Below are 57,671 nucleotides of genomic sequence, written 5' to 3'. Positions count from 1 at the left end.
CCGCGTAGCCTCGCTCGGGGCTCGAGAAGTAGACCGAGCGGAGGTTGCCAGTCGTCCCGCTCGACTGCGGAACCCACACGTTTCCGCCATCGGAAGTGACCAGAATGACGCCCAGGTCTCCGACGGCCCATCCGCGGTCGGGATCGGCGAAGAAAATGTCGCGAAGGGCCGCGTCGTTGCGGCGGTCGCCATCGACGCGTCCATTCGGCAGCGGAGCCGCGGGAGCCGGCGCGGTGAGCAGCGTCAAAGCCGCCAGCAGGGAGCCTTGAAGCCAGACCCCAAAGCCCCACAAGCCCCCAGAGCCACACAAGCTCCCAGAGCCCCCAAATCCCTCTCCACCGCCCCGGCGACGGAAAAAACTCGCCGCCGAATCGTCACAGATCGCCGAAGCCGCGACCGGTCCCGTTCCGGACGGAGAAGAAATCGGGTTCGGGGCGGCGTCCTTGCCATCCATCGCGCAGAATCCTCTTGGAGTGAACCACCTCGCTCAATTTGCGGTCTACACCGCAACCACGGCGGACTGCAGTGCCGCAGCGTCCCCTCCAGCACCATCGGGTTCGCGATTTGCCGTTGACGACCCTGGTGATCGTGCGTCCATAATGGCCCGAATCCGCAGTGCCGAGTGGCGGGGCTGAACCAGATCCAGCATTGCCTCCGGTAATTTCCCGCCTTAGATTCGTGATTCTCGCCTCGCGCGTAAATGGCAACCTGGCGACTTTCCACGGTTACGACAACTTCCTTTACCTCACTTTTTTGAACTTCACTTCGAACGACGGAATCTTAAGGGCATGAGTACCACGAAAGCCGGAACCGACAGGCGTGTGATGACCGGAGCCGACATCCTGGTCCAATCGCTGGTCGATCACGGCGTCGAGGTTCTATTCGCGTACCCCGGTGGGTGCAGCATGCCGCTGCACCAGGCGTTGACGCGGCAAGGCGACCAGCTGCGCACGGTTCTGCCGCGGCACGAGCAGGGGGGAGCGTTCGCAGCCCAGGGCTACGCGCGGAGCACCGGGAAAGTGGGCGTCGTGATGGCGACCAGCGGCCCGGGAGCGACCAACCTGGTGACGGCGATCGCCGACGCCAAACTCGATAGCATTCCGCTGATCTGCATTACCGGCCAGGTTCCGACCGGAGTGATCGGGACCGACGCTTTCCAGGAAACGCCGATCGTCGAAGTCTGTCGCGGAATCACCAAGCACCACTACTTGGTCACCGACATTGCCGACTTGCCACGGGTGATGAAGGAAGCCTTCTACATCGCCACGACCGGTCGCCCTGGACCGGTGCTGATCGACATTCCCAAGGACGTCCAGCAAGATACGGTCGAAGTCGACTGGGACGTGCCGATGGATCTGCCGGGTTACAACCCGACGCCTCAACCGGTCGCCGCCGAGAAAGTCCGTCAAATTGCCGCTGCGATCCGCCGTGCTCGGCGGCCGGTGATCTACGCCGGCGGAGGGATCATCAACTCGGGAGCTTCGGATCAGCTGCGCGAGCTGGTTGCGAAAACGGGGATTCCGATCACGACAACCGTGATGGGGCTGGGCGTCTACCCGGGCGAAGACGAGTTGTCGCTCGACATGCTCGGAATGCACGGAGCGGCCTACGCGAACTACGCCGTCCGTGACTGCGACCTGCTGATCGCCCTGGGCGTGCGGTTTGACGACCGCGTGACCGGTCGCGTGCAAGCGTTCGCCAAGGACGCCAAGATCATCCACGTCGATATCGATGCGGCTGAGCTGAACAAGAACAAGGTGGCTCACATCCCGGTCTGCGGCGATGTGGCCGAAGTGCTGACCGAACTGAACAAGATCGTCGAAGCGCCGGAAGACATCAGTGAGTGGGTCCACCACTGCCAAAAACTGAAGCAACAACACCCCTTCAGCTACGACGAATCGTTCGACGGGATTCTGCAGCAGCACGCGATTCGCGAGCTCTACAAAGCCACGCTCGAACACGATCCGTACATCACCGTCGGCGTCGGTCAGCACCAGATGTGGGCCGCCCAGTTCTTCAAGTTCCGTCGCCCGCGGACCTGGCACAGCAGCAGCGGTCTGGGGACGATGGGTTTCGGCTTGCCCGCAGCGATGGGAGTCCAAGCAGCCCACCCCGGCTCGCTCGTGATCGACATCGATGGTGACGGCAGCTTCCAGATGAATATTCAGGAACTGGCGACCTGCTTCTGCGAAAAACTCCCCGTGAAAGTTTTTCTGCTCAACAACCAGCACCTCGGCATGGTCGTCCAGTGGGAAGACCGGTTCATGAATCGCAACCGAGCCCACACCTATCTCGGCCCGATCGACCACGAGGAAGCGAAGGGCCCGAGCGACGCCGACCGCTTCGCTTACGCTTCGGACCGCTACCCGAACTTTGTGACTATCGCCAAGGGGTATGGTTGCGGAGCGGCGACGGTCCGTCGCAAAGCCGACCTGCGGGGAGCGATCGACGAAATGATCGCCTACGACGGTCCGTTCGTGCTGGATGTGGAAGTCCCCTACCAGGAACACGTGATCCCGATGATTCCGTCCAACGGAACGGTGGACGACATGATCCTGCGGTAGGACCGGGCAACAAACCTTGAGCCGACGGCGCTAGCCGCGGGTTCGGCAGCGGAAATTTCGGGGCTGCGAGGCCCGAGGCTAGGCTCTGTCAGAAAACCGAGAACGACACCCTCCCCCCGGGAGGGTCGCGAGGAACGAGCGGGGAGGGTGATGCGCGACGTCGAGCCTTTAATTGGCGAGATTCAGCGGGCCCTCCCCGGGCCTAAGAGCCCGACCCTCCCGGGGGGAGGGTAATGCCAAAAGGGAGTTTTCTGACAGAGGCTAGCGCCTACGGCTCAGAAAGGTCGGATCCGCCGAGTTTTCAGGCAGAGTTTTTCGGCGGGTCGCTGGTTTCGAAGCAGCCGAGCAAGCACAATAGGTGAGTCTGTGTTTTCCCGCGGCAGCAGGGCTGCTGCGGGAACCCGCACCTGCGATGCTCTCCTAGCGCCGCTCCGACTTCCCTTCCGCCGACTCCTGCTGCTCGACATGCCTCGCCGCCTTCGCTCCCCCCGCGCCGTTTTCTTCGCAGTGCTGGTCGCCGCCTCCGGCTTGCCGGCCGGCGAGTTTCTGCCGAACGTCTCGATCGCTACGGCTCAGACTCCCGCAGCAATCGGCCGCATCGAGAGCCTCGATCCGGCTTTCGCCTCGCTAGTGGCCGAGGACGCGAAGATCGAGGTCATCGCCGACGGGTTTACCTGGAGCGAAGGGCCGCTGTGGGTTCCCAGTGCGTCCGGCGGCGAACTGCTGTTCTCGGACATCCCACGGAATACGATCTTCAGTTGGTCGGCCGCCCGCGGCGTGCAGACCTTCATGACTCCGAGTGGCTACACGGGCGTCACCTTCTACGGTTTAGAACCCGGCAGCAACGGGCTGGCGCTGGACGCCCAAGGCCGGTTGCTGGCCTGTGAGCACGGCGACCGCCGCGTCTCAATGCTCACCGCCGGCGGTGGGAAACTGACGCTCGCCGATCGCTACGAAGGACGGCGACTGAACAGCCCCAATGATTTGGTCGTCCACTCCAGCGGTTCGCTGTTCTTTACCGATCCTCCCTATGGTCTCCCCCAGCGAGCCGACGATCCCCGCCGCGAACTCGATTTCTGTGGGATCTTCCGGATCGATGCCGATGGGCGGTTGACGTTGCTCAGCAAACAGCTGGCTCGCCCGAACGGGATCGCTCTCTCGCCCGACGAGAAGACGCTGTACGTCTCGCAGAGCGATCCGGCCAAAGCGATCTGGATGACGTTTCCGATCGGCGACGATCTGACGCTCGGCGAGGGCACGCTGTTTTACGACGCGACCGACCAGGTCCAGACCCTGCCGGGGCTGCCCGATGGGATGTGCGTCGACGCAGCGGGCCACATCTGGGCGAGCGGCCCGGGTGGAATCTATGTCTTCAACCCGGCCGGCAAGCTGCTCGGCCGCTTGCTGACTGGAGAGCGGACCAGCAATTGCGCCCTCGGCGGCCCCGACGGCAAGACGCTGTTCATCACCGCCGACAGCTACCTCTGCCGCGTCCAGCTGCTGTAGGCAGATCAGCCGCCACGCTTCTTGCCATTACCCTCCCCGCTCGTCCCTCGCGACCCTCCCAGGCGGAGGGTGGCGTTCGGTTCGCTGACAGACCAGTAGATAAACGCGTCGCGCGGCGTTACCCTCGCGTCGACCCACGACGGGTCGAACTCCATTTCTTCCGCGTTGGCGAGGGACCGTCCGTTGTTACGTCTTGCGTTGCATTGGCAGATCTTGATCGGCATGGTGGCCGGGGCTGCGTTAGGGGTCGGGCTGAACGTGACCGCCGGCAGCGCCTCGGTCACGCTCGAAGAGAACCTGCCGGCGGGTCTGGAGCAAGTCGAAATCGACAGCTCGACCAGCCGCACCGAGATCCGCACCACCGATGACGCCGAGCGGCTCACGACCTACGTCATCGACCCCAGCTCACCCGATCCCGACGCCTTTCGCTCGCTCGGTTCCTTTGGCGAAGCCCATCCGGCCCTGGCCCGAATCTATCTCGAGCATGGCCGCAGTCCCGCACAGCGTTACGGCGAGTGGTTTCGCCGCCTCGGTGGCTTGTTTCTGCGGATGTTGCAGATGGTGGCCGTGCCACTGATCGTGACCTCGCTGATCACCGGAATCATGGGGCTCGGGGGAAGCGGAACCATCGGCCGGATGTTCCAGCGGACGCTGCTCTACTATCTCTCGACGAGCATGCTGGCGATCCTCACTGGGCTTCTGGCGGTCAACATCTTTCGCCCCGGGCTTCGCGGCGGCGTGATCGCTCCGGCCGCCCCCCCGCAGGTCACCGAAGCGAGCTCTCTCGGCGAGATTCTCTTCAATCAGCTCGAGGCGATGATCCCCAGCAATCCGGCGGCGGCCCTGGTCGAGCCCAATTTCCTCTCGATCATCGCCTTCACGCTCGCCTTCGCCATCTTTGCTTTGCGGGTCGGGGGAGCGACCGCGGAGCGGGTTCGCACGGCAGCTGAAACGGGTTTCGCCGTGATGATGGCCCTGACCACAGCGATCATTCACCTGGCGCCGCTCGGCGTGTTCTTCCTGATGCTCTACGTGACCAGCACGCAAGGGGCTGCGGTCTTCGCCTCGCTCGGCTGGTACATGCTGGCGGTCATCTCGGCCCTCGCCTTCCACGCATTGATCACGCTCCCGCTGATCATCCGGCTCGTCGCCAAGCGAAGTCCCTGGCTGTTCGCCCGAGCGATGAGCCCGGCTTTGCTGACGGCGTTCAGCAGCGCCAGCAGCAACGGCACGCTCCCGTTGACCTTGGCCAGCGCCGAAGAGAGGGCGGGGATCAGCAATCGCACCAGCTCCTTCGTGCTCCCGCTCGGGGCCACGATCAACATGGACGGCACGGCCCTCTACGAAGCGGTCGCCGTGCTGTTCATCGCCCAGCTGCACTTTGGCCAAAACCTGGAACTGACCCAGCAGCTGATCGTCGCTTTCACCGCGCTTCTGGCCAGCGTCGGGGCGGCCGGAATCCCTCACGCCGGGCTGGTGATGATGGTCATCATCCTCCAAGCAGTGAACCTCCCGGTCGAAATGCAAGGAATCATCCTGGCGGTCGACCGCGTACTCGACATGAGCCGCACGACCGTCAACGTCTGGAGCGACAGCTGCGGGTGCGCCGTGGTCGACGCCCTGGAAACCCGGACGTCAGGCTCGCCAGCCTGACAGTGCCCGGAAGCAAGCCTCCACCGTTACCCTCCCCCGGGGAGAGTCGGGCTCTTAGGCCCGGGGAGGGCCAGCAGCGATCTACGATGAAGCCCTCCCCGCTCGTTCCTCGCGACCCTCCCAGGGGGAGGGTGACTTCTCAGCACGCTGCGCTGGCCCCCCTCAGCGACTGACAGCCGGCGCGTCGTACAACTTTTTCTTCATTGCCTCGAGCGTCCGCAGCGCGTCGAGCGGCGTCAACGAGTCGAGGTCGAGGTTCTTCAGATCGTCCAATACCGGGTGATCGCAGTACCCGAACAGAGTCATCTGCAGCGCCCCGCCGCCTGACCTCGCTCCGGTGTTGGTTTTCGGGGGGGCGATCGTCGGTCGATCGAACTGGTCGCGGTGATCCTCTTCGAGTTGTGCCAGAATGTCTTTGGCCCGCTCGTTGACAGAGCTTGGGATCCCCGCCAGCCGCGCGACGTGAATTCCATAACTCTTATCCGCACTGCCGCGAATGATCCGGTGCAAAAACACGACGTGGTCATCCCACTCGCGAACCGCGACGTTCAAGTTGACCACGCGGGGCAGGGTGTCGGACAACTGCGTCAGCTCGTGGTAGTGGGTCGCAAACAGCGTCCGGCAGCCGATCCTCTCATGCAGATGCTCGGTGATCGCCCAGGCCAAGGAGAGACCGTCGTAGGTACTCGTCCCACGACCGATCTCGTCGAGGATCACCAGGGAGCGGGCGGTCGCCGTATTGAGAATTCGGGCGGTCTCCACCATCTCCACCATGAACGTGCTTTGGCCGCGGGCCAGTTCATCGCTCGCTCCGACCCGGGCGAAAATCCGATCGGTCAGTCCGATCGTGGCTCGCTTGGCCGGCACGAAAGCGCCGACGTGGGCCAGCAGCGTGAGCAGCGCGACCTGGCGGATGTAGGTGCTTTTCCCCGCCATGTTCGGCCCCGTGATGATCATCAGCATCCCGTCCTCCGCCGACGCCTGACAATCATTCGGCACAAACTCGCCCTGAGGCAGCATCGCATCGAGCACCGGGTGCCGTCCCTCCTCGATATCCAGCACCACCGAGTCGGACATTTCGGGCCGCACCCAGCCGCGACGGGCGGCGAGTTCCGCAAGACCGGCAACCACGTCCAGCCCCGCAATCGCTCCGGCAGTCAACTGCAATTGCTGCAAGTGGCGATGAACGTCGTCGCGGAGCGCCTGAAATAACTCCAGCTCTCGCGAGCTCGCCTCGTCATCGGCGGCTAATACTTTTTCCTCATACTCTTTCAATTCAGGTGTAATATACCGCTCGCAGTTCTTGAGCGTCTGCTTGCGGATGAAGGAAGCGGGGACCTTATCTTTGTGCGCGTTGGTGACTTCCAGATAATACCCAAAAACCTTATTAAACCCGACCTTAATGTTTGGTATTTGAGTCTCTTCGATTTGTTTCGCTTGATAGGCTGCGATCCATTGTTTTCCGCCCGCGGCTAACTCCCGCAGAGCATCGAGCGACTCGTCGAAACCGGGACGAATGAATCCGCCATCGGAAGCGGCTAGCGGGCACTCATCGACCAGACCTTCCTCGAGCCTCGACTGCAGCTCCGGACACACGTGCAGGTCCCCTTCCAGAGCTTTGAGAAAGGGACTTTGGCACTCGCCGAGCCGTTCCTTGAGCCGCGGCAGCATCGCCAGCGTCCGCCCAACCTGCTGTAGATCGCGAGGCCCCGTCCGCCCCGTGGCGACCCGTCCCAGCAAGCGGCTCAGATCGAACACGCCAGCGAACGTTTTGCGGATCTCTTCGCGCAGCTCCGCCGCCTTCACCAACTCCCCCACCGCATCGTGCCGCGCCGCAATCGCCTCGGCGTCGGTCAGCGGGGCCGAGAGCCAGCCGCCGAGCAACCGCGAGCCCATCGCCGTGACCGTCTGGTCGAGGACCGCCAGCAGCGAACCGTCGCGGGCTCCCGAGCGAATCGTCCGCGAGAGCTCCAGCGACCGCCGCGTCGCCGCATCGATTTCGACCACCGCCGAACGATGATGGGCCAGCAGCGCAGTGAAGTGGTCGAGCCCGCCGGGCTGCGTCTCGCGGAGGTAAGCTAGGACCGCTCCGGCAGCCTGGATCGCCGGCTCGTGCTCGTCGCCGAATCCGTAGCCCTCGAGATTGGCGACGCCAAACTGCTTGGTCAGCGTCCGCGTGGCTTCCTCGGCGGCGAACGTCCAGGCCGGCCGAAGCGTGTTCTGCCACCCCCGCGTCGTGTCGGGAGAAAGCCGCGGATCATCCTCCCGGTACAGCACTTCGGCCGGGCCAATGCGCTCCAGCTCGTCATCCAAGCGAGCCAGCGGAAAGACGCCCGCTTCGAACCGCCCGCTCGACAACTCCGCCCAGGCAACGCCCACCTGCTCGAGTTCCGACTCGCCGTCGTTGCCCACACCCTTCGAACTCGCCCCCTTGGAACTTGATCGCTTGGCCTGGGAGCGATAGACGGCGACCAGATAGTTCGCTTCGCGCGGGTCGAGCAGCTGGTCGTCGGTCAGCGTGCCCGCCGAAACGACCCGCGTCACTTCGCGACGGACCAGCCCCTTGGCCTGCTTGGGATCCTCCACCTGCTCACAGACCGCCGCCCGGTAGCCCGCGCGAATCAGCTTCCGCAGGTAGGCATCGAGCTGGTGGTGCGGGAATCCGGCCATCGGAACGCCATTCTCCTTCTCCCGATCGCGGCTGGTCAGCGTCAGCCCCAGCACCTTCGCGGCGATCTTGGCGTCCTCGTGAAACAGCTCGTAAAAGTCTCCCATCCGGAACAGCAACAGTGCGTCGCCACAAGCCTGCTTGGCTTCGTGGTATTGGCGCATCATCGGTGTCGTCATCGTGGCGGTTCGGGTGTCCGAGGGCGCGGGCAAACAGCTTGGCGACCCAAGTTATCGCTGACGGGCGAGCCAGAACAAGGACGTGCGCCTCGGAGAGTCGCGGAACTCTCCGAGAAGTCCGCCGCGCCAGCCAGCAACACCGGCGCAGAACGCAGAGTTCGCCCGCCCTACAGCTGCGAGTTGGGCAGCGAGCGGAGGACGAACTTGTAGATCTTGCTGACTGTCCCAGCGTAGTACGCCTCGCCGCTCAGCTTCTTCCAATCGGGGTGGGCGATGAACGTTTTCCAGGCCTGCTGCCGTGCCGCGTCGTCCGGATACACGCTCAGGTAAGTCAGCGACGGGGTGTGCGGTCCGAGCACCGCTTGGCCGAGGAACACCGGCTCGATGCCGCTGTCCAAGAAGATCGGGACCTCGCCACGGTTGAACATCTCCACCTTGCGATCGCCCAGTTTTTCGCTGCCGCTCTCATACGTCCGCAACTCATACACCCGGCTCGCCGCCGCGTTGGCTCCCTCGGCCGGCTTCGCCGTCGGCATCACCTCCATCGCAACCAGCAATTCGCTTTGGATCCGGTCGTACATCGGCCGAGCTGGCACGCCCGCTTCGATCGTCGAAGTAGCCTCGATGAACTGCTGATCCTCGCGGAGCTGGTCCCGCACTGCAGGAATCTGTTCGGCTCGTTCGTACGTGATGATCACGAACCGGTCCTGCGACTCCGCACCTTCGGCCGGAGCAAACAACCCAATCGGACCCGCCCCAGCCCTCCGCAGCGCCGGAAACAACACGTCGCTCAGGTAACGATCGAGCGCGATCCAATCGACCTCCTCGCCGACCACGTACCGCCGGACCTCATACAGCTGCCGAGCCCCAGTTTCAGCCGCCCCAGCTTCAGCGGTTTCTGCGGAAGTGGACGAAGCGGGCGGTTGTCCGTGAGCTGCAATTCCAAGCGCCCCGAGCAGCAGGAGGGCGAAAGCACCGCGCATGACTGAAGACTCCCAAGCGAGAATATGGTGGATCGAAGTGCGGGCCCCAACGCCTGTGGGCCTGGCACCGTAGATGGTACCTCAAACAGCCCCCCTTCGAGCGGAGCCTGGGCGTCAGATCGGCTTGACCGCAAATTCCGATTCCTGCTAGACCGAGAGCCCCTTGAGTAAATCGGCGACGATTTTCGATTTTTTTCAATCCTGCCCCGCGAGCGCTGATGGTCCAGCTGGTTGGCTCGACCGCATTTCCCCGGCCGGCCTCCGGTCCTGCTCCCGCACCTCTCGAGCGAGGGCTCCGCTCGCCGCTTGCCGCAGCGCCTGCCGATTCGTCAACCAGCCGCCGACTGCTCTGCCTCGTCCTGCTCTGCCTCGTCCTGCTTTGGACCGCTGTCGCCGGTGGCTGCCGCAGTCGGGCTTATCAGGACGTGTACGTCGAGAAGCTGACCGGTGAAATTCGGACGCTCGAAGACAAACTGCACGCGGCGGACTACTCCAACCACGTCCTCCGGCAGAAACTGGCCCGACTCGAAGCTCGCCAGGGCCGCGCCGCGAGCGAGCGGTTGCCCGCCGAAGACGCGGCTCCAGACGAGCTCGAGATCCGCATCGCTCCGGATCGCGACGCTGGGTCACGAGATCCAGGAGCAACGCGGGACACCGCTCCCAGCACGCCGCCTCGCCAAAGCACCCCGCTCCCCGCCGATCCTTCGGACCTCGACATCGAGATCGATCTTGGCGAGCCGGTCACCCCGGCCCCGATTCAGCCCGACGCTGGCCGGCCCGACGCTGGCCGGCCCGACGATGGCGAGCTCCCCGCACCTCCTTCCCTTCCGCCCGTGCAGCCGCTGCCGCCGCGAGCCGGCGAGTTCGAGACGCCCCCGATCGAGCTCGGCGAGCCCTTGCCGCCGGGCGAGCCGGATGACGACCAGACGCTGCCGCCGGGACAGATCCCGACGCCCGAGTCGGCGCGGCGGCTGTATCCCGCCACCCCAGCCACGATCGCGATCCACGCTGGGCTGAGCGGTCGGCACCACCACGACTCGGATGACGTCGAGGATGGTCTGTACCTGGTGCTGACCCTCGCCGACGCCGAGGGACGTCCGGTTCGCGCTCAACAGCCCGTTTCGGTCGTGGTCCTCGATCCAGCCCAGACCGGCGAAGCGGCCCGGCTCGGACGCTGGGACTTTACGGCCCAGGAGATCGAGGCCCACTACCGCCAGACCCCCATCCCCTCGCTTCAGCTGCCGATCCTCTGGCAAGAAGCCCGCCCGAGCGGCGACTCGGTGGCGGTCTTCGTCCGGCTGATGACCGATGAGGCGGAGCCGCTCGAGACCGATATGCTGATGGAGTTTCAAGCCGGTGCGGGGGGCGAATGGACCTCCCGTGGCCGGGGCACCTACTCGGCCCAGCTCGGCTCCGAAAAAGTCTGGGAGTGACGCCGCGGAACGCCTGAGCCGACGCTGCGAGCTCGCAGTCGGAATCAGCCGCCACGCGCTAGCGTCCGGTTCTCGCGAATCCCGCAACGCTCAAAACGCGGGCGGTTGGGTGACACCCGCGTCCCCCTCCCCAAAGATCGCTCAGCGACCACACATTCTACACATCCTCCCCAGATTCACTGGTTCAGCAGATTCGGTCTGGCCGCTGCGCTACCAGCTGAGCGCGCTGCGAACAGCACACTTCCCCACTTCTGGCACAATTTAGCACACACCCAGGCGGGGGGATGCAAAATTTCAGCTTGCCTTTTCCGCGATATCCCTCCACCGGGTCATTTGGTTCGGAACTTGCATCGGCTCGCGTCACACCCGCTGCTCCGCGTGACGTCCCCTTCGACACCCGCCCCGCAGGGCAGCAGGGAATAGGCAGACGGGCGGTTCTTGCGAGAGTCGCCATTTCTCAATTCGCGGCCGGTTCACATCGGGGCTTTTTTCATGACGACAGCGACCAAGAGTCGGTCCACCCGGGCAAGCATTGAGACGGGCAGTGGCTTCGACACCTTCGCAGCGTCGGACGTCACACCCGCATTTCAGCAACCGGCGTGGTTGCGTGACCCGGAGTTAGCCGCAGCGAACGCGGCTTGGCGTGCCCAGGCCCGGTCGGTCTGGGCGCTCGATGAGCGGCAGCTTCGCCAGCGCGTGCGGTCGCTGCTGCGAGAGGAAATCAGCTTCATCAACAATCCCCTGTTCCAGATGGGAGGGGCCGGCGACGAAATTTTTAACGAGCCGATCGGCCTCGACGTCGACGAGAGTGCTCCCAGTGCGGCTTCCTGTGCCGAGCTGACGCGCAAAGGCGAAATTAGTGACCTGCCGGCGCACCTCAGCCGGCTGTGCGAAGCCAAACTGCTCAGCCCCGAGCAGGAGCGGATGCTGTTTCAGCGAATGAATTTCCTCCGCTCCCAGGCGGCCTACTACCGCAGCCAACTCGATCCGGCCCGTCCCTCCCGCACCCTGCTGGCGCTCGTCGAGCGGTGCCTCGCCCTCGCCGACTGGCACCGCGACCGGATGGTCGAAGCCAACATGCGGCTGGTCTTCTCGATCGTCAAAAAGTTCGTCAATCGCAACAACGTCTTCGACGACTTGCTCAGCGATGGGATCATCGCCCTGATGCGAGCGGTCGACAAGTTCGACTACGACCGCGGTTTTCGCTTCAGCACCTACGCAACGCAGGTCGTCCGCCGCAACGCCTACCGCACCGTCGTGCAGAAGCAAAAAGAGAAGGCCAAAATGGTCGGCGGTTTCCAAGAACTCGGGCTGGATGTCAGCGACGAGGAGCGGCAACCGGCGATCAGCGAGCGCCGCTGGCACGAGCTGCGCAGCCGGCTGGCCGTGATGCTCGGCGACCTCGACCGCCGCGAAAAATTCATCATCCGCGCCCGCTTCTCGCTCGGCTCCCACGCCAAAGTCCACACCCTGCAGTCGCTCGCCGATCGGCTGGGCGTCTCCAAAGAGCGGGTCCGCCAACTCGAAAAACGAGCCCTCGACAAATTGCGGCTGATGGCCGCCGAGGTGCAACTGGCGGAGCTCGAAAGCTAAGCGGCTCGACGCGTTTGGCTCGAGGGATTAAAAAATCGAGCAGGCCCCGTGGCCCGCCGATTCGTTTTCCCTCCGCCCGCCCCGCAGGCTCCCGATGTCTGAACCGCCCGCACCGCACGGCTCCCCCGACGGCGGTTCCCCGGGTGGCGGTTCCCCGGGTGGCGGTTCCCCGGGTGGCGGTTCCCCGGGTGGCGGTTCCCCGGGTGGCGGTTCCCCGGGTGGCGGTTCCCCGGGTAGCAGTTCCTCTGGCCCCCCGCCCCGCGTGGGCGTGATTATGGGCAGCCGCTCCGATTGGGAGACGATGTGGCACGCCTGCGAGACGCTCGAGACGCTTGGCATTCCCCACGAGCGACAAGTCGTCTCGGCCCATCGCACGCCCCAGCGGATGATGCAGTACGCGGCCACCGCTCAGTCCCGAGGACTTCAGGTGATCATTGCCGGAGCCGGCGGTGCCGCTCACCTTCCCGGAATGGTCGCCTCCGAGACGCTCCTCCCGGTGATCGGCGTGCCGGTCCAAAGCCGGGCTCTGCAGGGACTCGATTCGCTCCTCTCGATCTGTCAGATGCCCGGCGGGGTGCCGGTGGCGACGATGGCAATTGGAACTTCCGGAGCTAAGAACGCGGGCCTGCTCGCAGCCCGAATCCTTGCCCTCCACGATCCGTCCCTGGCCGAGCGGCTCGAGAGGTTTGTCCAGGACCAGACGGCCAGCGTGCTGGAGTCGGCGGAGCTATGAGCGGTGCGGAGCGGAATCGAACGGGCGAAAACGTGCTGGAGCAAAGCAGCCCCAATCGGCCTGCACCGGGCCCCAACCGCCCAGCGCCGGAAATGTTCCCGCCCGGCGCGACCATCGGCATGCTCAGCGGCGGTCAGCTCGGACGGATGTTCGCGCTGATCGCCCAGTCGATGGGCTATCGCGTGGTGGTCTTTGACCGCCAGCCCGACTCGCCCGCCTCGCAAGCCGCCAATCAAACTGTCCTGGGCGACTTCGACGACACTGCGGCGCTCGATGCGTTTGCCGCCCTCTGCGATGTCGTGACTCTCGAGTGGGAGAACATTCCCACCTCGACCGTCCGCCGCGTCGCCGAAACGACCCCGGTCTGTCCCTCGGCGGAAGTGCTGCAGGTCGCCCAAGACCGTCGCCGCGAAAAACAGACGCTCGCCGACTTCGGGCTGCCGGTGACTCCCTTCCGAAGCGTCGACTCGCAGCAGGATGCCGAGCAAGCCGCCGCGGAGTTCGGATTCCCGATCGTGCTCAAGACGGCGCGCAGCGGCTACGACGGCAAGGGGCAGCAACTGGTGCGGACGCCGGAGGAACTCGCCGCCGCTTGCCAAGCGTTTGCTGGCGAGCCGCTGGTGGCCGAGCAGTGGATTACCCATCGACGCGAATTGTCGGTGATCGTCGCCCGCAATTATCGTGGTGAGACGGCGGTCTACCCGGTGTTCGAAAACCGTCACGAGCACCACATCTTGGATCTCTCGCTCTGCCCGGCCGAAGATTCGCAGCAGATTCAACAAGCAGCCGAAGGGATCGCCACGGTGGCTGCCGAATCGCTCGGCCTGGTGGGCCTGCTCTGCGTCGAACTGTTCGAGACGCAGGACGGCCAGCTACTGATCAATGAAATCGCGCCGCGGCCCCACAATTCGGGGCACCTCACGATCGAGGCGGCGGCGACGAGCCAATTCGAGCAGCAAGTCCGGGCGGTCTGTGGACTGACCCTTGGAGCGACCACGGTGCACCGCCCGGCGGCGATGGTCAATCTGCTCGGCGATCTTTGGCAGCCGACCCCGCCAGCATTCGAAAACGTGTTTGCCGTCCCGGAAGCCCATCTCCACCTGTACGGTAAAGCCTCGGCGAGAGCGGGTCGCAAGATGGGGCACATCACCGCCCTGGCCGACACCCCGGAAGAAGCGATCGCAAGAGCCCAAGCCGCCCGCGACAGCCTCAGCCGCGTAGCGGCGACATAGAATAGCCAGGGGCGTGAGCCCCTGGACCTCAGGCCAAAATACCAGCAAAAGCCCCAGCGGGGCGGCAGAGCAATCTGGTTCGAATCGATATCGCCCCGCTGGGGCTTTCGTGCGTTATCGACTCCGGGTTCCAGGGGCTCACGCCCCTGGCTATTCTGTTCCGCTCCGGCTGGGGCGTCGGCTCGCCTGCCGCGGCATCACCCCTTGTGCTGTTTGCTTCGCAGCGAGGCGATCGCTTGCTCGACGCCGCTGCGTTGCTGCTTCAGCTCGTCGAGACTTTCGCGTTCCTTGGCCACGACGTCCGCTGGAGCTCGCTCGACAAAACTCTCGTTCGCCAGCTTCTGCTCTTTGCCAGCGATTTGCTTGACCAGCCGCTCGAGGAGCTTGTCGTTCCGCTCGAGCTCGGCTTCCACGTCGATGAACTGCTCGAGATCGACGTACACGTCGACGTTCCGCTGAGGGATCGCCACGTGGGCGTGAGTCTCAGTGGGGGTCACTTCCAGTCCCCAGCCGATCGATTCGGCACTCGCCATTGATTCGAAGTAGGCGGTCATCGGCTCGAGCAACTGCTGCACCGAGGCATCGCAGCGAACGGCGAAGGGAACGGTTTCGCGGGGGGGAATATTTTGCCGGCTGCGGATCTCGCGGATCGCCCCCAAAACTTCTTGGAACAGTGAGAACTGCTGCTCGATCGTCGCGTCGACCAGCCCCGGATCGGGCTCGGGCCAACTGGCGATCATGACCATCGGAATCGCTTCGCTCGGCTGCAGTCCTCGCACCGGCGCGACGCCGCCGAGCGTCTGCCAAATCTCTTCGGTGACGAACGGCATCAGCGGATGCAGCAACCGCGTGAGCACATCCAGCGTGTGGGCCAGCACGCCTTGCGTCACCGGACGCGAAGCGGGATCGGCCAACCGCGGTTTGGCGATCTCGACGTAGAAGCTGCAGAACTCATCCCAGGCAAAGTCGTACAGCGCCCGAGCCGCCTCACCGTAGCGGTAGTGCTCCAGAGCTTCGGTGACCGTCAGCGTGGTCGTCGTCAAGCGGCTGAGCAACCAGCGATCCTCCAGCCCGAGCGACTGCGGATCGATCGGCTCGGGGCGGTAATCCTCGAGGTTCAGCAGCGCGAACCGCGTGGCATTCCAGAGTTTGTTGACGAAGTTGCGGCCCGCTTCGAACCGTTCGCTCACGACCGCTCCGCGGGGCAGGGCGAGGTCCTCGGCCGATTCGGCCCACTGGGTCGAGAACGGCTCGCCGCAGTGGGGACATTCGATCCGCGGCTGCGTGCGATTCTTCTTCGTCTGGTCGACCAGCTTGTTGCAGGCCGGGCACTCGAACTGGACCGGCATCCGCACGTCCTGAGTGTCGGTCGCCAGCCAGGCCAACCCGAACCGCATCGCATCGGGACCGAACTTGTCGATCACGTCGAGCGGATCGACGCCGTTCCCCTTCGACTTGGACATCGTCTCGCCGCTGCCGTCCAAAATCTTGGGGTGGATGAAGACTTCGCGGAACGGCACTTCGCCCATGTTGTTGATCCCCATCAACACCATCCGCGCCACCCACAGCGTGATGATGTCGCGGGACGTGATCAGCGTGCTGGTGGGATAGAAGTAACTCAGCTCGGGCGTCTGCTTCGGCCATCCGAGCGTGCTGTGCGGCCACAGCGCGGAGCTGAACCAGGTATCGAGCACGTCGGGATCCTGAGCGAAGCCGAGGGCCTCGATCTGCTGCTCGACGGCCGGGTCTTCCTCGCGAATGCAGACCTGCAGCGCCCCCTCGCCGTCATCCTGAAGCACGATCCGGCCTTCGGCGTAAGCCGGCAGCGCCTCGACCGCAGCGGTCAGTTCGGCCGCTTCCGCTCCGCTGGCATCCCGCCGCCAGATCGGAATCCGGTGCCCCCACCACAGTTGCCGGCTAACCGGCCAATCCCGTTTCTCACTCAACCAATCGAGATAGCCCTTGCGATACCGCTCGGGGAAAATCTTCACCCGCTCGTCGCTGACCGCATCCATTGCCGACTGAGCCAGCGTGTCCATTTTCACGAACCACTGATCCGCCAGGTACGGCTCGATCGGCGTCTTACTGCGATCCGAGTGGGGCAGCTCGATCTCGCGGTCTTCGATGTCGCCGAGCAGCCCCGCCTCCTCGAGATCCGCAACGACGGCTTTCCGCGCCTGCGGGATCGTCAGCCCCGCGTACGCTCCCGCGACCTCGTTGAGCGTCCCGTCGGGGTTGAGGATGTTGATCATCTCCAGCTCGCACCGCAGCCCGACCTCGTAGTCGTTCGGGTCGTGCGCCGGGGTGATCTTGACGCACCCGCTGCCCAGTTCGGGTTTGGCCCATGGATCGGCAACCAACCGCAGCTCGCGGCCAAGCAGCGGCAACCGCAACCGCCGCCCCGCCGCCGCCATGTCGCGGAGTTTTCGCAGCGTAGGCAGGTGAGTCGTCCGCCGCTCGGCGATCTGTGCCAGCTGCTTTTCGATTCCCTCGCGGTCTTTGGCCGGAGCCGCCGCCAAGCGTTCCTTCAGCTCCGCTTCGATTTTGTCGAGCGCCCCGTCGGGATCGGGATGCACAGCGACCGCCGTATCGCCGAGCATCGTCTCGGGCCGAGTCGTCGCGATCTCCACCTCGGTCGGCTCACCCGGCTGCGGGTCGATCACCGGATAGCGGAAGTGCCAGAAGTGGCCTTTCTTGGTTTCGGTGAAAACCTCATCGTCGCTGACCGCCGTCTGCAGATACGTGTCCCAGTTGACCAAGCGTTTGCCGCGGTAGATCAAGCGTTTGGCGAACAGATCGAAGAAGGTATTTCGGACCGCCGCGGCGCACTGCTCGTCCAAAGTAAACCGGGTCCGTCGCCAATCGCAGCTGCACCCCATCCGTTTGAGCTGGCCGAGAATCCGCGCTTCGTACTGGTCCTTCCACGCCCAAATCCGCTCGACGAGTGCTTCGCGGCCGAGATCATGGCGGGTTTTGTTCTCCTGTTCGCGGAGCCGTCGCTCGACGACCGCTTGCGTCGCGATCCCCGCGTGGTCGGTCCCCGGCATCCACAGCGTCTCGTAGCCCTGCATCCGCCGCATCCGGACCAGCGAATCCTGCAGCGTATTGTTCAGCCCGTGCCCCAAGTGCAGAGCGCCGGTCACGTTCGGCGGCGGAATCACGATCGTGAACGGCTTTCGCTCGGGATTGACTTCGGCGTCGAAGCAACCGGCCGCCTCCCACTGGGCATAGATCCGCGGGCAGGCCTCCGCATGGTCAAAACGATTCGGAATTTCAGTGGGCATCGGAAGCGAAAGTCAGAGAGTGAGTATGGGAAAGGTGATGTGTCCACGGTCGTGACAAAGTCGGCTTTATCAGCCGCCACGCGCTAGCGTCCGGTTCTGTCTGCAGTTTCCGGAAACCGGGGGCTAGCGCCCGGCGGCTGATGAGTTCTGATGCACGGCACCCGCCGTCGCACTCGGGCCGCCGGTATCGCCTTGGTTCTCGCCAGCGTCCTGACCCTCGACGCCCTCAGCCTCCGCGTCGAGCTTATGCAGCCGGTATTCGACCGCATCGACCAGCGCCCGCCAGCTGGCTTCGATGATGTTCTCGCTGACGCCGATCGTGCCCCAGGTATCGTGTCCATCGCTGCTGTCGATGTTGACGCGGATCTGCGCGGCGGTCCCGGCGGCCGAGTCGACGACCCGGACCTTGTAATCGACCAGCCACATTTCCGCCAACGCCGGATAGACTCCTTGCAGCGCTCGGCGGAGCGCCGCGTCGAGCGCATTGACCGGACCATTTCCCTCGGCCGCGTCGAGCGTCACGCTATCGCCGACCGATAACTTGATGATCGCTTCGGCAAAGGGCAGATGCGTTCCCGCGTCGCGGTCGCCCGCGACCACCCGGTACTTGATCGTCTCAAAATGCGGCCGGTAGGTCCCCGCCAGCCGCCGCACGAGCAAGTCGAACGAAGCGCCGGCCGACTCGAACTGATACCCCTGATTTTCCAGCCGCACGACCTCGGCCAAGATCCGGTCGGTCAGCTCGCGATCGGCTTGCACGTTGTGTTTTTCCGTCAGAGCCGCGATGTTGCTTCGCCCGCTCAGCTCGCTGACCAAGATCCGCCGCTCGTTGCCAACCAGGCTCGGATCGAGGTGCTCGTAGGTGCGGGCCGCCTTGTTGATCGCGTGCACGTGCATCCCGCCTTTGTGAGCGAACGCGCTCATCCCGACGAAGGGCTGATTGTTTCGCCACTGCAGGTTGGCCGTTTCGTAGACATACCGGCTGAGCTCGGTCAGATGGTCCAGGCTCCGCCCGCCGAGCACCTGGTAACCCTTCTTTTTCAGCTGCAAATTGGCCATCACCGAGACCAGGTCGGCGTTGCCACAGCGTTCGCCCACCCCGTTGATCGTGCCCTGCACCATCTCGGCTCCGGCATCGACCGCCGCCAGCGAATTGGCGATCGCCAGTTCGCAGTCGTTGTGGCAGTGGATCCCCAGCCGCACCCGGTCGCCGTCCACTCCCGCTTGCCGGAGTGCCTCGCGGGCTTCGCCGACGATCCGCGTGATCTCTTCGGGCATCGTTCCGCCGTTGGTATCGCACAGCGCGATCCAGCTCGCTCCGCTTTGCGCGGCGGCCAGAATTGTCGAGGCGGCGTACTCGGGATTGGCTTTCCAGCCGTCAAAGAAGTGCTCCGCGTCGTAGATCACTTCGCTGTGCCGGCGGAGAAACTCGACGCTCTCGCCGATCATCGCCAGATTCTCTTCGAGCGAAACCCGCAGGACCTCGGTCGCGTGGTAGTCCCAGGTCTTGCCGACGACCGTGCAGACTGCCGTCTCGGCCGCCACCAAAGCTCGCATCCCGGGATCGTCGTCCGGCCGCACGCCGCGGCGACGCGTCATCCCAAACGCACAGACTTTGGTCTCGCCCAGCGAGCGTTTGCGAATCTCGCGGAAGAACGCTGCGTCCTTCTCATTCGAGAGCGGATAGCCCCCCTCGACGTAATCGATCCCGATCTCCGCCAACCGCTCGGTGATGTTCAGCTTGTCCTGCAACGACAGACTGACCCCTTCGCCCTGGGTTCCGTCCCGGAGGGTCGTATCGTAGATGGAGATCGGACGCATGGCTCGAATTGCTCTCTGCAAACGCGAAAAAATGGAGGCCGGTCGGGTTACAAAAAAACCCCCGAGGCTGCCGCGCCTCGGGGGTGATGTGAATCGGTGATTGATGTCAACGACGATTCCCCGTCAGGCCCGGCCCTCGGCCGCGCTGATAATGACGAGAATCGAAATCAGAGTCGATACGGTTGACATAGTGCCTCAAGGGTAGAACGCAGCCGCCAAGACTGTCAAGAGCCTCCGTGGCCCCCTCTCCCCCGCGGCTTGGCCGCGAACGACCGCTCCGCAGCCAAGCCGTGGGGGAGAGGGCGGGGGGTGAGGGGGCTCTCGCAATCCGGCTCGTGTCGCCAATGAATGCATCCCGCCCCCCCAAACTCTCTCCTCCACCTGGCCGCGCCCGTTGTCCCCGCCTCACTTCACGAAATCGAGCGCCGCGTTCATCTCCCGCGTGGCCGCCTCGACCGCTTCCTGCCAGCGGCTGTCGCCGTACTTGTCCTGAAATTCGCGGCGGGCATGGGCGAAGATGATGTGCCGCGAGCTATTGACGATCGCCCCCAGCCCTTGAGCGTCAAAGCCTCCGCGAACGTCGTCGGCTCCGCCCCCTTGGGCTCCGAAGCCAGGGATCAAGATCCAGGCGGTCGGCATTCGCTCGCGGAGTTCGGCCAGCTGCTCGGGGTAGGTCGCTCCGACGACCGCCCCAACCGGACCATAGCCCGAGGAGCCCACGCGGCTGGCGTTCTGGGCCGTCACCAAATCGGCCACGTGCTCGTAGACCGCCACGCCGTCGGTCACGCGATCCTGCAGCCAGCCGCCGCCCGGGTTGGAGGTTTTGACCAGCACAAAAAGACCCGCATCCCGAGCGTCGCACTGTTCGATGAAGGGCTGCAGACTGTCTTCGCCGAGATAGGGACTGACGGTCAGCGCGTCGCTCCCCCACGGGCTCCGTTCGCCGCGGCCGAGATAGGCGTCGGCGTAGGCTTCGGCGGTGCTGCCGATGTCGTTGCGCTTGCCATCCATCACGACCAGCAGCCCCTGGTCGACCGCGTGGCGGACGATCTCGCCGAGCACGACCATTCCGGCCGGCCCAAGCTGTTCAAAAAAAGCGGCCTGCGGTTTGACGACCGGGACCAGCGGAGCGACGCAGTCGATGATTCCGCGGCAAAAAGTCCCAAACGCCTCGGCGACCGCAGCGGGGGAAGCGTTTTGCGGAGGCCGCAGCCCGGCCGGCAAGCTCCCGAGCCGCGGATCGAGCCCCACGCAGACCGGCGAGCGGCAACTGCGCACTTTTTCCGCCAAGCGGTCACTAAACGAAACAGACGACATCGGCACACCTCCGCTCCGAGCCCGGAAAATCGAACAAAACCCGCCCAATCGGCCCCGGCAGCCTACCGCGAACCGGAATCCGTGTCGGGTGGCGTTGAACCCGAAGCCAACTTCTGGCATATTTCCCCACTTGCCACGGGGTGTAGCGCAGCCTGGTTAGCGCGTTTGACTGGGGGTCAAAAGGTCGCAGGTTCGAATCCTGTCACCCCGACTTAAAAAGCCGGTGTTTTCTTTATAAAGAAAGAACCGGCTTTTTTCGTGCGCGGTCCGCTCCGCCGGAGGCCCGAAACCGCCTCTGATACCATTTTGATACCAATCCGCAGGGGTCCGACGCTCATTGACCGGCTGAAAAAGCCGAGCAGACTTTGACCGAAGGTGTCCAGGACGGAGGCGAGAATCGCCTCTTCATCACCCACGGCGGAGCATCAATGAACGGCCCCTTCTACTGGAAAGCGCGAAAAGGTTGGTACGTCAAGGAAGTCGATGCCCAGCAGCGGCGCACGAATCGGCGTCTCGCCGCAACCAAGAAAGAAGCCTTCGAGATCTGGAAAACGGAGGAGGCCGCCAAGAGGCCGGACAGCGTCAAGCTGGAGACGATCGTCAGCAAGTATCTCCTCTGGGCCGATCGCCAAGCGTCGATCGGAGCGCTCAATCCCGTGACGGTCGAAAGCTACGAGTGGTATCTGCTCCGACTGCTCGACCGACTCCCCGACCAGTGGGTCGACGAACTGAAGCCCCACCACCTCGCCGACTGGATCGCCGATTCGGGCTGGGGTGCGGCCGGCGAGCGCAACGCCATCTCGGCGATCAAGCGAGCTCTCAACTGGGCAGTCGAGCAGGGGCTGATCACCACCAACCCGATCGCCAAGATGAAGCGCCCCGCCACGCCGCGGCGGTCGGTCGTCGTCGAGGCCGAGATCCACAAGCAGTTGATGGAGGCCGTCACCGACGTGAAGTCGAACGGGCGGATCGATCGCCAGTTCCGACTCGTGCTGGTCGCGGTCAAACACTGCGGAGGTCGACCGCAGGACGTCGCGCGCTCGAGTCGAGTACGTCGACGCGGAGGTCGAGACCTGGTCGCTGCCGGAGCACAAGAAGGCGCGAGTGACCGGCCAGCCGAAAATCGTCTACCTGTCGCCCTGCCTGCAAACCGTCACTCGGATCGCCATGCACGGCCGGACCGACGGGCCGCTGTTTCGATCGCGGGCCGGGGCGTTGACCACCAACGCGATCACCTGCCGCATGCGACGACTGCTCGATCGGCTCAACCTGCCCGAAGGAACGGTCGCCTACAGCTACCGGCACACCTATATCACCGACGCCCTGCAGAACGGCGTCGACGTCGCCACAGTGGCGGAGCTAACCGGGACCAGCCTCGAGATGATCCAGCGGCACTACGGCCATCTGGCAAAGCGGCGAAAAAAAGGGTCAGGAGCCAAATTGGCAATCTGGGGCATTTCCGCTAGCGGCTTTGTTCCTAAAACGCATCTCGAGTTTCCAGCGATGGGCGGTCGTTTCCACTCAGCCGCTCTCACCCAACGGTATCCGCGAACCCCCTCCAAACAGCCAATTTGGCTCCTGACCCCTTTTCTCTACCAGCGGACGTCACTACTTCCACTGCTCTCCGGCTTGATTTCAAATTGGTGAATCGCAGCGGAATGTCCGGGGCAGTCAAAGTGACGTCCACGCGGCGTCTGTCGCGACCGATCCGCCGAGGGTTGGCAACGTCCTCTACGAGGAAGTGGATCTGCATGCGCAAGCCTTGCACGGACTCTAGGAAATCGCGTTTAGCAGCAGCGTACTCGCGGCTTTTCTGGATCGAAGTCCCATCGCTCTTGTAGGCCGTCAACAATCGGTCAGCGCAATCCTTGAGGGACAAGTCAATTGTCGTGAGCGATTTTTGGGTGATCGCCTGCAGCCCCGAGACCGTTGCCTGATCCTGATCGCTGAGCCCTAAAGTGTTGGCCTCTGAGGCCGCGATGCAGTGCGCGACGTCGTCGAGCGACAAATCATCGAACTGGACCTCGATGACGGTGCCGTCCTCTTTGAGAAGCGTGGCTGTCTTGCTTTCAATGTCGCAGTCGAGCAGCTTGGCCATAATTGAGCTGTCGCCCGCCCTGCTGTGCCATTCCCGAATGGACACGGTGGTCTCGACAGCGGGAGCAGAGGGCGCAGGTGAATCTGGTTCGTCGGGGTCTGCATCGGCCGCGACTTCCGCTTCCATGGAACTTTCCGCTGGGAGTTCAAACTCGGCAATCGCTTCTGGTTCGGACGAGTCCGGCGAAGCGATCTGTCGCTCTAGCGACTCGAGTCGTTTCCGCATCTCCGCTAATTGCAGCTGAAGCGCGGCTTCCCGCTTTCTCGTCTCCTCGTGCAGCGACGTTTGCCGGGCGAGCGTCGTGCTGAATCTGGTCGAGTTCGCCGACAATTGGGCCTTGTGCTTGTCGCGTTCGGAGACAGCTTCCTTAACCTGGGCTCTCAAAGCTGACGTTTCGTTGCCGTGTGTGACTACGAAGTAGAGCGAGCTGCCCACGAAAGCAATGATGGACCCGAGCGTGAAAAACGCGAAGACGGTAAAGCCGTCGCCACGACTGCGGGATCTGCGGGAATTCATTGAGCCGATGGAACGGAGTGCGAGGAACGGAGGCGGAGTACAACTCTAGGCCAAGCAAAGTGGCTGTGATGGCTGCATCCACGGGAGGGACGCGAGCGGTCTCGCAACCGCAGCCTGCGACCATGGAATCACAGGAAGGTGCCGAGCCGACGCTACGGGGTGCAGAGGCACCGATGAGCGGTGCTACCCCCCCGAATAGTACTTAAGGGTGCACGCGTACGTCAATTCGAACTTCGCCCAGACGGCGGGCCAGGGACCTCATAGGGATCGTTTCCCGCCGGCCGTTGTGGACTTCGGCGAAGAGCCGTCCGTGACGCTCGTCGCGGGTGATGGCCACCCACTGCTGTGGATCTTCGCTGGCCCGGACGCCGGATTCTCAGTCCTCGACCTGCTGAGCCAGCTTCGCCCCCAGCGGCCCCGCGGCCAGCGGCGGCTCGATTGGTCGGTGCTCCGTCCGCCCGAGCTCCCGGCTGGATAGGCGTTTCGCCTGCCATTGGCCCTCCCGCCGGAATTTTTTTCCCAATCCGGAAAATTCTTTGCTAGCAATGACCGGAGGTGTCACTGCACAAAACGACAGTACCGGAAGAGGAACTTGGCCAGGATGCGAGCTGAACCACTGAAGACTGTCGAGAACCATCCAAGATGACTGCGAGAAGATCCTCCAGAATCACGAATACCCCCCGTAAATTCATCGTCGAGATCCGCGAAAAGGGAGCCCCGCCGAAGGTCGTTGCAAACCAGGTTTCACTGGCGGTCGCCCGGACGATCTGCCGCGAGCTGGTGCGGCCGAGCGTGTATGCCGTCGTACGGCGAGTGGACCAGGCCCCGCAGGAGCGAGAAACGCCGCGGACCTACTCGGTGTGGCTGTGGGACACGCAGCAGCGGATTTGGAACCGCGCGACCGAGCCGATGGAGTTCCAGGAAGCCTACCACTGGGTCCGCTCCTGGGAGCGGAATCCGATCGCCTGCCTGGCCCTCGTCTGGCCCGGCTGGGCCGCCGAACCGCCGCAGCTTTTGGACGCGGTCGCTTGATACCAAAGTGATACCAAACCCGACGGAGGAGGGCAAAAAACCCAGTATTTTGAAGAATTTTGCCGAAAACGCCGGAATCCGTAAGTACTTACTTTACAAGCACTTACGGATTCCGGGAGCGAACTGGGGGTCAAAAGGTCGCAGGTTCGAATCCTGTCACCCCGACTTTGGCTGAGGCACTCGAGTTCCGCTCGAGTGCTTCAGCCTAAGTAGAGAGTGGAGAAGAGGGAGTAGGACCGTCGAGCTTTGCCGTGGCGAAAATGTCGCCGCAGGGTGCGACGCTCGCGGCTCGAACCAGCCTCTCTTCACAACTCATTCTGCTTTCCACTGCTCGACTCTCTTCTCCCGGAGCAGCGGAAATGTCTTCCCGCGCGAGAAACTCCGCCTCTAAACGGGCTCGTAGCCGCAACTTCCTTAACGAGATTGGCTCGACAGCGACGTCTTCTCCCGCGGTATTGCTCTCACCTTAGCTGTGCACGCCGATTCGTGGCAAAATCGTTTAACGGCAAGCCGCAGGCGACTGTGTTTCAAACCGATTTATGCCACTGCACAACTCGAAGGCCGACCGTCGCTGCCGTCGTCGGCTGAGGGATCTAGCCTGGGAACGCGAGTTGCGAGCTGAAATTCGCAAGCTTGCTGAGGCGATCCAGGAAATGGATAACGGCAAACTGACCCCGCACGAGGTCAACGACCGCATCCACACCTTCCACAACGACGCCTCCAGGGACCTTTGGGTCCGTTACACGCACGCTGACACTTCCCTTTCCGTGGCTCGCGCCTACTACGACGGCTACCTCACCGACGACGATCTTGCCGAGGCGACGCCCGGAGTCCTCGAAGACATTCGACACGGGACCCGCCTCATCCAAGACGAAATGGCGCAGGAAGCCGAAGGCGAAGAGACGAACGGCGACTCACCCCGCAGTTCCGGCCCCCGAGAGCCGCGAAGCGGCGGCAGTTGAGCCGACCAAGCGGGCAGAAAATCGTGAATTCAGCGGCTTTATGATTGCGGAGACGCCATGAGCAAGCCGCCTACTAGCAACAGAAAGTAGCGGCAAGCTAGGCGAACCATCGATTGCATTGGGGACCGCGATGGTCCGTCTACGGCGTCGCTCAGTCCCTCGCCACGGCCCTAATGAATCGTTCCGTTATCTGAGAACTAAGCCCTCCGCCAGTTCTCTGTGCGCCCGAGCTACTATGTCGAAAAAAAGGGTCAGGAGCCAAATTGGCAATCTGGGGCATTTCCGCTAGCGGCTTTGTTCCTAAAACGCATCTCGAGTTTCCAGCGATGGGCGGTCGTTGGTCGAAAAAAAGGGGTCAGGAGCCAAATTGGCAATCAGGGACATTTCCGCTAGCGGCTTTGTTCCTAAAGCGCATCTCGAGTTTCCAGTGATGGGCGGTCGTTTCCACTCAGCCGCTCTCACCCAACGGTGCCCGCGAGCCCCCTCCATACCGCCAGTTTGGCTCCTGACCCCTTTTCTCTAGTGGCTCCTGACCCCTTTTTTCTCTAGGTGTGGTCAGCGGACTGCGTCTACGGGAAGCGTCGCATTCCACTGGAGCAGCAATCGCTTCAGACGCCGTGTGATCTGCGGTTTCTCCGCTGCGAGGTTCTGCTGTTCGGAAAGATCATTTCGCAGGTTGTAGAGCTGTTCACGGGTACCATCGAGATCACACAATAATTTCCAGTCGCCATCGCGAATTGCCAGATCAGGAAACGGGGCTTCTTTCGGCCCGGGACGATCCGGAGGACGCCGCCAAAACAGCGGACGGCTTCGCTCGGCGGTGGACTTTCCGAGAAGTGCCGCAAGTAAATCCTCGCCATCGCCGCGGTACTCCTCCGGCGGACTCGCCCGACAGAGATTCACGAGTGAAGCCACCAGATCGATACTCGAGAGGATCGTGGTCTCGTTGACGGTTCCCGCGGCTTTGGGCTCGATCAGCCCAGGTCCCCAGGCGATCAGCGGGCTGCGGACTCCTCCCTCGTAAAGATTTCCCTTGGCACCTCGCAGCGGCCCCGAGCTCCCCGCGCCGGGTTCGTGCCCGTTATCGCTGCACAGCAGAACCAACGTGTTTTCGCGGAGATTTTGATCCGACTCGATGCGGTCGAAGAGGACGCCCAATTGTTCGTCCATCGTTTTGAGCACCGCCAGGTAAAGCGACCGCTTGCTGGCATCATCGCGGCGAGCCTCCGGTGGGAAGAACGGGGAGTGCACATCGTCAGGCCACACATTGATGTAAAACGGTTGCTTCCTGGCGACCGATTCGTCGATGAATTCGATCGCAGAATCAACAAAGTAGGAGGTGATCTGCGACCGCTCGACCCATTCAATCGGCCCTTGGCCAAGATCCGCGCTTCCCAGATCGTGGCGTTTGACGGGCGAGCCATCAAAGGCGTCGCACAGCGGGAGCAAACGTGGCCCGAGGCCCTCGAAGTTGGTCAGCGAAGTGTCGAAGCCGTATGCGGTAATCAGCGGCGCTTCGCCGACGTCCCGCTGGCCTCCCAGGTGCCATTTGCCGAAATGCCCGCAGCGATATCCTGCCTCGGCGAGCATCCGCGGTAGGGTAACCGCGTCAGAGTCCAACCACTGGGCCATCCCCCGCTGGTCATTCAGTTCCCGTTTGGCCAAATAGGAGGTAATGCGGTGTCGCGCGGGATAGTTCCCGGTGGTCAGGGCAGCTCTCGATGGGGAGCAAATCGGCGAGTTGACATAAAAGTTCGTAAACCGAATTCCCTCGTTGGCCAATCGGTCGATGTGCTCGGTGGTGACGTCGGTGCCGCCGAAACAGGAGAGATCGGCCCACCCCATATCGTCGATGAACACCATGACTACATTTGGCGCAGTTCCCTGTCGCGTGATCAGTTGGGGCATCCCATAAACGGTCCGCTGATCATCCTGGCGAACCATCCACCGATCGAGTTGCTTCCGCATCTCGGCAAGCCGTTCCGCATACTCCGGCTGGTCCGCCAAGTTCCGCTGTTCGTGCGGATCGCGCTGGAGGTCGTACAACTCCTCAGCTGGCCGGGTCTGGTATCGCTCGACCTTGCGTTTGACGGCCGGAGAGGTTTTTGCTTTCGCTACCCAGCTGGCCCAGTAACCTTCATCGTCATGGCTTTTGGTGACATGCGAGTGAAAGGCAAATTCCGGATGCAGGTTCAGGATGTATTTGAACCGTTTGTCGCGAACGCTGCGGGCGGGATACACATTGAAATTCCCGTCACCGCTGTGAGTCGTAAAGATCGCCTCGCGATGGTCCGCGGTCTGACCAGTCAAAACAGGAAGAAAGGAGTGCCCGTCGAGCGACTTCCCTGGGGTTCCACCGGCCGCTTCGACTAGCGTTGGCAGCAGATCGACCCAGGAGACCATCGCGTCGCTGCGAACTCCCCTGGCAACCCGGCCGGGCCAGGAGACAATCAGAGGCGTGCGAATTCCCGCATCGTAGAGAGTCCATTTGGCGAACGGCCACTGCGCCCCGTGATCGCTCGAATGCACAAAGAGGGTGTTCTCGCCCAGTTTCTTATAGGCCGCGTCGAAAACCTGCCCCAATTCGTCATCCATCGTGCGAATCGACTGATAGTACTTTGCTCGTGCTTTGCGGGTCGCGGGGGTATGGACATGGGAGGGGGGAATCGTGATTTCCGCCGGGTCAATCGAGACGGGCTCGGCCCAGGGAACGTGGGGCCAGTTCGTTCCGACGAACAGGCACAATGGTTTCTCGCTCTCGCGCGCCTTCAGCCACTCGATCGCTTCGCCGACGGCAACGTCCTCGTGATACCCGAAGTGACGCGCGACGTCGAAGCCGTATTCGGGCGTCTGAGCATAGTGTCCGACTTTGCCAAAGGCGGCGACCTCATATCCCAGCTCCTTCAGATAAGCGGGGAGTTTTTTGATCTGCTCGCCCGGAGGCGAATGGTTCGCTTCCGCACCGTTGCGGGCAGGCATCAGTCCAGTCAACAGCGCCGCACGACTGGGGGCGCAAGACGGAGAAGCCACAAACGCCAAATCGAACGCCATCCCGGATGCGGCTAGCCTCTCCATCTGCGGCGTCTCAATATCCGCAGCGCCATACACGGAGCAGTCGGCGAGCGTGTGATCATCCGAGAGGAAGACGACGATGTGCGGCCGTTCGGCAAAGAGCTGTGTGGGAAAAGCCGCAGAGGCCAAAGCCATCGCCAGTGAGCCAAGAATCGTCAACACGCCTGTCATCACCCAGGACTCCTTAAGTACGCACCCGATGGGGAGTCGCCCCTGCTTTTGTAGCATTGGACGGCACCCCGGCAGCATCCGTCAAGGAGGACCCGTCGGCTCGAAGCAAGCCCCTCCCATCGGTGGAGCGACCGCCACACGACAGCCCGCCGGCAGTGTAAACTTCGTATCCTCGGTTTCTCCCCACCTCCTGCCGCCAACCGTGCATTCCAGCACCCGCTCATTCAGGAAACGGGGCAGGCCGATCGCCACAGTCCCGATTTCTCCGCTGCCACCGATATCCCACTATGCTCCGTAATCTGCGCAGTTTCCTCAGCATTGGTGTGCCGTTACCCAACCTCGAAGAGGTACTGCAGAACGTTCGAGCGGGCAAGCTGTCCGTGGACGAAGCGGCTGAGCAAATTCGAGACGATGCGACGCGGGCCTATCTACCGCCGTGGTCACTTCGATTGCTCCGCTTTGCGGGGAGCTTCTTTGCGTTAGTCGGAATGGGTTTGGCGATCTACAGCGTGTCGGTCGGGTTCGGGAAAACCGCCACTCGCGGTACGGTCGTCGAGATGGTTGGCAGTGGCATGACTTCACCGGTCGTCGAGTACCGCGTGAACGGCGCTGTGCATCGAGTTCACGGCTCGGTTTCATCATCATCGCCGACGTATGCGATCGGTGACGTTGTCGAGGTCCTGTACAACCCACACAATCCAACGGTTGCGAAAATCAATACCTTTCGCGAACGCTGGCTGTTTCCGGTCGTGATGGTGGGAGCTGGTTTGAACGCGATTCTTCTTAGTTTTGTGCTACCTTGGGTTTTCCGCCTGATCCTCGGCACACATCCGTCCGTACGGCGGATTTTAGCGTAGTGGCTCAACCGTCATACTCGCGGCTCACCCCAAACCCACTCTCTTTGAATTGATTGCTGAATACGTTCCTGCGTTCTCGGCGACTGTCGCAGTCGCCACTTATGTCCTGCAGCTCTGGACCGGGATTGCTTTTGCGGGGTGGGCCGGCGACGACTCGCTGGTTGAGCGAGAGCGGAGGCCCGGACCCTACTGGCTCGTGATGGGTTTGCAAACGGCTATCCTCATCGCGGCCGTTGTTTTCGTGGTGTCGAAGCGCTGACGACAGTTGATTATCCTGAGGCATATCCTAAGAACGCCGCACGAACATCTCGGCTTCCGCCCCATCACGTGGGGCCTTCCACTCGAGCGCGGCCCCACGACGACGACCGCTTCCACAAAGCGCCGCCATGGCAACACACCAGCCCAATCCTTATTCGCCACCCTCTGCAGCGTCTGGAGAGGACCGCGGCACTTGTCCGGTGTGTGGGGAGCGTGCTGGGTTCTTCCGATACATACTGCCGCTGGGCCATTGCCCGAGCTGCGGGAATTACCTGGCCGTCCGGAACTGGGGCAAGCCGTCGTGGCCATGGATTCTGGCAATTATTGCGATCATTCTTGCCCCTGTCGTTGGCCGGCTCGTGTGGGGGAGTGTCGTGAGTGATTTCGCTTACACCAAACTCCCGATCCTGCTAGCTCTGACGCTGCTCCTCTTTCGGATCGTCTATAACAAGTTGGTCGGCCGACTCGTTCCCGCGGTGTGCTGGGGGTTCTTCGCTTTGCCGGACGACGACCGGATCGATTCCAATGCTAGGCCCAATGCGTAGTCGTAAGCTGCTGCGGGCGAAATAGCCGGTTCGTTGCGGAGCGGGATGAGCACATGATCCATGGCTGAGTGAAGGTCTGACGCATCGATCTCCCTGCCCCTCCCCGGGCCTCGGAGCCCGACGATCCCGGGACGGCGAACGGTAAGGGGTCAGGAGCCAAACTGGCAATCTGGGACATTTCCGCACGCGGCTTTGTTCCTAAAGGGCATCTCGAGTGTCAAGCGATGGGCGGTCGTTTCCACTCAGCCGCGCTCACCCAACGGTGCCCGCGAGCCCCCTTCAAACAGCCAATTTGGCTCCTGACCCTTTTGTCCCGTTCCGCCAACCGACGCCGAAAAGCTCTGGCCGGGACCAATCCCGATCGACAGCACCGCTCCCGAAGCAAACGCAGTGCTGCTGTCGGCGACCGCCGGTGCGGGTGCCCATCTCCGGTGGGAGCCGCCAACGTGATCGACCCGCGTCTGAAACGCTGCGCCCCCCCGCTCGTTCGCAACTTGCCGCCCGCCGAGGACCATGCGGCTCCAGCTTCCGAGACGGGCCGGTAGGAACTGTGCCAGCAGCCAGGCGCTTACGCGGTACTCGTCGCCAGGGGCGAATGCGGCAGAACAGCAGCATCCCATGCCGGCGCCGAGTCCCTTAACGGCGTGGAGCCTCCCCCCAGGTTGTTGATTTGCGGTCACCAACCGGCGAAAATAGAGGCCAATGCGATCTCACCAACTGGCGAGAACAGCCCGCCGAACCGGCGAGACTAGCCCTTCGCGCGTCAATCTCGCCGGTCCGACCGGTGAAAAACACGTTCGTCGATCGACAATGCATCGCTACTCATCCACAAACCGACATGAGATCCGCAATGAACGTCCACGTAAACAAGCGTCGCGTGGTTGCTCTCGCTGGTCTTCTTGGTGCAGCACTGGCAGTCCTGCTCTCGGTTCCTCCATTTGGATCCGCTGAAGCTCAGGACGATTCCTCCGCCCGCTATCAGCGGAACGGAGACGTTGAAACGCTACGGTATCTGCTTTCAACGCGGATCCAATCGGGGGATTCTCTGGATCGTGTTACAGCACTCCTCGGACCTGGCGATCGAGACGATGGCGATTACCTCGCATTGCTTCTCAAGTGGAAAGCTGGAGCGCATTACGACCCTCAGATACTCGCTCCAGACGGCATTCAGGGCGGCGACCTCTTTATTCACTATTCAGCAGCGCCCATGCCCGCGTATCCACTGCAATTTCGCGATGGCGTGCTCATCAACCACGACCCGCAGTCGTTTGTCGGTCCTGACGAGACCATCGGATCGCTTTCAAATTGAAGGAAGCTCGACGAACTAACGGATACACGCGAGACATCTGAGGCATCGCGTTTTCTTGACCACATCCCGTGGGCCGCCACCGCGTGATCTTCGCCGTTATGCCTCCATACGAAGCTCAATTGGCAGGTCAATGAAAACGCCCGAAGGCATCACCGTCACTCCTACGAGCTACCAGGACATCGTCGCGCTATTGACTTCGGACGAACTTGCGGCAGTTGAAAGTCCAATTGCCGAGCGGTGTCGCTTGAAGATTCTTCGAGACCTTGCGTCAACGACAACAAGCTACCTGCAAGCGGAGGTCAGTGTCTTAGGTATGACAGTGGCTGAAATCAGAAATCATTTGGCCTTACACCAAAATCGATTGGTCGACTTTGGCATCCGATTCATTACGTATAAGGAAGCGACTAAAGAGGAACAGGAATACCCCGAGGGTGAAGAACAAGACTCGGATGGGAAATCTGAAGCAGTTGGTTTGGGTGTCGGTCTTGGAATCAAGTACGCGATCTATCACAATTTCGTTGTCAATCGCCCTGCGGCGGAGTTCCGAGCATTCCTCAAGAATCACCGGATACCAAAGCACACCAAGTTTGCGAAAGAATTAGAACGCGTATTTGCCGAGGTCGAGGGCTTGAACACACACGAGGCATAATTACTTGAAAAAAAGCGGGCAGGAGCCAAATTGGCAATCTGGGCTATTTCCGCAAGCGGCTTTATTCCTAAAGCGCATCTCGAGTTTCAAGCGAGGGGCGGTCGTTTCCACTCAGCCGCTCTCACCCAACGATGCCGGCGAGCCCCCTCCAAACAGCCAATTTGGCTCCTGACCCCTTTTTTCTCCGCCCGGCCATCGCCGCTACCCAGCAGCGCACAGCGATTCATCGCGCAGTCGTTTAGCGGCAAGCCGCAGGCGGCTGTATTTCAGACCGAAATATGCCACTGCACAACTCGAAGCTCTCGACGGAAAACATCTCCGATGAAGTCGGTCCCCCTGACGCTTCGACTCCCCAGCGGCAATCTCTCCAGCACCGCTCCCTCCGCAACGGTCGCACTCCCTTTACACCCGTGGACCTCACACCAGCCCCAGGCGGGAGCAATCCATGCCGGGGTGGATCGCGGCAAACCTAGGATATTTTCGCTTTTCCAGCGGAGCCTGATCTGGGGGGGAACCAGGGCAAGGCCGAGCCTGGCTGCCCCTCGTTTTTGGTTTGACCCACCGCCGCGAACCGGCAAGAATAGCTCGTCAAAATGGGCAAAAATATGCACCTGCTCGCCGGCCCGATCGAGTGATAAACGGTTTATCTGACAGAATGGACTCCCCAAGATGAATATTTACTTACGACTTGCTGCTTATTTGATTTGCTCAACGACGTTATCCACGGTCTTCGCGAAAACGCCAACCACTGGCGAACTTCTGCCCCTGGTGCCGAGCCTATCCACGGAAGGTGACGACGCGCAATCGTTCCAGTTCAAATGCAAATGCCTTGCGCATGATGACATACCCACTGAACTAGACATTCGTTGGCGGACTGACAGACGGTATTCTTTCCTTCTCACAGACACTTCAACGCACACGCCGATCGCTTGCTTCTCCGAGAATGGATTCGCGGTGTACAACCCACTCGAGCGCACGGTTACTTTCGGACCTGAAGTAACGCCTGAATTTCACCTTTTCGCTGACAACGACTCGACCATGAAAATGGAGATCTCATGGAGTCGACCGGACGCGGAGGAACCCGACCCGTCTCGTTCAGGGCTGACCTTCAATCGTTCGCGACAGGCGACGCTATCACGGTCACGTCAAGCCAGAGCGAGGGTCACGTAAAGATGTCGAACCCATCGCCGAGCGGAAAAAGCTATGCACTGTGGGAATTCGCCGCTGCTCCTACACCTGAGTTTGAGCGATTTTCGGTAATCTGGAAGGAGACCGATAAGACAACGGTTCAGATAACCGAAGTCAGAACTGGTGACAAGGTTGCAACGCTCTCGGCACCGAACTCCGTCGCAGAAGGATCGGCACTAAAAGCGGTTTCCTGGGAACCAGACGGCCTCCCCTCTTTCGTTGAACTGCTCACGGATGTTTTTGCCGCGATTGGCGGACACGCTGCACTTACAAACGCCAAGTATCGGCAGTTGAAGTCTTACGCTCACATAACCGACTGGCGTTCCGTTGTCGACCAATGCCACCAGGATCGCCCCACGGTGATGGCTATGTTTTCGGTTGAAACGGGTCTCTCGGAATGATCGCACGAGGATCGCCGAAGCTACTGAGTCTTTCCAATCCTTGACCGGCGGCTAGTTTTTCGATGAACGCAATCCGGTGCGACCTGACGACTCGCTTCGTTTGAGGCCCTTTTTACCAGGCCGAGCTCTCGGCTCGTGATCCCATCAAGTTTGCACCGCCTCGAGTCTTGGTTCGCTTTTACCCAGCCCGATCTCAACCCACCAGGTCGTTGTCGTCATGAAACTCTCCGGTCCCACACTCATTGTCTGCTCTACGGTACTACTGATCGCCGGCACGTATCATTACCACTGGGACACGGGGCTTTTCCTCTCCGGGTGCGGCCTTCTCTTTGGCTTCATGGGCTTGTTCTTCTGCTTTCGCGACTCAGACATCAGTTCAGCCGGTTCTAGAGCCGACTGACGAGAGGGGGGCTCCGGACCCGCCACCTCCCAACTCCAAGTACCGGCCGCCGTTCCGAGTCCAGTTTCCCTGGGCTTGCGCCCTGGGCTGATCTTTGGCGGCGCTCCGCGACTGGGGTGCTTTGCGGAGACTGGTTTCCCGGGGTCCGCCGACAACGACGACGAGGTCGGTGACGCTCACGTCCGACGATGGCCGGCCGCTTCTGTGGGTCTTGTGCCGGTCAATTCCTCGAATGCCGCCAGGGCTAGCTTCTTGAAATCGGCGGCGGGAATTTTTGGGGTGTTGGTGGACAGCAGCGTCATCTTGACCTTCATCCCTTTTGACGCGACCGATGCAATACCAGTCTCGCGGAAGAGCCGGGCCAGGACGCGTGCGACGCTGCCGGGCGACCTATCGTCAAGACCATCGAGTTCCGTCTGAAAAGCGACCGATTCACCGCTGGCGGAGAATTCCCAATAGCGGAGTTTGCTGAGATGCACGTCGACTGGCCGGCCGTCCGCGGTGGTTGCAACAAAGTCGAATTTCACGTTATCCCTTGCGACAAACATCTCGCAGAACGCGGTGAGCGCCGGCATCGTTTCGATGTTGCTCGCGGTTGACTTGCCGAGCTTTTCCTGCAGCACGACCGTCACATCGGGACTGAACTTCGTCGCGAGCTTCCCTCCGTTGTCCCGGATGATCTCCGCGACCTTCTTCTTTTTCTCCGGCTGATAGCGACCTTCAAGAAAGAACACCTGTCCGTCCAAAGCCGCCTTTGAGAACGACCCCGTCATGCTAACCTCTCACAATGCAGTTGACTTCTCAGCGGACAGAATAACCCGCCCCTCCTATTCGGTTGACCGAGCGATGGGAAGCGGCGAGAATACTCGACGATGCGATCTCACCCGCAGGCGAGAACTTTCGGCTATACCGATAAAACCGCTCGCTCCCCCCGTTCACGCGAGTCCGACCAATAAAACACACGTTCGTCGCCTGAGCTTTCATCTCCGCGGGCCTGAGGAGTCGTCCAGCGCAGCGGCTTCTGGTTCTATTAACCGTTTTTCGTTTCTGTGTATCGCTTCTCCGCATGCTTCGGCTGATAACGACTTTATCGGAACACTAGCCTAAACAAACCACCGCAATGCGTCGAACAATTGCTTTTGAAAACCTTAACGACGCAATTCGCGAATGCGAACGACTACTACACACGGGATACACGCGAACGGGAAACTGGTCACTCGGTCAAATATGCTGTCATCTTCGCCTGACGATCCAATGCAACATGGACGGCTACCCTCGTTGGATGGCGATGCTCGGATATCCGCTACGCCCACTTTTACGATGGTTCATATTGCCGCGACTCCTCGCAGGAGAATCACCAAAAGGAATCAGAACTGCCAGCATGTTTGTGCCACCAAACCGGCTCGACGACGATGCTGAAGTTGAACGACTCAAAGAATGCGTCATCGCTTTCCTAGAATCACCCAATGCAATGCACCCGCATCCAGGGTTCGGCAGGATGACGAATCGCGAGTTCAACCGGTTTCATGCGGCGCATGCATCACACCACTTAAGCTTTTTGCACCCACCAAGCGGCCCCTTGGCAATCGATCCTCGCTCGTCGCACCACGGTGATTGAAGGCGGTCGACGGCCCGCCAGCAAACCAGGAATCGGAGCATGAGGCCTCATCGCCTCGCCCGAATGCTCGCAGGTAGAACACGCCGCAGGAACTGGCTTTCATCCATCAGGCGACCGAGGCGGCATCTGCGTACCCCATGGATTTGCCCCCGACGGCGACACAACCGGTGATACCTTAAGCTGTCCGGACTTCGTTGCGCCCAATTCCGCGTTTTCAGAAGCCAGCCTCTCTCAGTTCTTCGATCAAAGCGGAGCGGCCGGGGTATTGGATTCGGATGGCTTCCGCCTTGGCCCGGGCCATTGGTTTGCCGCAGGCTTGAGCGATCAGCGAGAGTTCTTTCGCGACTCTTCGGTACGCCATCCGTTTTTTTTCACCGATCGCGGCGTCGATCCGTGCAAAAACCCTCTCCGGGTCATTTGCGACCTCGGCCAGCGTTGCCTGCCGCGCCCGCTCTGCTTCTGCTTTTCGCCGCTCGGCTTCTTGGGCGGCCGCAAGTTCGCGCTGGCGTTCTCGCTCGTCGTCGATCGCTTTCACTCTGCGCCGGAGTTCTCCGATCGTTCGGCTTCCGGACTCGGCCGCTGTGGGGGTCGCCGTTTCAGTCCGCATCTTCCGGAGCAGTTTCGATGGATAGCGCTGGGGTTCGCGGAGGCAATCTTTTAGGTTCGACCTCAACTCCTCCACTGATTGCCGCTGAACCCATGACTCGATCGCCGCGTGTTCGGTCGGCAGAGCGTTAATTGCTGGTGAAACCTCGGCCGCGATCGCTATAAGATCGCGATCGATCTCGTAGAAACGACCGAGCAGGTCGAGGGCACGGTGTCGCTCGCTCAGTCCCGCAGGAACTGGTGGTTCGAGTGCCTCGTCGTCGTATTGAAAGGCAATGTGGGAGATGTACAGCGGCCGAAAGTCACCGGCGATGATCATTTCGCGGAGCGGAATCAAATCGCTCGCCGACATTTCGTTTTCTTCCATCCAGTCATACGTATCTGGTTCTCCTTCCGGATTGAGAGTAAGGACTCCACCGGTGCCCTCGTCATCCGGAACCCACGAGATTTCGTAGTCCAAAAGGTATGGCTCCAGTTTGTCGCGGAACGCAAACCCGTCGGGAATTCGAAAGCAGACGCGGCGCAGCCCGAAGTTGGTGTCATGGACGTGGATGTCGTAGCCGCGACGCATCATCGCTAAGACGTCGCCGCCGAAATTGCCGAAGTGATAGACGTTGGTGAACCTCCACCGGTCAATTTCGGCGCGTGTCGATTGATTGCGCATAAACGCCAGCGCCGCGTCATCGAGGGGTGCGTCCACCGCGAGAAACTCAACCGACTGGAACTCGGCCATTTATCCTGCTCCTAGTAATTAATCGACCAGTCGAGAGCATGCGTCCGGGTCGGCAGCATCTCGACGCCGCCATTCTAGGGCCAAAGCCGCGTGTTCGTTCGTGCCATCCAAGGTTTGGATGAAATGCGGCGAATCTAGCCCCGCCGCCCTGAGCCAAGAAAAGAAGAGGGGGGGGTACTGCCCCCCCCAATTCAGTTGACCCGATGGCGGAAGCCGGCAACAATGCTCGGTGATGCGACATGCGATTCCCTTCCAGACGGAGCCAACATCATGTACCGGGTGATCCCAGTTCTCTTACTCGCGGTCGGGTTGATCGTTGGCAAATCGCTTGGCGACCAGACCAACCCAGATCCGACCAGCCCAGCCGCGATCGCTCACTGTGGCAGCGATACATCGACCCTGCGACTCTACTTCGCTCCGGATGCCGTGAGTACCCAACGCGGGCAAGCGGAGTTTAAGCCCGAAGTTGCACGCTTGTTCGTCGACGACCTCTTCGTCGGCAATGCGATCGTCAACCTTCAAGGTCAGTTACCCACGCTCCGGTTCAGCGCCGGTCCGCACACGATTCGCGTGGAACTCAACGATCGCGTGTTTCAATCCAAGATCACCTTTCTCGGGAAGGGATCAACACAGATTCTGTTCATCGACTTCGACACACCAATTGCCAAACCAGAGCTCTAGCAACGAATCCGTGTGTCGGTGACAACGCTGCAAAGCATCCGTGGCAGGCTGTTGATGAATCATGAATCTGTTTGTGGTAGTGAGCTATACGCCGTATCAGCGGCGACCGCACGACGACCAGAGTCAATCGAATTCTCGGTCGCGTAACCAACTGTGAGAGTTTGTCGGACGTCATTCGAGCGAAGTCAGACGGTGATGAACTGTGCTGTTGGAAGTTCATCCGGTACATTTCGATCCATCGCCCATCAATCCTCGGGGGGTGGTGGATTTATGTCCAAAGACGGCCATTTATGTCCAAAGACGGCCCGCGAAACCGATTTGCTTTTGTCATAGGCTTCGCTTCCTGCCGTGATATTTTTCCCCTGGCAGTCGAAGCTCGCCCTCCCCGCTCGTTCCTCGCGACCCTCCCAGGGGAGGGTGATTTGAGGAGAGGCTGTGCCGACAGTTCTTGGGCCTATAGCGCTTTGGCGAGATGGGCCATGGTTTCTCGTTGACGCTTTTCGACGAATTTGCGGGCTCCGGCCGCTTTGGCTTTGGCCGCATGGGGATTCTTGGCAAGGGCCAGCACGGTGGGGGCGACCTTGGCGACTTCGGATTCGTTGTCCAAATCGAACAGCCAATCACCCAATCCGATATCTTCCCACATGTAACCCTTCGTGGTCTGCTCGGCCCAGCGACAGACGATGGCCGGGATGCCGTGACCGATGCACATGATCGGCGAGTGCATTTCGTTGCCGAATAAGCCGGCGCTGCGGACGTAGGTGCTGATCGCTTCGCCGGTCAGCCAGTAATCCTCTCGCCAGACGACACGCTGGCGAATGGCAGCGGGCAACTTGTCGTACAACATCTCCTTACCGACTTGCATCTGCGTTTGGTCTTCAGGGCAGATCAGCACTTTCAAGTCGGTTTGCTCCACGACATCGATGATCGCTTGCCGTAGCGGAGCGTGATCGTGCTCCTTCATTTCCTCATTCCGCGCGTGTTTGACCGGATCGAGCTTGCGGTTCTTCGACGGAATCGTCCAGTAGGGCGTGTAGCGCAGCCGTGGGATACAGCACAGAAACTTTCCTGTTTCCAACTGGTATTTGCAGAGGAATGCTTCGGCTTTGGCTTCGTCACGAAGATCGCAGGCAAAAGCACCGTCGGGACCGAACTCCATCACCGGACAGGTGCAACCGAGTTGTTTGGCGAAGGCGAGGGATTTGGAGTCTCGGAAGAAGGTGAACTCGGCACCGCTGAGCACCTGAATCGTTTTAGCCAGTTTGTCTTTGGGCGTGGCGACGGTCGACGTGGAGCTTTTGGGCGGAAGCGTGATCCCGTACACGCCATACGGTTTGCCTGTCGCTTCGCTCCAGCGGACGATGTCTTTTTCGGCGACGAGCGACGCGCCGGAACTGTGCAGCAGGAAATCGCACGACTCAAAGGCGTCTTTCAGGGCGTCTCCGGTCTGCACGAACTTAAGCTTCGGGAACCGGGCCAGGAGCAGGGCATCGACGCCGTTGTCCAGTTTGCTCGGCCAGAGATAGACGTCCGCCTCCGGGAGGTATGTTTCCAGCAGCGCCAGCACCCCGGGCGTATGCGCGATATCGCCGATGTTGACCGTTTGCCAGGAGGAGCGGAGGAGGATCCGCGGTCGATCGCCAGCCGCAGCGGCCCGCACCGCGGTCGAGAGGGCGGCTGGTGAAACGAGAGTAGCCGCGATGGATGAAGCCAGGAATTGACGGCGTTGCATGAGCGTCTCAAAAACGTCGGTAGGTGGAGCAGGGAGCCAAGCTACGGCAGCCAACGAAGATTCTCCCTACCATAGTTGCTGCTGGCAGGAGGACCTTGCAAGCTGCCTCCATTTCCCACCCACTGGACACCGCCGAAAGGAACATCCATGCCAGAGAATCGCAACGGCGACGAGGTGTCTCGCTCAGTCGCTCAGGACCCGTTTGATCTGAGCCGGTTCGTGGAAGCGCAGGAAGGCGATTACGCTCGGGCGCTGGCGGAAATCCGGGGCGGGCGGAAACGCTCGCACTGGATGTGGTACATTTTCCCGCAGTACGCGGGTCTGGGGTTCAGTGCGATGTCCCAGCGATACGCGATCTACAGCACCGCGGAAGCAAAGGCGTACCTGGGTCACGCGGTGCTGGGGCCGCGGCTGGTCGAGTGCTGCGAAGCGGCACTCGGCATCGAAGGCCGCTCGGCGAGCGAGGTTTTCGGTTCACCGGACGACCGGAAGCTCCAGTCCTGTGCAACGCTCTTCGCTTCGGTGTCGCCCGCCGGGTCGGTGTTTGAGCGCGTGCTCGAAAAATACTTCGGTGGCGTGCAGGACGCAAAGACGCTCGACCTCCTGAATGCGAAGTCGTGACCCGCGTGAACTGTAGAAATCGGACGCTTTGCATGATCCACCACGACTCCGTGTTCGACTTTGCCGATTGGCTGATCGCTCCGCCGAGCGGCGGGCCGCTGCAAAAGTGGTTTGTCGGAATCGGTCTGGCGGTACTCACCACCGGCTACGGTTTGTACTGCTGCGTGACTCGGCGAGCCATCACGCTCAACCTCAGCCGAGGCTACCGAGCTCCCGACGAATTCTTATGGCTTGAGCTTACGGGAATCCCAGCGCTTACGCTGGGATTGCTGATCACCTGCATTGGCTTGTTCCTGCACTTTCAGTGGTTTTGGGGCAACCACCGGCGGCTCGTCCGATACCACGAGATCGGCAAGTTTGCAGCAGGTGTGGGAGCGGTCGCCGCGCTGCTGGCGCACGTTGTCTCGCTCGTGTTTTTCACTTAGTCTTCGGGCTGAGATACGAACTTCGCGGAACGAGGCGGCTGCTCAAACGCTACTTTCGCGGAGCGAAAGGCGACTACGTTCGGCAGTTGATCCAGTGCAGCATGGCGAACTTTGCTGCAACCGAGCAGGAACTACGGGACGCAGGAGTTTACTTCTCTGCAGTGCATGAACATCGGGGCTTGTTTCGCGACTACTACTTCGACGAGCGGGGGTTCCTGGAAGAGGGCCGGCGAGTTGAGGGAGGCTTTGAGGAAATCGAAGGCGCTTACGTAGAGACGCTGCGGGTTTATCTCGCTACAAAGTGTTAAAACGATCCGCCCTCGACCTCCCGCACCTGCCCCACGAACTGCCCATGTCGCATTGTTACGAACACCCGCGTCCCGCACTGACCACGGACTGCGTCGTCTTTGGTTGGTCCGGCGACGCCGTCAAAGTGCTGTTGATCGAGCGTCGCGAGGAGCCATTTGCTGGCCGCTGGGCGTTTCCGGGCGGGTTTGTCGAGATGGACGAGTTGCTCGCTGCAAGCGCCGCGCGTGAGTTGGCTGAGGAGACGGGGTTGGAGGGAGTCAGCCTGGAGCAGTTCCGGACCTTTGATGCGGTTGATCGGGACCCGCGGGGACGGACCATCAGCGTTGCTCACTTGGGACTGGTCCGTCTGGAGGACCATTTTCCAAAAGCCGCTGACGATGCGCGGAGTGTCGCCTGGTTTAGCACGGCCGACCTCCCGTCGCTCGCGTTCGATCATGCCGAGATCCTGCAGATGGCCGTCACGCATCTGCGGCGCAAGTTTCGCCATCAACCCGTGGGGATCGATCTGCTGCCGGCAAAGTTTCCGCTTCGAAGGCTGCAGCAATTGTACGAAGCGGTGCTCGAGCTTGAGTTCGACCCGTTTGACTTTCACGAACGGATGCTCGCTACGGGAGTACTCCATGAGGCGGAATGGAGCGGTGCTTCCACGCAAGAGCCATTGTATTCGTTCAACCGCGTCAAATATGCTCGACTTGCGGCGGCCGGCTTTTATCTCGACCTCTGAAGCTATTACCGCATGTCATCCGAATTCGGCAGCTTCCTGGTCGCTAGTTCGAACCGCGGCTCGTAATCTGGATGATTCGTTTTCAGGATTCGGTCCCAAACGTTGAAATAGAGTCCAAAATTCGAGTGGAAATTCTCATGGTGCAGCGTGTGATGCGTCACTGAGTTGAGGAGCATGCCGAGACGACTTTTCAAAAACCACTGAGGGTAAATTTCATACCCACAGTGCCCGAACACGTTGAACGTGATCTGCCAAATCATGAACGCAGAAAACGCAGCCGGATGGACCGGCATGATGAATACCACGAGTGGGCCGATCCCGGCCTGAACGAATGCTTCGGCGGGACTGAACGCATACGCCGCCCAAGGCGTCGGGTTGATCGACCGGTGGTGTGTATGGTGCATCCAACGATACAGACGTCGGTGATGCATCAGCCGGTGAGTCCAGTAAAAGTAGGCATCGTGCAGAATGATCATGAGCACGATGCTTCCAGCAAACCATCCCCACCCGTACTCGTCTACCTCCACGTACAACCGCGTCCATCCCGAATAGGCGGCGTAGACGACGCCTGCGGTCACGATTCCGAATAGGACAATGCTTCGGAACGAGCAGAGAATCTCTCGGGGGATCTGGTTCGGCAGGGGGTTGTTCCTGCCGATGCGCCGCGTTTGGTAGTGGGATCTGAAGAGGATGTAGAAGAAAAGCCATACACCACAGGCCAGCAAGGCGTACCAGATTAGCTGGCTGAGCGAGCCGCCCATGCCAGCCCGGAACGTGTGCGTGAGTTTGTCCGAAACAGACATGGCCTTTCCTGCCCTTCGATTTCAGGGGCGGGTCAGATAGCCGTCGGGGGCCAGGCTCGTGGCAAGCATCACGCGGTTGCCCCATTCGATAGAGCGCGTGCATCCACTTGGTCAAATAATGGTAGTACTGGCCGTCGCGTTCCCATTCCAAACGCTCGTCGATTGGCTCCGACGGTTTCCGCTCGTTGAATGGTTTACCGATTCGGAGCCCTCCGACGGTGGGATGGCGTTGGCCTTGCTCGTCGTCGAGCCCACTGATCCAGCCCCGGCGGGGATCGTCGGCACGGTGTCGACCGAGCCGTTGATGGACCTGGTCGACCAACCGGACTGCCAATTCGCAGAACCGCACTTCGCCCGTTTGCCGGTAGATTCCCAGCAGATTGCAAACAGCGAATGCATCGGTCCAGAGATAGCGTTTCGAAGGCCGGTCGCAGGTGAGGCCGGTCGCATCGGCGAACGTGAGCATCAGGTCTTGCACAGTCGTCGCCGCGGTCTGACGGATCATCACGCGATTCCGTAAACGCTGGGGAGCACGCGGGCTGGTCGATGCCGGAGCAGCCATAAGCAGGCGTGCCAAGAAGCAATTGCCGGACTGCGTGCAAGAGTAGTGCCAGGCAGTGTCCAGGCCGGTGCGAACGAGTGGCGATTGGCCGCGCTGCGGCTACCGCAGGGGGGTGAGTCCGCCGCATATGCCGGTGCAGCGGCGCAGGCGCTGCCGCAGTGTTGTCGGAGGGGTTATGATGGAAGGGCCGAAGTCGAGCTCCGCGATGCCTCCGCTCAGGAGTGAACGCCCGCTCCACAAAAAACCCGCCCCCACTGAAAAGAATCGGAGAGCTGCGCCCATAGCGAGCCGAGGTGTGCTTGCCGGTGGTCGATCTGGACACATGTCAGCCCCAGACAGGGCAGTTCTAGATTGGGCTCTGTCAGAGAACCTAAAACAACACCCTCTCCCCGGGAGGGTCGCGAGGGACGAGCGGGGAGGGCGATACTTAACGCAGAGCCTGATTACGCACCGATTTCGCCGGCCCTCCCCGGGCCTGAGACCCCGATCCTCCCGGGGGGAGGGTAATGCCTAAAGGGAGTTTTCTGACAGAGCCAAAGGCAGCTGCTACCAGATCCCCACCTGCCGCCGGCGACGTGCCCGGTCCTGAGACATCCCCCCTGCGACTCCCCGCGATCCACAGGAGTGCTGAGCCGATGCCCCGCCCCATCCGCCACCAAGCCAGTCCACCGCCGCAGCCCAGGCGTGTAGCTCACTCGTCTCCCTCGGGCACCAACCGCCGGGAGTTTCTGCGAAGATCGCTAGCGACGACCGCCGCGGCAAGCGTCCCGTGGATTGTTCCCGCCTCGGCGCTGGGTCAGAACGGCGAGGTGGCTCCGAGCGAGAAAGTGACGCTTGGCGTCATCGGAATCGGCCCCCGCTGCACGTATGACCTGAAAGCGATGCTGCAGTTGCCGGACGTGCAGTGCGTGGCGATCGCCGACGTGCAAGCGAGCCGCCGCGACGCAGGCAAAGCGTTGGTCGACGGCCACTACCAAAATCAGGACTGCAAACTCTACCGCGACTTCCGCGAGCTGCTCGCCCGAAAGGACATCGACGCGGTGCTGATTGCCACGGGCGACCGCTGGCACGCTCCGGCTTCGATTCTCGCGGCCGAGGCGGGCAAGGATGTGTACAGTGAAAAGCCGTGCGGATTGACGATCGCGAACTGCCAGCAGCTGGCCGACACGATCGCTCGCACGGGACGCGTTTTCCAGGCCGGCACGCAGCGACGCAGCGTTCCGAATTTTCAACAGGCGGTCGCATTAGCCCACAGCGGTAGACTCGGTCAACTCCGCACGCTGCACGCCTCGGTTTACACGCCATCGATCGAGACGACGTGGCTCCCCGGGGAACCGACGCCACCTCGGGAGGTGGTCGATTGGAATCTGTGGCTCGGCCCGGCCCCCTGGCGACCCTACAACTCCCAGTATGTCGCCGGCCGTTGGCGCGGCTACTGGGACTTCGATTCCGGTGCCAAGCTGCTCGACTGGGGTGCCCACACCGTCGATCTCTGCCAGTGGGCCAACCAGTCCGACGAGACGCTTCCGATCGAATACGAGCCAAGCGACACCGGAATCACTGCTCGTTATGCGAACGGCGTCCAGCTGGTGTTAGATTTTCTCAAGACACCCTTTGGCCAGCGGCCCGGCTGGGTCCAGAGTCTCGGTACTTGTCCGGTCCGCTTCGTCGGTGATGAAGGCTCCGTCGAAACGGGAGACAGTGGCGAGATCGTGGTCAAACCCGAGTCGTTAAAGAGTCAGCTGGGACGCGATTATCAAAAGACAGTCGGGCTCGACGTCTCAGCTCACGCTCGCGATTTCTTCGACTGTGTGAAATCACGTGGGACCACGGCAGCCAACGCCCGAGTGATGCGAAATTCTCATATCGCCTGCCATGCCGCAGCGCTCGCCTGGATCTTGCAGCGAAAGTTGACTATCGATCCCGCCACCGAAACATTCATCAACGACGACGAAGCCAACCGACTTCGTTCCCGCCCTGAACGCGATCCCTGGAACGTCTGAATCAGCCGCCGCTTTCGCTGGCCCTCCCCGATGGAGGCCTCAAACACGGCATGGAGATTTGCGCCTTGGAGATCGATCAGGCGTCGGCGGCGCTGATTCAAGACCTTAAAAACCGCGACATGCTCACAGTCACGCTGGTGGTCTGGGGGGGCGAGTTCGGGCGGACATTGTGCGGGCGGACATCGATGGGGCAAGGGAACGGCCGCGCCTTCCGACCGACCGATGTCCACCAGCAGGTGGTGGATAAGATTTTGGCATAGGGAATAAGGTTACAAATGACCGCAAAGAAACGACTTTCGGGGAAAACAGCGTTGATCACCGGTGGATCGTCGGGGATTGGTCAGGCGATCGCCGTGCGGTTTGCGGAGGAGGGTGCCAACGTGGCGATCGCCTACCGCAGTTCCAAAGAGGGAGCGGAGAAGACTGCGGCCGCGGTCAACGAAGCCTGCCAGCGGGAGGGAACCGACGCCTGCCGAGGGATGATCGTCCAGGCGGACGTGGCCGACGAGTCGCAGGTCGTGCGAATGTTCCAGGAAGTGCTCGAGGCGTTCGGGCGGCTCGACATCGTCGTCAACAACGCGGGGATCCAGATCCAAAAACCGAGCCACGAGTTGGACGCGGCTGATTTCGACAAAGTGATGGGCGTGAATCTGCGGGGCGCGTTTCTCTGTTCGCGCGAGGCGCTGCGGCATTTCCGCAGCCGTCCCGGAGGGGGAGTGATCCTCAATGATTCGAGCGTTCACCAGATCATTCCCAAGCCGGGTTATCTCGGTTACTCGGCCAGCAAGGGAGGGCTCGGGAATCTGACTCGGACGCTCGCCCTGGAGTATGCCGCCGAAGGGATTCGCGTCAACGCGGTCGCCCCGGGAGCAATCGTGACGCCCATGAACCAGGCCTGGATCGACGATCCCGAGGCCCGAGCGGCGGTCGAAAGCCATATTCCGATGGGGCGGGCCGGCAAGCCCGAGGAGATGGCGGCGGTGTTCGCATTCCTCGCCTCCGATGACGCATCGTACATCACCGGGCAGACGATCTATGCCGATGGCGGCCTGACCTGCTTTGCCGATTTTCAGGACGACTGGGCCACCGGCGGCTGAGCTTCGTTCCAGGTTTGCGCGGCGAACCAGGCGTCGAATTCACGGGCCGCCGCTTCCGCCTCGACCACCACGGTGGCTCCGAGCGCCTCGCAGCGTTCCGCTTCGGCGGGCTCGAAAACGCGGACCAGGACTTTCGGGCCCGAGACGAAGTGCAGTAGCCGTTCGTGGTCGCGAAGCCGCCGCATGGTGGAGAGGATCACCCGAGCCTCCCGCGCACCGACGCGTCGCAGTACGCGATAGTCGGCTCCGTCGCCGCGGACGGCGGTCAGCCCCCGCTCTTGCATCTCGGCGATCACCCCCGCGTCCTCATCGACCACGACCAGTTGTTGCTGCTCGGTCAGCAGATTGTCGAGGACCTCCCGCATGTGCCGTCCGCAGCCGAGCAACAGCACGTGATCGCGTGGGCGGACCGCAGGCGTCTTGCGACGTTTCCCCGGCAACCGCCGCATCAGCTGCCAAGTGACCGCTTCATGGGTCAGCAGCGGCATGGCCGTCGTGGTGACGACCACCATCAGGACGATCACCGCGAGCACGTTGGCGCCGATGTGCCCCCGCTCGATCCCCAGCAACGCCACCACCAAGCTGAACTCGCCGCACTGGGCCAGCAAATGCGCCGTCTCGATCGACGCCCGGGCCGTGAAACCCGCCTTGCGGACCAGCAACATCACGATCGGCGGGGTCACCAGCAGGACGCCGCTTAACAATAAGCCCTCGAGCAATAAGTGCTGCAAACTGGGAATGCTGACCGAGGCTCCGAGCGCGACAAAAAAGACGGCGAGAAAGAAGTCGGCCAGCGAGCTGAGCTGGCCGCGCACGACCCCGCTGACCGGAAATCCCGAGAGCGAAACGCCCGCTAGAAACGCACCACTGACCAGCGGCAGTCCCATCTGATGGGCGAGCCCAGCGAACGTGAACAGAATCGCGAGCACCGCCAGCAGCGAACTCTCCTCGTCGAGATTTAGCCGCAGCAACAACCAGGGACTGACCCAGCGGATGCAGATCCCGGCCAGTCCCATCAGGGCGAGTGTCGCCGCGACGCCCCCGGCGATCGCCCCCCAGCCCTCGGTCGCCCGGGTCAGTACCGGCAGCATGAAGATCACCAGCACGTCCTGCAGCAGCAGGATGCCGATCACCAACCGGGCGAAAGGCTCGAAAGCCTGCTGCCGCTGGCGAAGCAGTGTGACGACCGACAGCGTCGAGCTGGCGGTGACGGCGACGGCGAGATAGACCGCCGCGAGGCCGTCGAACCGCAGCAGAATCGCCGCCAGCAATCCGCAGCTTCCCAGCACCGTCACGTGCGCCACCCCGACCGCCAGCGCCGCCCGCCGCTGGCCCCCGACCCGCTTCACGTCGAGCTCGGTCCCCACGAAGAAGACCAAGAACGTCACCCCTAGGAGCAGCGCGTTGTGCAGCGTCGGCTGCGAAGGAAAGACGTCGAACAGACGCAGCCCGAGTCCGATCAGGATCAGCAGCGGGACCGCCGGCAGCCGCCACCACGTCGCCAATCCAAACCCGACCGCCGCGGCAGCCAGAATGAGCGTTACCGTCGTCATCCGCCGAGCACTCCAAGTCCCCGCAGGAGTTTATCGAGCTCTCGGTCGGCCGCGGTTTTCGAATCGATCAACCATCGTGTCCCGAGTTGCCGGAGAGCCGGCCGCACGGCGCGATCGAACGCATGGGCGACGACCGGCACGCCGGCGGTGCGGCACCGATAGACGAACAGATTATTCGTCTCTTCGATCTTCAAGGCCGTGATCGCCAATTTGGCCCGCGCGAGCCCCGCGTCGTGCAGCACAGAGCGGTAGTCGACGTTCCCCACGAGGGTCGCGCACGCCAGGTCCGCGAGCTTGCGAGAATCGGTGTCGATCGCCAGCACCACTTCGCCACGCTCCTCGAGGAGCTTGACCAGTTGTCGCCCCAGGGGATTCATCCCCACCACGATCACGTGGTCGTAAAGTCCCACCCGTTCCTGCTCGGCGGTCAATTCCGCGTCATCGGCCCGGTGAGCCTTGAAAAATCTCAGCACTCCCAGATCGAACAACGCTCGGTACAGCCGCTCACTGTAAAGGATCATGTAGACCGAGACGACGATCGTCACCAACCCGACGACCGCGATCAGCGAAAGGATCGACTGGTCGATCAATCCCGCCTCCATCCCCACCGCGGCGAAAACAAACGAGAACTCGCTGATCTGGGCCACCGTCACGCTAGTAAAAAAGGAGGTCCGCTCGGAGTAGCCAAAGCGAGCGATGATCCACAGAAAAATGACCGGGTTGCCGATCAGGACAAACAGCGACAGAGCGATCCCGGCGGGCCAATTCTTTGCCGCCGCATCGAACTGCATCTGAGCTCCGAGGGTGACGAAAAAGACCGCGATAAAAAAGTTCATCAAGGGATGCACGCGGCGCCGCAAATCTTGACTGCAACTGAGCTGGGCCAAGCTCAACCCGGCCAGAAAGGCGCCGATCTCGCGCGACAGCGCCATGGCATCGGCGAGCAGCACGAAAAAGAAGCACCAACACAGGCTCCAAATCATCAACGTCTGCGGCGCCCGGGAGACCCACTCCAACGGACGCGGCAACAGGTACCTCGCCGAAACCAAAGCCAAGGCGAGCATCAGCCCCATCCCGGCAAACGCTCTGCCGACCCCCCAAGCTACCGCGAGCGGATCCATGCGCTCGGCCGTGCCCAGACCGGCCATCACCGTCAAGACGAGGATCACGACCAAGTCCTGGACGAGAAAGATCCCAACCGCGATCCGGCCATAGAGATGATCCAGTTCGCCCTTCTGGTCGAGCACTTTGACGACCACCACCGTGCTGCTAAAGGTCAGCGCGGTGGCGAGGAACAGCGACTCGATGACCGTGAAGCCCAGCAGCCAGGCGAGCAGAAATCCGCCCAGGGCCGTAAACACAACCTGCCCGAGACCGGCGGCCACAGCCACTCGCCCGACATCGCGGACCTTCGGGATGCTCAGCTCCAAGCCGACGAGAAACAACAACAGCACGATGCCGATCTCGGCGCTCACCGCGACGTCGCTCGCCCCGCCATGGTGCGCGACCGGGACCACCTCGAGCACCGGTCCAAGCAGCAATCCGGCGAACAGGTAAGCCACGATCGACGGGACCTGCAGCGGCCGCGCGAGCAGCGCCACGACCGCCGCCGTGACGATCACCGTCCCCACGATCTGCAAAAATTCCAGATCGAACAAACTCGCCTCACCGTTGCCAATGCTCAAAGGCCCCCGCTTCGCCAGGGGGTCTGCCCCGTCGCTCGGCAGTCTACCGCAGCGGCTCCCGGTGCGCAAATCAGCCGCTGGCGCAAATCAGCCGCTGGCGCAAATCAGCCGCCGGCGCAAATCAGCCGCTGGCGGGCTCGGGCCAAGTGATTCATCAGCCGCCGGGCGCTAGCCCCCGGTTTCCGAAAACCGCCGGGACAACCGGACGCTAGCGCGTGGCGGCTGATCAAACGATCCGCGAGATCAGATCAATACGCTCCGCTAGCGTCTACGGCTCACTCAGCGCATCAACGCGCTGAGTCCGCGGAGCGGGAGGTGGACCCAGGCCGGGCGATTGTTCAGCTCGTACTGAACTTCGTAGAGCGCTTTCTCAAACGTGAACAAAGCGATCAGGGCGTCGCCATGGTCGGCATCGCTCGGGTAGCTGGCCGCTCCCTGGGCCGCTTCCCGGTAGCCTTCGAGGAAGGCGGCGACGGTCGCCTCCTTCCATGTCTTAGCGTAGGCGGCCAATTGAGGGCGATCGTCCGGCCGATCCGCGCTCGCTTTGGCCACCGCGGCATAGGCGGCGTAGTCGAACGAGCGGAGCATGCCGGCGACATCCTTGAGCGGTGTATGTTTTGCCCGCCGCTGCTCGGGCGTCCGCGCCGGCTCGCCTTCGAAGTCGATGATCACGAAGTCGTTCTGCGCCACCAGCACTTGCCCCAGATGGTAGTCTCCATGGAATCGCGTCTTGGCCGCGTCGACCGCCTCGGGAGTCAGCGCATCGATCCGCTCGAGCACCGCTTGCCGCTCGCCGAGCAACCCTTCCGCCTCCTCGCGAACCTCGGCGGTCAAATCCTCGACGTGCCGCGCGAGCAGATCGAGCGTGGCAGTGGCAAGCTCCCGCACCTGCGACTTCCAGGTTTGCAAATCGTTCCGGTCGATCGGTTCGGGATCGAAATCGGGGCCGCCGCCGGGCTGGGTCAGCGCCTGGTGGAGTTCGCCGGTTCGCTGCCCCAACAGCCGGATCAGCGACGTGTAGGCCGCATGCTCGCTGGCCAAGTCGAGCTCTTCGGGCTTCTGCGTGCGGCAGTACTCGAAGAAGCGATCGAGGTAATCGAGCGTGTAGCCCCAGGCGTCCCCCTGGTTGCGGACGTAGCCCTGCAAGATGGCCAGCGTCGTGACGCTCCCATCCTCGCTGTGGTACTCGACGCCGCCAGCCAGCGGAGCGATATGCGGGAAGGAGGCATGCTCGGTCAAGAACCGCCCCAACTCGGCCTCAGGATTTCGCCCCCGCTGCATCCGGCGATAGCTCTTGAGGAACCACTGATCACCGATGACCAGCGCGCTGTTGCTCCCTTCGTTGAGCGGACGTCGGATCGGGACCTCGCCGGTCGTCTCGGTGCCGAGCGTCGCGAACGCGGGGGTCCGGAAACCGGTGATCTTCCCCCCGTCGAGCGGCGCGCTGGCCTCTTCCGCCATCACCTCGATCAGCGCCCGCGCGAACGACTCATCGGCAAAGGCGTCATACAGCAATCCGGGCCGGGCCTGACGGCGAATCTTCGAAATTGCCGAGCCGCGGCTTTCGCTGTATCGGTCGTCGTCTTCCCCTTCCCAGAGAATGGACAGCGGAAGGAAATACTCCTGTTCGGCGCCGCTGGTGAGGGTGACTTTCAGGAACGTCAGCAACCACTTCCGCCACTCGACCCGCTCGACCATCCGCACCGAATCGAGCCGTTCCCCTTTCGCGGCGAACCACCGCCGGGTCGGGAGCCACGTCGGCAGCAACTTGTCCTCGAGCCGCGTCATCGCCCGCCGCGCGGCGCTGGTCAGCGAGCCATCGGCGACTTGGAACGTGCTCCAGCCCTCGGGAATCACAATCACCGGCAGCTCGCGGGGCGGCAGTTTATCGCTGTGCCACGCGGGAGCCTCACTCTTCTCGGCCAACAGGAACCAGAAAAACCCGTGCCCCGGCAGGGTCAGTAGATAGGGCAGTTCGCCGATCGGCGGGAACGGAGTACTGCCCATCATTTCCACAGGCACGCGGCCGCGAAAGCGCCCCAAATCGAGTTCCACCGGCTGTGCCGAGCGGGCCAGGTTGGCGACGCAGAGAATGCTCTCCCCCTCGTACTCGCGAAGGTAGGCCAGAATCTTGCGGTTGCCCGGGTGCAGGAACGTCTGCGTTCCCCGCCCGAACGCCTTGTGCGCCTTGCGGACCGCGATCAGCCGTTTCATCCAGTGCAACAGCGACGCCGCGTCCCGCTGCTGGGCTTCCACATTGACCGCCTGGTAGCCGTAGACTGGATCCATGATCGGGGGAAAGTAGAGCCGCTGCGGGTCGGCGCGCGAGAACCCGGCGTTTCGGTCCGGACTCCACTGCATCGGTGTCCGCACCCCGTTTCGGTCTCCGAGATAGATGTTGTCTCCCATTCCAATTTCGTCGCCGTAGTACACGATCGGCGACCCGGGCATCGACATCAGCAGACTGTTCATCAACTTGATGCGCTCCGTATCGTTGTCGAGCAGCGGCGCAAGCCGGCGGCGGATGCCGACATTGATCCGCATCCGTGGGTCGCTCGCATAGTGGCGATACATGTAATCGCGCTCTTTATCGCTGACCATCTCCAACGTCAGCTCATCGTGGTTGCGAAGGAAAATCGCCCACTGGCACGCCTCCGGGATTTCGGGCGTTTGATCCATGATCTCCACGATCGGGTGGCGATCCTCCTGCGCCACCGCCATATACATTCGCGGCATCAAGGGAAAGTGATAGGCCAAATGGCACTCGTCGTTATCGCCGAAGTAATCGCGAACATCTTCGGGCCACTGGTTGGCCTCGGCCAAAAACAATCGATTCTTGTAATTTGCGTCGACGACCTCCCGCATCCGTTTGATCACCGCGTGGGTTTCGGGGAGATTTTCATTGTTCGTCCCCTCGCGAACACAGAGATACGGGATCGCGTCGAGCCGCACCCCATCGACCCCCATATCCAGCCATTGCCGCATGACTCGGATCACCGCCTCGACCACTTCGGGGTTGTTGTGGTTTAGGTCCGGCTGATGGGAAAAAAAGCGGTGCCAGTAGTACTGCTGTGCGACCGGATCCCAGGTCCAATTGGAGCGTTCGGTATCGGTGAAGATGATCCGAGTTTCGGAGAATTTTTCGTCGTCGTCACTCCAGACGTAGAAGTCCCGCTTTCGCGACCCCGCAGGAGCTCTGCGGGCCGCCTGGAACCAGGGGTGCTGATCGGAGGTGTGATTGATTACGAGCTCCGTGATCACACGGATACCACAATCATGGGCGGCCCGGACGAAGGCGCGAAAATCACGCCGCGTTCCGTACTCGGGTGCCACATTCCGATAGTCGGCGATGTCGTATCCGTCATCGCGCATGGGCGACGGATAGAACGGGAGCAACCAGATCGCTGTCACACCCAGATCGCGAACGTAGTCTAAGCGTTCGATCAACCCGCGAAAATCGCCGATCCCGTCTCCCGAGCTATCGTAGAACGCTTTGACGTGCATCTGGTAGATAATCGCATCCTTGTACCAGAGCGGATCATCCACCAGTTTCGACGAATCCGTGCTATCGTGCGTCATCGTGGTGTCTTACTCGTAAGTGTCGAACTCTCAGAGGAAATAGTCGAAGTCGCGTTCGGTGCGCACATGGCGGCGGAGGCGGAAGATATGCGCCGGCAGGGCATGCGGGTCGATCTCAACGTAGTTCCTTGAACCGCTCCAGAGGTACCTCGCCCCGCTCAACAGATCGTGCATTTGGTAAGGATGGTGGAGATCCAGATCAAAATCTTCGAGCGGCAGTTCCAGCCACCCGCTTTGGACGTAGTGCGGATCGAGACTAACGACCATGAGCAGCGCATTTTCGCCGTCCGGAGTCCGTTTGCTGTAGGCGATCAGTTGCTCATTGTCGATCTCGTGAAACCGCAGACTCCAATCGCTGTGCAGCGCCGGGTTATCGCGGCGAATCTGATTGACCCGTGCGATCAAGTCGCGGAGGCTGTCGGGCCGCTCGAGGTCCCATTGCCGGACTTGGTACTTTTCCGAATCGAGATATTCTTCGCTCCCCGGTTCCCTTGGCCGCCATTCACAAAGCTCAAAGGCAGGCCCATAAATGCCGTAGCTGGCCCCAAGCGTCGCCGCCAGCACTAACCGCGAAGCAAACGCGGGACGCCCTCCGATTTGCAGATATTCGGGCAAGATATCAGGAGTGTTCGGCCAGAGATTGGGGCGAAAATACTCGCGTCCCGATTCGGCGGTCAGTTCGGTCAGATAGGTCGTCAGCTCCCACTTCGTATTCCGCCACGGAAAATAGTTGTAACTCTGCGTGAATCCCGCTTTGGCCAGCCGGTGCATGACGGGCGGTCGCGTGAACGCCTCCGAAAGGAAAACCGTTTCGGGATAGACGCGTTTTACCTCCGCGATCACCCACTCCCAAAACGGAAAAGCTTTGGTGTGGGGGTTGTCGACCCGAAAGACATGCACCCCCTGTTCCGACCAATACAAGAACACATCTTTCAGGGCGTCCCAAAGCCCCTGCCAGTTCTCGCTCTCAAAGTTCAGCGGATAAATGTCTTGATACTTTTTGGGTGGGTTCTCGGCATACTGCACCGTTCCATCGGGACGCCAGATAAACCACTCCGGATGCTCGCTGACCCAGGGGTGATCCGGAGCGCACTGAAAGGCGATGTCGAGGGCGATCGCCAGTCCGTGCTCGCTGGCTTTTTTTACGAGCGACCGGAAATCGGCGAGGGTGCCGAGTTGGGGATGAATCGACGTATGGCCTCCCTCGGCAGCGCCGATCGCCCACGGACTGCCGGGGTCCTCGGGACCGGGAGTGAGCGTATTGTTGGGGCCTTTACGAAACTCGCGACCGATTGGATGGATCGGAGGCAGGTACAAGATGTCGAAGTTCATCGATGCGACGTAGGGCAGCCGCTCTTCGCAGTCCTTGAGCGTTCCGTGCTGACCGGCGGGACCGCAGGAGCGGGGGAACATCTCATACCAAGCGCCGAACCGGGCGATCGGCGGGTCGACGACGACTTCCAACGTCCGCTCATAGACGCTGGCGAGGGAGTGATCGGGATAGCGTGCCATCAGCCGATCGAGCTCCTCGTCCAGCCCCAGTTCGCCGCGATCGGCGAGAGGTAGATCGCGTCGTAGCCGCTTTGCCCAATCCATCAGCAGCGCCGCTTCGCCGCTCTGGACGATTCCCCCTTTGACGTGCGCGGCCTGCGCGCGATCGCTAGCCGCTTCGACCAGAGCCGCCCCGACTTGCAGCGGAACCGTGAGGTCCTGCTCGGCGGCGATGCGTTTCTTCAAGTCGCGGCGCCACGTCTCAAAGTGGTCAACCCAGGCGATGACGGTGTATTCCCAGCGGCCCAGGGTGTCGACCTCGAACGCCGCCTCCCAGTGATCGGGAGCTTCCCGAGGCCGGGGGCGATGCATCCGCACTTCCCGCCAAACGGGACCGGAGTCCCGCTCGCGGGCACCGCTTCCCGAGGTACCCCTTCCCGAGGTACCCCTTTCCGAGGGGCCGCTTCCCGAGGGACCGCTCCCCAGGTCCCGGTACCGCACCGCCGCAGCGATTGCGTCGTGGCCGTCGCCGAACACGCTCGCTTCGACGAGCACCTGTTCGCCGACCGTTCGCTTGATAGGAAATCGTCCGCCGTCGACTTGCGGAAGGACGTGTTCCACCACGGCGCGGCGCCGCCCGTCTTCGATCTTGCTCATAAGTCTCTCGGTGAAAAAGCGCGAATTCACGCGGGGCGAAGGAAGAGCACCGCCAGCGGCGGGAGGGTCAGCAGCAGCGAGCGGTATTGGCCTTGGGTCGCCACCGGGGCGGCTTCCACGCCGCCAAAATTACCTTGCCCGCTCCCGCCGTAGGTTTCTCCGTCGCTGTTGAGGATCTCGTGCCACCAACCGCCCCGGGGGACCCCCACGCGATAATTTCTTCGCACCACGGGAGTGAAATTGCAGACCACCAACAGTTGGTCCTGAGGATCTTCGGCGTAGCGGATAAAGCTCAGAACACTCGCCGCGGCGTCTTGATAGTTCACCCACTGGAAACCGTCCCGGCTGAAATCACACTGGTACATCGCCGGCTGCGACGCGTAGAACCGGTTCAGGTCTCGGACCCAGGCCCGAAGCCCCAGGTGCGCCGGGTCCTCGAGCAAGTGCCAGTCGAGACTTCCGCCCCGCTGCCAGGGACGCGACTGGCCGATCTCGCCTCCCATGAAGACCAGCTTCTTGCCCGGGTGGCCGTAGGTGTAGCCGAATAGCAGCCGCAGGTTGGCCCGCCGCTGCCAATCGTCCCCCGGCATCCCGCCGAGCAACGAACCGCCTCCCGGGGCGACCGGGTCGTGCGCGAGCGGGAGGACGAAGTTGTGGCCGCCGAGCGCTGCGACGCCTGCGGTCAATGCCGCGTGGTGGTACTTCCGATCGTGGGGCGGATTGGCCAGGTAGCGACGGGTCTCGCCCGCCCAGTGGGTATGCCACTCCAGCCCAAAGCCGACGCCGCCGGTGAAGGTCGGCCGCGACATCATCGGGCCGCTCGACGACTCCCGGGTCAACGTGTGGATGTCGGGGAATTCTCGGTAGAGCGTCTCGTTCAACTGGCAGAGGAACTCGATCGCCCGATTGCCGTGCTCCGTCGCCCCTTCGAAGTGCTCCTCCCCGAGCTCCTGCCCGCGATACAAGGCGGGCCCCAGACCGCCGATGTGCAACCCGTCGGCGTGGTACTGCTCGAGCCAAAACAGAGCGCTGGAGAGCAGGAACGAACGAACCTCCGGACGACTCCAGTCGAACATCACGACCGTGCTTTCCGGATAAGTCCAGCGAAATCGTGGATCCTCATACAACGGGCTGCCGTCGTACTCGGCCAGGCCCTGGGCGACGACCGGGAAGCGGGTAGGGACCCACTCGAGAAACACGCCGTAGCCATGCTGGTGCAACAGATCGACCAGGTACATGCAGTCCTGCGGGCTCCCGTAGCGGCTCGAGGGAGCGAAGTAGCCGATCGTGTCATTGCTGGCCGTGTCGCTGCGGAGCGGAGCGTCGGAGTGCTCCATGACCGGCATCAACTGGACGTGCGTGAACGCGGTCTCGCGGAGGTGATCGAGCAGCGCATGGGCCGCCTCGCGATAGGTCAGCGGTCGATTGCCGTGCGGCTCCAGCACCCGCCGCCAAGACTCCAGGTGCAATTGGTAGATCGCCAGCGGGCAATCGAGGCACTGGCGGCGGCCCCGCGACGCCATCCACTCCGCATCGTTCCACTCGTAATCGAGCGTCCAGACGCGGGAGGCGGTGCCGGGAGCTTGCTCCCACGTGAAAGCCCACGGATCGCCGCGGTCGACCGCTCCACCGTGCTGCCCTTGAATGTGGTACTTGTAAAGCGTCCCGGGGGCCGCGGCCGCCACCGTCGCTTCCCAGATCCCCGACCCGTCCTCCCGCGGCGTAAGCGGATCGGCCGCCGGTTGCCAGCCGTTGAAATCGCCGATCACCGAGACCGCCGCCGCTCGCGGAGCCCAAACGGCGAACCGCGTCCCGCTCTCGCACGCATGGCTCCCCAAGCCGCGGTACAGGCGAGCATGAGCCCCCGCCCGAAAGAGCTCGACGTCGTGATCGCTGAGCACACTCATGATGCAGTTCCCGTCCATCCTCAGCGGCATATTCTCCCCACGGCAATCGCGAGCCCAAAGCCCCGCAATCGCGAGCCCCGAGTCCGGCAGTCCCCCCTGCAGTCCTTGTGCCAGATCCCCAAGCGTGAGCCGACGGCGCTAGCCGCGGGTTCCCCTTTGAGCCGACGGCGCTAGCCGCGGGTTCCCCTTTGAGCCGACGGCGCTAGCCGCGGGTTCCGTCCCGCTTTTCCGCGGCGCGAACCGGATGCGGCCCGACGCGAGCCTCGCTGAGAAAACCGGGAATGACACCCTCCCCCCGGAGGTCGTGCAGTTTTTAGCCCCCTCTCCCCCGAAGGGAATCGCGGCAATCGCTCAACGTTTACCCCCCAACATTTTCGCGATTCTCTTTGGGGGAGAGGGCTGGGGTGAGGGGGTCTAAGCGGCCGGCTACGGCCCCCTCACCCTAACCCTCTCCCCCACGG

General features: G+C 62.1%; 42 protein-coding genes, 1 tRNA gene and 1 pseudogene (1 of these 44 running past the window's edge). 27 read left to right on the top strand and 17 right to left on the bottom strand.

What is annotated here, in order from left to right; genetic code table 11:
- On the bottom strand, nucleotides 1–454 hold the beginning of the coding sequence (locus tag GNK13_RS05405; protein WP_164101427.1) for a YCF48-related protein. 2,702 nt of this gene lie to the left of the window's left edge; only the first 454 of its 3,156 coding nucleotides appear in the window; its start codon is at nucleotides 452–454; its stop codon lies off the left edge, out of view.
- Nucleotides 455–788: 334 nt separating this feature from the next.
- Between GNK13_RS05405 and ilvB the strand changes: the two genes are divergently transcribed.
- From ilvB to GNK13_RS05390, 3 genes are all read left to right on the top strand, one after another.
- Complete coding sequence (gene ilvB, locus GNK13_RS05400) at nucleotides 789–2,564, top strand: biosynthetic-type acetolactate synthase large subunit (protein WP_235934791.1); 1,776 nt, start codon at nucleotides 789–791, stop codon at nucleotides 2,562–2,564.
- A gap of 465 nt (nucleotides 2,565–3,029) precedes the next feature.
- On the top strand, nucleotides 3,030–4,070 hold the full coding sequence (locus tag GNK13_RS05395; RefSeq protein ID WP_164101426.1) for an SMP-30/gluconolactonase/LRE family protein: 1,041 nt from the start codon (nucleotides 3,030–3,032) through the stop codon (nucleotides 4,068–4,070).
- Nucleotides 4,071–4,253: 183 nt separating this feature from the next.
- On the top strand, nucleotides 4,254–5,723 hold the full coding sequence (locus tag GNK13_RS05390; RefSeq protein WP_164101425.1) for a dicarboxylate/amino acid:cation symporter: 1,470 nt from the start codon (nucleotides 4,254–4,256) through the stop codon (nucleotides 5,721–5,723).
- A 162-nt stretch (nucleotides 5,724–5,885) separates the two neighbouring features.
- Here GNK13_RS05390 and mutS read toward each other — a convergent pair whose 3' ends face one another.
- Together mutS and GNK13_RS05380 are read right to left on the bottom strand one after the other, a co-directional pair.
- The gene (mutS, locus tag GNK13_RS05385; protein WP_235934790.1) at nucleotides 5,886–8,570 is read right to left on the bottom strand and encodes a DNA mismatch repair protein MutS; all 2,685 of its coding nucleotides are present in this window, start codon (nucleotides 8,568–8,570) and stop codon (nucleotides 5,886–5,888) included.
- A 167-nt stretch (nucleotides 8,571–8,737) separates the two neighbouring features.
- Nucleotides 8,738–9,553, bottom strand: coding sequence for an NIPSNAP family protein (locus GNK13_RS05380; RefSeq protein WP_164101424.1), 816 nt, complete (start codon nucleotides 9,551–9,553; stop codon nucleotides 8,738–8,740).
- 218 nt (nucleotides 9,554–9,771) lie between these two features.
- Here GNK13_RS05380 and GNK13_RS05375 point away from each other — a divergent pair, with 218 nt between their 5' ends.
- The 4 genes from GNK13_RS05375 to GNK13_RS05360 all read left to right on the top strand — a co-directional run bounded on the left by GNK13_RS05375 (nucleotide 9,772) and on the right by GNK13_RS05360 (nucleotide 14,544).
- Nucleotides 9,772–10,986 carry a hypothetical protein gene (locus tag GNK13_RS05375; protein WP_164101423.1) on the top strand — a complete coding sequence of 405 codons (1,215 nt, stop codon included), beginning with the start codon at nucleotides 9,772–9,774 and terminating at the stop codon, nucleotides 10,984–10,986.
- A gap of 492 nt (nucleotides 10,987–11,478) precedes the next feature.
- Nucleotides 11,479–12,579: a sigma-70 family RNA polymerase sigma factor gene (locus GNK13_RS05370; protein WP_164101422.1), complete on the top strand. Its 1,101-nt coding sequence runs from the start codon at nucleotides 11,479–11,481 to the stop codon at nucleotides 12,577–12,579.
- A 262-nt stretch (nucleotides 12,580–12,841) separates the two neighbouring features.
- On the top strand, nucleotides 12,842–13,312 hold the full coding sequence (purE, locus tag GNK13_RS05365) for a 5-(carboxyamino)imidazole ribonucleotide mutase (RefSeq protein WP_261345393.1): 471 nt from the start codon (nucleotides 12,842–12,844) through the stop codon (nucleotides 13,310–13,312).
- Between the two features lie 92 nt (nucleotides 13,313–13,404).
- Nucleotides 13,405–14,544, top strand: coding sequence for a 5-(carboxyamino)imidazole ribonucleotide synthase (locus GNK13_RS05360; RefSeq protein WP_235934789.1), 1,140 nt, complete (start codon nucleotides 13,405–13,407; stop codon nucleotides 14,542–14,544).
- Between the two features lie 197 nt (nucleotides 14,545–14,741).
- Here the strand turns inward: GNK13_RS05360 and GNK13_RS05355 are convergent, their stop codons facing one another.
- The 3 genes from GNK13_RS05355 to pyrF form a co-directional block, all read right to left on the bottom strand.
- Entirely contained in the window at nucleotides 14,742–17,828 is a 3,087-nt protein-coding gene (locus GNK13_RS05355; RefSeq protein WP_164101420.1) for a valine--tRNA ligase, read from the bottom strand.
- Between the two features lie 123 nt (nucleotides 17,829–17,951).
- Nucleotides 17,952–19,649 carry a citramalate synthase gene (gene cimA, locus GNK13_RS05350; RefSeq protein ID WP_164101419.1) on the bottom strand — a complete coding sequence of 566 codons (1,698 nt, stop codon included), beginning with the start codon at nucleotides 19,647–19,649 and terminating at the stop codon, nucleotides 17,952–17,954.
- 405 nt (nucleotides 19,650–20,054) lie between these two features.
- Complete coding sequence (gene pyrF, locus GNK13_RS05345; RefSeq protein ID WP_164101418.1) at nucleotides 20,055–20,966, bottom strand: orotidine-5'-phosphate decarboxylase; 912 nt, start codon at nucleotides 20,964–20,966, stop codon at nucleotides 20,055–20,057.
- Nucleotides 20,967–21,102: 136 nt separating this feature from the next.
- On the opposite strand from pyrF, the gene GNK13_RS05340 reads away from it, so the two are divergent.
- Together GNK13_RS05340 and GNK13_RS05335 are read left to right on the top strand one after the other, a co-directional pair.
- A tRNA-Pro gene (locus tag GNK13_RS05340) sits at nucleotides 21,103–21,177 on the top strand.
- Between the two features lie 217 nt (nucleotides 21,178–21,394).
- The gene (locus tag GNK13_RS05335; protein ID WP_203545340.1) at nucleotides 21,395–22,432 is read left to right on the top strand and encodes a hypothetical protein; all 1,038 of its coding nucleotides are present in this window, start codon (nucleotides 21,395–21,397) and stop codon (nucleotides 22,430–22,432) included.
- Between the two features lie 65 nt (nucleotides 22,433–22,497).
- On the opposite strand, the gene GNK13_RS05330 is transcribed toward GNK13_RS05335, so the two are convergent.
- Nucleotides 22,498–23,580: a hypothetical protein gene (locus GNK13_RS05330; RefSeq protein ID WP_164101416.1), complete on the bottom strand. Its 1,083-nt coding sequence runs from the start codon at nucleotides 23,578–23,580 to the stop codon at nucleotides 22,498–22,500.
- Nucleotides 23,581–23,890: 310 nt separating this feature from the next.
- On the opposite strand from GNK13_RS05330, the gene GNK13_RS05325 reads away from it, so the two are divergent.
- The 3 genes from GNK13_RS05325 (at nucleotide 23,891) to GNK13_RS05315 (ending at nucleotide 25,574) form a co-directional block, all read left to right on the top strand.
- Nucleotides 23,891–24,058, top strand: a complete 168-nt coding sequence (locus GNK13_RS05325) for a hypothetical protein (RefSeq protein ID WP_164101415.1) — start codon at nucleotides 23,891–23,893, stop codon at nucleotides 24,056–24,058.
- A 164-nt stretch (nucleotides 24,059–24,222) separates the two neighbouring features.
- Complete coding sequence (locus GNK13_RS05320) at nucleotides 24,223–24,612, top strand: hypothetical protein (RefSeq protein ID WP_164101414.1); 390 nt, start codon at nucleotides 24,223–24,225, stop codon at nucleotides 24,610–24,612.
- 611 nt (nucleotides 24,613–25,223) lie between these two features.
- On the top strand, nucleotides 25,224–25,574 hold the full coding sequence (locus GNK13_RS05315) for a hypothetical protein (protein ID WP_164101413.1): 351 nt from the start codon (nucleotides 25,224–25,226) through the stop codon (nucleotides 25,572–25,574).
- A 555-nt stretch (nucleotides 25,575–26,129) separates the two neighbouring features.
- Here the strand turns inward: GNK13_RS05315 and GNK13_RS05310 are convergent.
- Nucleotides 26,130–28,817: a sulfatase-like hydrolase/transferase gene (locus tag GNK13_RS05310; protein WP_164101412.1), complete on the bottom strand. Its 2,688-nt coding sequence runs from the start codon at nucleotides 28,815–28,817 to the stop codon at nucleotides 26,130–26,132.
- A gap of 287 nt (nucleotides 28,818–29,104) precedes the next feature.
- On the opposite strand from GNK13_RS05310, the gene GNK13_RS05305 reads away from it, so the two are divergent.
- From GNK13_RS05305 to GNK13_RS05285, 5 genes are all read left to right on the top strand, one after another.
- Nucleotides 29,105–29,674, top strand: coding sequence for a DUF3592 domain-containing protein (locus GNK13_RS05305; RefSeq protein ID WP_164101411.1), 570 nt, complete (start codon nucleotides 29,105–29,107; stop codon nucleotides 29,672–29,674).
- A 632-nt stretch (nucleotides 29,675–30,306) separates the two neighbouring features.
- On the top strand, nucleotides 30,307–30,477 hold the full coding sequence (locus tag GNK13_RS05300) for a hypothetical protein (RefSeq protein ID WP_164101410.1): 171 nt from the start codon (nucleotides 30,307–30,309) through the stop codon (nucleotides 30,475–30,477).
- Nucleotides 30,478–31,327: 850 nt separating this feature from the next.
- Entirely contained in the window at nucleotides 31,328–31,786 is a 459-nt protein-coding gene (locus GNK13_RS05295; RefSeq protein ID WP_164101409.1) for a hypothetical protein, read from the top strand.
- A gap of 130 nt (nucleotides 31,787–31,916) precedes the next feature.
- Nucleotides 31,917–32,435, top strand: a complete 519-nt coding sequence (locus GNK13_RS05290; RefSeq protein WP_164101408.1) for a hypothetical protein — start codon at nucleotides 31,917–31,919, stop codon at nucleotides 32,433–32,435.
- A 1,172-nt stretch (nucleotides 32,436–33,607) separates the two neighbouring features.
- Nucleotides 33,608–34,024: a hypothetical protein gene (locus GNK13_RS05285; protein WP_164101407.1), complete on the top strand. Its 417-nt coding sequence runs from the start codon at nucleotides 33,608–33,610 to the stop codon at nucleotides 34,022–34,024.
- A 576-nt stretch (nucleotides 34,025–34,600) separates the two neighbouring features.
- Here GNK13_RS05285 and GNK13_RS05280 read toward each other — a convergent pair.
- A complete protein-coding gene (locus tag GNK13_RS05280) occupies nucleotides 34,601–35,197 on the bottom strand; it encodes a BRCT domain-containing protein (protein ID WP_164101406.1) in 597 nt (198 codons plus the stop codon).
- Between the two features lie 347 nt (nucleotides 35,198–35,544).
- On the opposite strand from GNK13_RS05280, the gene GNK13_RS05275 reads away from it, so the two are divergent.
- Nucleotides 35,545–36,042: a DUF1569 domain-containing protein gene (locus tag GNK13_RS05275; protein WP_235934788.1), complete on the top strand. Its 498-nt coding sequence runs from the start codon at nucleotides 35,545–35,547 to the stop codon at nucleotides 36,040–36,042.
- 214 nt (nucleotides 36,043–36,256) lie between these two features.
- On the opposite strand, the gene GNK13_RS05270 is transcribed toward GNK13_RS05275, so the two are convergent.
- A complete protein-coding gene (locus tag GNK13_RS05270; protein WP_164101405.1) occupies nucleotides 36,257–37,381 on the bottom strand; it encodes a hypothetical protein in 1,125 nt (374 codons plus the stop codon).
- Between the two features lie 270 nt (nucleotides 37,382–37,651).
- On the opposite strand from GNK13_RS05270, the gene GNK13_RS05265 reads away from it, so the two are divergent.
- Entirely contained in the window at nucleotides 37,652–38,062 is a 411-nt protein-coding gene (locus tag GNK13_RS05265) for a hypothetical protein (protein WP_164101404.1), read from the top strand.
- A 454-nt stretch (nucleotides 38,063–38,516) separates the two neighbouring features.
- Here the strand turns inward: GNK13_RS05265 and GNK13_RS05260 are convergent, their stop codons facing one another.
- On the bottom strand, nucleotides 38,517–39,794 hold the full coding sequence (locus GNK13_RS05260; protein ID WP_164101403.1) for a polysaccharide pyruvyl transferase family protein: 1,278 nt from the start codon (nucleotides 39,792–39,794) through the stop codon (nucleotides 38,517–38,519).
- A gap of 147 nt (nucleotides 39,795–39,941) precedes the next feature.
- On the opposite strand from GNK13_RS05260, the gene GNK13_RS05255 reads away from it, so the two are divergent.
- From GNK13_RS05255 to GNK13_RS05240, 4 genes are all read left to right on the top strand, one after another.
- Entirely contained in the window at nucleotides 39,942–40,415 is a 474-nt protein-coding gene (locus GNK13_RS05255; RefSeq protein WP_164101402.1) for a DUF1810 domain-containing protein, read from the top strand.
- A 32-nt stretch (nucleotides 40,416–40,447) separates the two neighbouring features.
- A complete protein-coding gene (locus GNK13_RS05250) occupies nucleotides 40,448–40,840 on the top strand; it encodes a hypothetical protein (RefSeq protein WP_164101401.1) in 393 nt (130 codons plus the stop codon).
- Nucleotides 40,841–41,001: 161 nt separating this feature from the next.
- Nucleotides 41,002–41,148, top strand: coding sequence for a hypothetical protein (locus tag GNK13_RS05245; RefSeq protein ID WP_164101400.1), 147 nt, complete (start codon nucleotides 41,002–41,004; stop codon nucleotides 41,146–41,148).
- 44 nt (nucleotides 41,149–41,192) lie between these two features.
- Nucleotides 41,193–41,873, top strand: a complete 681-nt coding sequence (locus GNK13_RS05240) for an NUDIX hydrolase (RefSeq protein ID WP_164101399.1) — start codon at nucleotides 41,193–41,195, stop codon at nucleotides 41,871–41,873.
- A 5-nt stretch (nucleotides 41,874–41,878) separates the two neighbouring features.
- Here GNK13_RS05240 and GNK13_RS05235 read toward each other — a convergent pair whose 3' ends face one another.
- Entirely contained in the window at nucleotides 41,879–42,676 is a 798-nt protein-coding gene (locus GNK13_RS05235; protein ID WP_164101398.1) for a sterol desaturase family protein, read from the bottom strand.
- Nucleotides 42,677–42,794: 118 nt separating this feature from the next.
- Between GNK13_RS05235 and GNK13_RS05230 the strand changes: the two genes are divergently transcribed.
- The 4 genes and pseudogenes from GNK13_RS05230 to GNK13_RS05215 all read left to right on the top strand — a co-directional run bounded on the left by GNK13_RS05230 (nucleotide 42,795) and on the right by GNK13_RS05215 (nucleotide 46,338).
- Nucleotides 42,795–43,196, top strand: coding sequence for a hypothetical protein (locus GNK13_RS05230; RefSeq protein ID WP_164101397.1), 402 nt, complete (start codon nucleotides 42,795–42,797; stop codon nucleotides 43,194–43,196).
- A 677-nt stretch (nucleotides 43,197–43,873) separates the two neighbouring features.
- Entirely contained in the window at nucleotides 43,874–45,241 is a 1,368-nt protein-coding gene (locus GNK13_RS05225) for a Gfo/Idh/MocA family protein (RefSeq protein WP_164101396.1), read from the top strand.
- A gap of 32 nt (nucleotides 45,242–45,273) precedes the next feature.
- Nucleotides 45,274–45,447: pseudogene (locus GNK13_RS05220) on the top strand (DUF1501 domain-containing protein); the annotation flags it as partial.
- A 69-nt stretch (nucleotides 45,448–45,516) separates the two neighbouring features.
- Complete coding sequence (locus tag GNK13_RS05215) at nucleotides 45,517–46,338, top strand: glucose 1-dehydrogenase (RefSeq protein WP_164101394.1); 822 nt, start codon at nucleotides 45,517–45,519, stop codon at nucleotides 46,336–46,338.
- On the opposite strand, the gene GNK13_RS05210 is transcribed toward GNK13_RS05215, so the two are convergent.
- The 5 genes from GNK13_RS05210 to glgB form a co-directional block, all read right to left on the bottom strand.
- Nucleotides 46,311–47,891 carry a cation:proton antiporter gene (locus GNK13_RS05210; protein WP_164101393.1) on the bottom strand — a complete coding sequence of 527 codons (1,581 nt, stop codon included), beginning with the start codon at nucleotides 47,889–47,891 and terminating at the stop codon, nucleotides 46,311–46,313. The two genes, GNK13_RS05215 and GNK13_RS05210, sit on opposite strands and share 28 nt — an antisense overlap.
- On the bottom strand, nucleotides 47,888–49,576 hold the full coding sequence (locus tag GNK13_RS05205; RefSeq protein WP_203328933.1) for a cation:proton antiporter: 1,689 nt from the start codon (nucleotides 49,574–49,576) through the stop codon (nucleotides 47,888–47,890). Before GNK13_RS05205 ends, GNK13_RS05210 begins: the two co-directional genes overlap by 4 nt.
- Nucleotides 49,577–49,855: 279 nt before the next feature.
- Nucleotides 49,856–53,155, bottom strand: a complete 3,300-nt coding sequence (gene treS / locus GNK13_RS05200) for a maltose alpha-D-glucosyltransferase (RefSeq protein WP_164101391.1) — start codon at nucleotides 53,153–53,155, stop codon at nucleotides 49,856–49,858.
- A 30-nt stretch (nucleotides 53,156–53,185) separates the two neighbouring features.
- Complete coding sequence (locus tag GNK13_RS05195; protein ID WP_164101390.1) at nucleotides 53,186–55,303, bottom strand: alpha-1,4-glucan--maltose-1-phosphate maltosyltransferase; 2,118 nt, start codon at nucleotides 55,301–55,303, stop codon at nucleotides 53,186–53,188.
- Between the two features lie 26 nt (nucleotides 55,304–55,329).
- Nucleotides 55,330–57,210 (bottom strand): 1,4-alpha-glucan branching protein GlgB, encoded by a 1,881-nt coding sequence (gene glgB, locus GNK13_RS05190; protein ID WP_203328932.1) that lies wholly within the window; start codon nucleotides 57,208–57,210, stop codon nucleotides 55,330–55,332.
- Between the last annotated feature and the right edge of the window lie 461 nt (nucleotides 57,211–57,671).

Origin of the sequence: Candidatus Laterigemmans baculatus (assembly GCF_010367455.1) — a bacterium.
In the GTDB taxonomy this organism is placed as follows: domain Bacteria; phylum Planctomycetota; class Planctomycetia; order Pirellulales; family Pirellulaceae; genus Laterigemmans; species Laterigemmans baculatus.
Note: the sequence above shows the minus strand (reverse complement) of the source record. Positions and strands in the feature narration are given on the sequence as shown.

Bases quoted from the DNA above. Each gene is read 5' to 3' on its own strand.
- ilvB (WP_235934791.1), top strand. From the start codon at position 789: ATGAGTACCACGAAAGCCGGAACCGACAGGCGTGTGATGACCGGAGCC.
- GNK13_RS05395 (WP_164101426.1), top strand. From the start codon at position 3,030: ATGCCTCGCCGCCTTCGCTCCCCCCGCGCCGTTTTCTTCGCAGTGCTG.
- mutS (WP_235934790.1), bottom strand. From the start codon at position 8,570: ATGACGACACCGATGATGCGCCAATACCACGAAGCCAAGCAGGCTTGT.
- GNK13_RS05380 (WP_164101424.1), bottom strand. From the start codon at position 9,553: ATGCGCGGTGCTTTCGCCCTCCTGCTGCTCGGGGCGCTTGGAATTGCA.
- GNK13_RS05375 (WP_164101423.1), top strand. From the start codon at position 9,772: ATGGTCCAGCTGGTTGGCTCGACCGCATTTCCCCGGCCGGCCTCCGGT.
- GNK13_RS05370 (WP_164101422.1), top strand. From the start codon at position 11,479: ATGACGACAGCGACCAAGAGTCGGTCCACCCGGGCAAGCATTGAGACG.
- GNK13_RS05360 (WP_235934789.1), top strand. From the start codon at position 13,405: ATGTTCCCGCCCGGCGCGACCATCGGCATGCTCAGCGGCGGTCAGCTC.
- GNK13_RS05355 (WP_164101420.1), bottom strand. From the start codon at position 17,828: ATGCCCACTGAAATTCCGAATCGTTTTGACCATGCGGAGGCCTGCCCG.
- cimA (WP_164101419.1), bottom strand. From the start codon at position 19,649: ATGCGTCCGATCTCCATCTACGATACGACCCTCCGGGACGGAACCCAG.
- pyrF (WP_164101418.1), bottom strand. From the start codon at position 20,966: ATGTCGTCTGTTTCGTTTAGTGACCGCTTGGCGGAAAAAGTGCGCAGT.
- GNK13_RS05335 (WP_203545340.1), top strand. From the start codon at position 21,395: ATGAACGGCCCCTTCTACTGGAAAGCGCGAAAAGGTTGGTACGTCAAG.
- GNK13_RS05330 (WP_164101416.1), bottom strand. From the start codon at position 23,580: ATGAATTCCCGCAGATCCCGCAGTCGTGGCGACGGCTTTACCGTCTTC.
- GNK13_RS05320 (WP_164101414.1), top strand. From the start codon at position 24,223: ATGACTGCGAGAAGATCCTCCAGAATCACGAATACCCCCCGTAAATTC.
- GNK13_RS05310 (WP_164101412.1), bottom strand. From the start codon at position 28,817: ATGACAGGCGTGTTGACGATTCTTGGCTCACTGGCGATGGCTTTGGCC.
- GNK13_RS05305 (WP_164101411.1), top strand. From the start codon at position 29,105: ATGCTCCGTAATCTGCGCAGTTTCCTCAGCATTGGTGTGCCGTTACCC.
- GNK13_RS05295 (WP_164101409.1), top strand. From the start codon at position 31,328: ATGAACGTCCACGTAAACAAGCGTCGCGTGGTTGCTCTCGCTGGTCTT.
- GNK13_RS05290 (WP_164101408.1), top strand. From the start codon at position 31,917: ATGAAAACGCCCGAAGGCATCACCGTCACTCCTACGAGCTACCAGGAC.
- GNK13_RS05285 (WP_164101407.1), top strand. From the start codon at position 33,608: ATGTCGAACCCATCGCCGAGCGGAAAAAGCTATGCACTGTGGGAATTC.
- GNK13_RS05280 (WP_164101406.1), bottom strand. From the start codon at position 35,197: ATGACGGGGTCGTTCTCAAAGGCGGCTTTGGACGGACAGGTGTTCTTT.
- GNK13_RS05275 (WP_235934788.1), top strand. From the start codon at position 35,545: ATGCGTCGAACAATTGCTTTTGAAAACCTTAACGACGCAATTCGCGAA.
- GNK13_RS05270 (WP_164101405.1), bottom strand. From the start codon at position 37,381: ATGGCCGAGTTCCAGTCGGTTGAGTTTCTCGCGGTGGACGCACCCCTC.
- GNK13_RS05265 (WP_164101404.1), top strand. From the start codon at position 37,652: ATGTACCGGGTGATCCCAGTTCTCTTACTCGCGGTCGGGTTGATCGTT.
- GNK13_RS05260 (WP_164101403.1), bottom strand. From the start codon at position 39,794: ATGCAACGCCGTCAATTCCTGGCTTCATCCATCGCGGCTACTCTCGTT.
- GNK13_RS05255 (WP_164101402.1), top strand. From the start codon at position 39,942: ATGCCAGAGAATCGCAACGGCGACGAGGTGTCTCGCTCAGTCGCTCAG.
- GNK13_RS05250 (WP_164101401.1), top strand. From the start codon at position 40,448: ATGATCCACCACGACTCCGTGTTCGACTTTGCCGATTGGCTGATCGCT.
- GNK13_RS05240 (WP_164101399.1), top strand. From the start codon at position 41,193: ATGTCGCATTGTTACGAACACCCGCGTCCCGCACTGACCACGGACTGC.
- GNK13_RS05235 (WP_164101398.1), bottom strand. From the start codon at position 42,676: ATGTCTGTTTCGGACAAACTCACGCACACGTTCCGGGCTGGCATGGGC.
- GNK13_RS05230 (WP_164101397.1), top strand. From the start codon at position 42,795: ATGGTAGTACTGGCCGTCGCGTTCCCATTCCAAACGCTCGTCGATTGG.
- GNK13_RS05225 (WP_164101396.1), top strand. From the start codon at position 43,874: ATGCCCCGCCCCATCCGCCACCAAGCCAGTCCACCGCCGCAGCCCAGG.
- GNK13_RS05215 (WP_164101394.1), top strand. From the start codon at position 45,517: ATGACCGCAAAGAAACGACTTTCGGGGAAAACAGCGTTGATCACCGGT.
- GNK13_RS05210 (WP_164101393.1), bottom strand. From the start codon at position 47,891: ATGACGACGGTAACGCTCATTCTGGCTGCCGCGGCGGTCGGGTTTGGA.
- treS (WP_164101391.1), bottom strand. From the start codon at position 53,155: ATGACGCACGATAGCACGGATTCGTCGAAACTGGTGGATGATCCGCTC.
- GNK13_RS05195 (WP_164101390.1), bottom strand. From the start codon at position 55,303: ATGAGCAAGATCGAAGACGGGCGGCGCCGCGCCGTGGTGGAACACGTC.
- glgB (WP_203328932.1), bottom strand. From the start codon at position 57,210: ATGAGTGTGCTCAGCGATCACGACGTCGAGCTCTTTCGGGCGGGGGCT.